The organism is Actinomadura fulvescens, assembly GCF_039533225.1.
GTDB lineage: Bacteria > Actinomycetota > Actinomycetes > Streptosporangiales > Streptosporangiaceae > Spirillospora > Spirillospora fulvescens.
In genome coordinates, this window is the sequence record NZ_BAAATD010000007.1 from 113,238 (window position 1) to 169,714 (window position 56,477).

The 56,477-nt window shown below is 71.5% G+C and carries 48 protein-coding genes (1 of these 48 only partly in view); 20 read left to right on the forward strand and 28 right to left on the reverse strand.

What is annotated here, in order from left to right; all coding sequences use genetic code 11:
* The 3 genes from ABD333_RS25565 to ABD333_RS25575 all read right to left on the reverse strand — a co-directional run.
* On the reverse strand, positions 1–1,205 hold the 5' portion of the coding sequence (locus ABD333_RS25565; RefSeq protein WP_344544865.1) for a CASTOR/POLLUX-related putative ion channel. 670 nt of this gene lie to the left of the window's left edge; only the first 1,205 of its 1,875 coding nucleotides appear in the window; its start codon is at positions 1,203–1,205; the stop codon falls past the left edge of the window.
* 453 nt (positions 1,206–1,658) lie between these two features.
* Complete coding sequence (locus tag ABD333_RS25570) at positions 1,659–2,966, reverse strand: VOC family protein (RefSeq protein ID WP_344544866.1); 1,308 nt, start codon at positions 2,964–2,966, stop codon at positions 1,659–1,661.
* Complete coding sequence (locus ABD333_RS25575; RefSeq protein ID WP_344544867.1) at positions 2,959–3,546, reverse strand: RNA polymerase sigma factor; 588 nt, start codon at positions 3,544–3,546, stop codon at positions 2,959–2,961. The genes ABD333_RS25570 and ABD333_RS25575 overlap by 8 nt, the downstream gene beginning before the upstream one ends.
* A 118-nt stretch (positions 3,547–3,664) precedes the next feature.
* On the opposite strand from ABD333_RS25575, the gene ABD333_RS25580 reads away from it, so the two are divergent.
* A complete protein-coding gene (locus ABD333_RS25580) occupies positions 3,665–4,405 on the forward strand; it encodes an alpha/beta hydrolase family protein (protein ID WP_344544869.1) in 741 nt (246 codons plus the stop codon).
* 40 nt (positions 4,406–4,445) lie between these two features.
* Here ABD333_RS25580 and ABD333_RS25585 read toward each other — a convergent pair whose 3' ends face one another.
* On the reverse strand, positions 4,446–5,729 hold the full coding sequence (locus tag ABD333_RS25585) for an MFS transporter (protein ID WP_344544871.1): 1,284 nt from the start codon (positions 5,727–5,729) through the stop codon (positions 4,446–4,448).
* Positions 5,730–5,806: 77 nt separating this feature from the next.
* Here ABD333_RS25585 and pdxR point away from each other — a divergent pair, with 77 nt between their 5' ends.
* A complete protein-coding gene (gene pdxR, locus ABD333_RS25590; protein WP_344544873.1) occupies positions 5,807–7,234 on the forward strand; it encodes a MocR-like pyridoxine biosynthesis transcription factor PdxR in 1,428 nt (475 codons plus the stop codon).
* A gap of 40 nt (positions 7,235–7,274) precedes the next feature.
* Here pdxR and ABD333_RS25595 read toward each other — a convergent pair whose 3' ends face one another.
* The gene (locus ABD333_RS25595) at positions 7,275–8,243 is read right to left on the reverse strand and encodes an ArsR/SmtB family transcription factor (RefSeq protein WP_344544875.1); all 969 of its coding nucleotides are present in this window, start codon (positions 8,241–8,243) and stop codon (positions 7,275–7,277) included.
* 60 nt (positions 8,244–8,303) lie between these two features.
* Here ABD333_RS25595 and ABD333_RS25600 point away from each other — a divergent pair, with 60 nt between their 5' ends.
* A complete protein-coding gene (locus ABD333_RS25600) occupies positions 8,304–9,500 on the forward strand; it encodes an MFS transporter (RefSeq protein ID WP_344544877.1) in 1,197 nt (398 codons plus the stop codon).
* A gap of 379 nt (positions 9,501–9,879) precedes the next feature.
* Here the strand turns inward: ABD333_RS25600 and ABD333_RS25605 are convergent, their stop codons facing one another.
* Positions 9,880–10,473, reverse strand: a complete 594-nt coding sequence (locus tag ABD333_RS25605) for a gamma carbonic anhydrase family protein (protein ID WP_344544879.1) — start codon at positions 10,471–10,473, stop codon at positions 9,880–9,882.
* Between the two features lie 4 nt (positions 10,474–10,477).
* Positions 10,478–11,356, reverse strand: a complete 879-nt coding sequence (locus ABD333_RS25610; protein WP_344544880.1) for a type IV toxin-antitoxin system AbiEi family antitoxin — start codon at positions 11,354–11,356, stop codon at positions 10,478–10,480.
* 108 nt (positions 11,357–11,464) lie between these two features.
* Between ABD333_RS25610 and ABD333_RS25615 the strand changes: the two genes are divergently transcribed.
* The 3 genes from ABD333_RS25615 to ABD333_RS25625 all read left to right on the forward strand — a co-directional run bounded on the left by ABD333_RS25615 (position 11,465) and on the right by ABD333_RS25625 (position 14,428).
* A complete protein-coding gene (locus tag ABD333_RS25615) occupies positions 11,465–12,034 on the forward strand; it encodes a TetR/AcrR family transcriptional regulator (protein WP_344544882.1) in 570 nt (189 codons plus the stop codon).
* Positions 12,031–12,840, forward strand: a complete 810-nt coding sequence (locus tag ABD333_RS25620) for an amidohydrolase family protein (RefSeq protein WP_344544884.1) — start codon at positions 12,031–12,033, stop codon at positions 12,838–12,840. Before ABD333_RS25615 ends, ABD333_RS25620 begins: the two co-directional genes overlap by 4 nt.
* 718 nt (positions 12,841–13,558) lie before the next feature.
* A complete protein-coding gene (locus tag ABD333_RS25625) occupies positions 13,559–14,428 on the forward strand; it encodes a hypothetical protein (RefSeq protein WP_344544886.1) in 870 nt (289 codons plus the stop codon).
* On the opposite strand, the gene ABD333_RS25630 is transcribed toward ABD333_RS25625, so the two are convergent.
* On the reverse strand, positions 14,382–15,485 hold the full coding sequence (locus ABD333_RS25630; protein ID WP_344544888.1) for a lysylphosphatidylglycerol synthase domain-containing protein: 1,104 nt from the start codon (positions 15,483–15,485) through the stop codon (positions 14,382–14,384). The two genes, ABD333_RS25625 and ABD333_RS25630, sit on opposite strands and share 47 nt — an antisense overlap.
* Before the next feature lie 396 nt (positions 15,486–15,881).
* Positions 15,882–16,760 carry an oxygenase MpaB family protein gene (locus tag ABD333_RS25635; RefSeq protein WP_344544890.1) on the reverse strand — a complete coding sequence of 293 codons (879 nt, stop codon included), beginning with the start codon at positions 16,758–16,760 and terminating at the stop codon, positions 15,882–15,884.
* A gap of 224 nt (positions 16,761–16,984) precedes the next feature.
* Between ABD333_RS25635 and ABD333_RS25640 the strand changes: the two genes are divergently transcribed.
* Positions 16,985–17,995, forward strand: coding sequence for an MCE family protein (locus ABD333_RS25640; protein WP_344544892.1), 1,011 nt, complete (start codon positions 16,985–16,987; stop codon positions 17,993–17,995).
* Between the two features lie 4 nt (positions 17,996–17,999).
* On the opposite strand, the gene ABD333_RS25645 is transcribed toward ABD333_RS25640, so the two are convergent.
* From ABD333_RS25645 to ABD333_RS25660, 4 genes are all read right to left on the reverse strand, one after another.
* Positions 18,000–19,193: a thiolase C-terminal domain-containing protein gene (locus ABD333_RS25645; RefSeq protein WP_344544894.1), complete on the reverse strand. Its 1,194-nt coding sequence runs from the start codon at positions 19,191–19,193 to the stop codon at positions 18,000–18,002.
* Between the two features lie 90 nt (positions 19,194–19,283).
* Entirely contained in the window at positions 19,284–20,339 is a 1,056-nt protein-coding gene (locus ABD333_RS25650) for a threonine aldolase family protein (RefSeq protein ID WP_344544895.1), read from the reverse strand.
* The gene (locus tag ABD333_RS25655; RefSeq protein WP_344544897.1) at positions 20,320–21,021 is read right to left on the reverse strand and encodes an SDR family oxidoreductase; all 702 of its coding nucleotides are present in this window, start codon (positions 21,019–21,021) and stop codon (positions 20,320–20,322) included. The genes ABD333_RS25650 and ABD333_RS25655 overlap by 20 nt, the downstream gene beginning before the upstream one ends.
* Positions 21,022–21,078: 57 nt before the next feature.
* Positions 21,079–21,636 (reverse strand): hypothetical protein, encoded by a 558-nt coding sequence (locus tag ABD333_RS25660; protein WP_344544899.1) that lies wholly within the window; start codon positions 21,634–21,636, stop codon positions 21,079–21,081.
* Between the two features lie 631 nt (positions 21,637–22,267).
* Between ABD333_RS25660 and ABD333_RS25665 the strand changes: the two genes are divergently transcribed.
* Positions 22,268–23,809 carry a GAF domain-containing protein gene (locus ABD333_RS25665; protein WP_344544901.1) on the forward strand — a complete coding sequence of 514 codons (1,542 nt, stop codon included), beginning with the start codon at positions 22,268–22,270 and terminating at the stop codon, positions 23,807–23,809.
* Between the two features lie 45 nt (positions 23,810–23,854).
* On the opposite strand, the gene ABD333_RS25670 is transcribed toward ABD333_RS25665, so the two are convergent.
* Complete coding sequence (locus ABD333_RS25670; RefSeq protein WP_344544902.1) at positions 23,855–24,565, reverse strand: histidine phosphatase family protein; 711 nt, start codon at positions 24,563–24,565, stop codon at positions 23,855–23,857.
* Between the two features lie 150 nt (positions 24,566–24,715).
* On the opposite strand from ABD333_RS25670, the gene ABD333_RS25675 reads away from it, so the two are divergent.
* Positions 24,716–25,078 carry a hypothetical protein gene (locus ABD333_RS25675; RefSeq protein ID WP_344544904.1) on the forward strand — a complete coding sequence of 121 codons (363 nt, stop codon included), beginning with the start codon at positions 24,716–24,718 and terminating at the stop codon, positions 25,076–25,078.
* Positions 25,071–25,514 (forward strand): hypothetical protein, encoded by a 444-nt coding sequence (locus ABD333_RS25680; protein ID WP_344544906.1) that lies wholly within the window; start codon positions 25,071–25,073, stop codon positions 25,512–25,514. Before ABD333_RS25675 ends, ABD333_RS25680 begins: the two co-directional genes overlap by 8 nt.
* Before the next feature lie 100 nt (positions 25,515–25,614).
* Here the strand turns inward: ABD333_RS25680 and ABD333_RS25685 are convergent, their stop codons facing one another.
* A complete protein-coding gene (locus tag ABD333_RS25685; protein WP_344544908.1) occupies positions 25,615–26,379 on the reverse strand; it encodes a nuclease-related domain-containing protein in 765 nt (254 codons plus the stop codon).
* Positions 26,380–26,602: 223 nt separating this feature from the next.
* Here ABD333_RS25685 and hrpB point away from each other — a divergent pair, with 223 nt between their 5' ends.
* Positions 26,603–29,278, forward strand: coding sequence for an ATP-dependent helicase HrpB (hrpB, locus tag ABD333_RS25690; protein WP_344544910.1), 2,676 nt, complete (start codon positions 26,603–26,605; stop codon positions 29,276–29,278).
* A 16-nt stretch (positions 29,279–29,294) separates the two neighbouring features.
* Here hrpB and ABD333_RS25695 read toward each other — a convergent pair whose 3' ends face one another.
* The gene (locus tag ABD333_RS25695) at positions 29,295–30,071 is read right to left on the reverse strand and encodes a TetR/AcrR family transcriptional regulator (protein WP_344544911.1); all 777 of its coding nucleotides are present in this window, start codon (positions 30,069–30,071) and stop codon (positions 29,295–29,297) included.
* Between the two features lie 74 nt (positions 30,072–30,145).
* Here ABD333_RS25695 and ABD333_RS25700 point away from each other — a divergent pair, with 74 nt between their 5' ends.
* The 3 genes from ABD333_RS25700 to ABD333_RS25710 are packed head-to-tail and all read left to right on the forward strand — an operon-like array spanning position 30,146 to position 32,667.
* Positions 30,146–31,099 carry an ATP-binding cassette domain-containing protein gene (locus ABD333_RS25700; RefSeq protein WP_344544913.1) on the forward strand — a complete coding sequence of 318 codons (954 nt, stop codon included), beginning with the start codon at positions 30,146–30,148 and terminating at the stop codon, positions 31,097–31,099.
* Positions 31,096–31,944 carry an ABC transporter permease gene (locus ABD333_RS25705; protein ID WP_344544915.1) on the forward strand — a complete coding sequence of 283 codons (849 nt, stop codon included), beginning with the start codon at positions 31,096–31,098 and terminating at the stop codon, positions 31,942–31,944. The genes ABD333_RS25700 and ABD333_RS25705 overlap by 4 nt, the downstream gene beginning before the upstream one ends.
* Before the next feature lie 33 nt (positions 31,945–31,977).
* The gene (locus ABD333_RS25710) at positions 31,978–32,667 is read left to right on the forward strand and encodes a hypothetical protein (RefSeq protein WP_344544917.1); all 690 of its coding nucleotides are present in this window, start codon (positions 31,978–31,980) and stop codon (positions 32,665–32,667) included.
* Positions 32,668–32,725: 58 nt separating this feature from the next.
* Here ABD333_RS25710 and ABD333_RS25715 read toward each other — a convergent pair whose 3' ends face one another.
* From ABD333_RS25715 to ABD333_RS25725, 3 genes are all read right to left on the reverse strand, one after another.
* Positions 32,726–33,445, reverse strand: a complete 720-nt coding sequence (locus ABD333_RS25715) for a hypothetical protein (protein ID WP_344544919.1) — start codon at positions 33,443–33,445, stop codon at positions 32,726–32,728.
* Positions 33,442–34,038, reverse strand: a complete 597-nt coding sequence (locus ABD333_RS25720) for a sigma-70 family RNA polymerase sigma factor (protein ID WP_425546935.1) — start codon at positions 34,036–34,038, stop codon at positions 33,442–33,444. Before ABD333_RS25720 ends, ABD333_RS25715 begins: the two co-directional genes overlap by 4 nt.
* Before the next feature lie 63 nt (positions 34,039–34,101).
* Positions 34,102–34,680: a hypothetical protein gene (locus ABD333_RS25725; RefSeq protein WP_344544921.1), complete on the reverse strand. Its 579-nt coding sequence runs from the start codon at positions 34,678–34,680 to the stop codon at positions 34,102–34,104.
* Positions 34,681–35,037: 357 nt separating this feature from the next.
* Here ABD333_RS25725 and ABD333_RS25730 point away from each other — a divergent pair, with 357 nt between their 5' ends.
* The 3 genes from ABD333_RS25730 to ABD333_RS25740 all read left to right on the forward strand — a co-directional run bounded on the left by ABD333_RS25730 (position 35,038) and on the right by ABD333_RS25740 (position 37,028).
* A complete protein-coding gene (locus ABD333_RS25730; RefSeq protein ID WP_344544923.1) occupies positions 35,038–35,742 on the forward strand; it encodes a nucleotidyl cyclase domain-containing protein in 705 nt (234 codons plus the stop codon).
* Positions 35,743–35,844: 102 nt separating this feature from the next.
* Positions 35,845–36,279, forward strand: a complete 435-nt coding sequence (locus ABD333_RS25735; RefSeq protein ID WP_344544925.1) for a PPOX class F420-dependent oxidoreductase — start codon at positions 35,845–35,847, stop codon at positions 36,277–36,279.
* Positions 36,280–36,473: 194 nt separating this feature from the next.
* Entirely contained in the window at positions 36,474–37,028 is a 555-nt protein-coding gene (locus ABD333_RS25740) for a hypothetical protein (RefSeq protein ID WP_344544927.1), read from the forward strand.
* Between the two features lie 4 nt (positions 37,029–37,032).
* On the opposite strand, the gene ABD333_RS25745 is transcribed toward ABD333_RS25740, so the two are convergent.
* Positions 37,033–37,821 carry a class I SAM-dependent methyltransferase gene (locus tag ABD333_RS25745; protein ID WP_344544929.1) on the reverse strand — a complete coding sequence of 263 codons (789 nt, stop codon included), beginning with the start codon at positions 37,819–37,821 and terminating at the stop codon, positions 37,033–37,035.
* A gap of 70 nt (positions 37,822–37,891) precedes the next feature.
* On the opposite strand from ABD333_RS25745, the gene ABD333_RS25750 reads away from it, so the two are divergent.
* Together ABD333_RS25750 and ABD333_RS25755 are read left to right on the forward strand one after the other, a co-directional pair.
* Positions 37,892–38,443, forward strand: a complete 552-nt coding sequence (locus ABD333_RS25750) for a CGNR zinc finger domain-containing protein (protein WP_344544932.1) — start codon at positions 37,892–37,894, stop codon at positions 38,441–38,443.
* 122 nt (positions 38,444–38,565) lie between these two features.
* Positions 38,566–40,593 carry a CehA/McbA family metallohydrolase gene (locus tag ABD333_RS25755; protein WP_344544934.1) on the forward strand — a complete coding sequence of 676 codons (2,028 nt, stop codon included), beginning with the start codon at positions 38,566–38,568 and terminating at the stop codon, positions 40,591–40,593.
* 62 nt (positions 40,594–40,655) lie between these two features.
* On the opposite strand, the gene ABD333_RS25760 is transcribed toward ABD333_RS25755, so the two are convergent.
* From ABD333_RS25760 to ABD333_RS25790, 7 genes are all read right to left on the reverse strand, one after another.
* Positions 40,656–43,067, reverse strand: a complete 2,412-nt coding sequence (locus tag ABD333_RS25760; RefSeq protein WP_344544936.1) for a GMC oxidoreductase — start codon at positions 43,065–43,067, stop codon at positions 40,656–40,658.
* 38 nt (positions 43,068–43,105) lie between these two features.
* Positions 43,106–44,200, reverse strand: coding sequence for an alpha/beta hydrolase (locus tag ABD333_RS25765; RefSeq protein ID WP_344544939.1), 1,095 nt, complete (start codon positions 44,198–44,200; stop codon positions 43,106–43,108).
* A 201-nt stretch (positions 44,201–44,401) separates the two neighbouring features.
* A complete protein-coding gene (locus tag ABD333_RS25770) occupies positions 44,402–47,404 on the reverse strand; it encodes a helix-turn-helix transcriptional regulator (protein ID WP_344544941.1) in 3,003 nt (1,000 codons plus the stop codon).
* Between the two features lie 245 nt (positions 47,405–47,649).
* The gene (locus tag ABD333_RS25775; RefSeq protein WP_344544942.1) at positions 47,650–49,020 is read right to left on the reverse strand and encodes a cytochrome P450; all 1,371 of its coding nucleotides are present in this window, start codon (positions 49,018–49,020) and stop codon (positions 47,650–47,652) included.
* A gap of 167 nt (positions 49,021–49,187) precedes the next feature.
* A complete protein-coding gene (locus ABD333_RS25780; protein ID WP_344544944.1) occupies positions 49,188–52,127 on the reverse strand; it encodes a helix-turn-helix transcriptional regulator in 2,940 nt (979 codons plus the stop codon).
* 139 nt (positions 52,128–52,266) lie between these two features.
* Positions 52,267–52,998: an AfsR/SARP family transcriptional regulator gene (locus tag ABD333_RS25785; RefSeq protein ID WP_344544946.1), complete on the reverse strand. Its 732-nt coding sequence runs from the start codon at positions 52,996–52,998 to the stop codon at positions 52,267–52,269.
* A 258-nt stretch (positions 52,999–53,256) separates the two neighbouring features.
* Positions 53,257–53,865: a fused DSP-PTPase phosphatase/NAD kinase-like protein gene (locus ABD333_RS25790; RefSeq protein WP_344544947.1), complete on the reverse strand. Its 609-nt coding sequence runs from the start codon at positions 53,863–53,865 to the stop codon at positions 53,257–53,259.
* Positions 53,866–54,138: 273 nt separating this feature from the next.
* Between ABD333_RS25790 and ABD333_RS25795 the strand changes: the two genes are divergently transcribed.
* A complete protein-coding gene (locus ABD333_RS25795) occupies positions 54,139–55,296 on the forward strand; it encodes a glycerophosphodiester phosphodiesterase (RefSeq protein WP_344544948.1) in 1,158 nt (385 codons plus the stop codon).
* A 58-nt stretch (positions 55,297–55,354) separates the two neighbouring features.
* Here the strand turns inward: ABD333_RS25795 and ABD333_RS25800 are convergent, their stop codons facing one another.
* A complete protein-coding gene (locus ABD333_RS25800) occupies positions 55,355–56,419 on the reverse strand; it encodes a DUF2293 domain-containing protein (protein WP_344544949.1) in 1,065 nt (354 codons plus the stop codon).
* Positions 56,420–56,477 lie beyond the last annotated feature (58 nt).

The following is a 56,477-nucleotide window of genomic DNA, read 5'->3' on the forward strand; positions in this document are numbered from 1 at the left end:
CCGATGATCTCCGGGGCGCGGTGGTTCCAACCGACCAGCAAGGTGTCCCCGCGCGTGATCGGATGCGAGGTCGCGGTGGCGATGGCGGCCTCATGGATCTCCGGCCGGGTGCCGCTGAGCCTGATGAGCAGGTCGTCCTCGGCGAGCAGCACGATCTCGTCGTCGGCCCGGATCACGGTGTCCGGCGGGGGATTGACCTGCACCGCCCCGTGCGCGCGGCGCAGCCCGACCGGGATGCCCAGCTCGTAGGCGTTCAAGGCCTCGCCGTAGGTGATCCCGGCCAGCCCCGGTTCGGGGCGCATGTAGAACTCATGACCCCGGTAGTTGAGAAGGTCGGTGTAGACCTGCGACAACCCGGACTGGCGGTGTGACTGGACGATGAGCTGGATGGCGATGTCGTCGGCGTCGATGACCTGCGCCTCCGGGCCTCCGGCGAGCCGGGCCGCTGGGAGGTTGGCCGAGTCGTGCACGGCAGCGACCACGTGCGGCCGCGCGCCGTCCCAGGCCCGCCCGCCGAGCGACAGCAGCATCTTGATCACATGGTTGTCGGCGTCCTCGACCGGCGGCGAGAGCACCACGATCGAACGGGCCGTATCGGGGCTGACCAGGTCCAGGTCGGCGACCTTGAGGGGATTGCCGTGGCGGCAGACGACGCGGGTACGGCTCGTGTCGCCCACCCGCGCCCGGATCGCGTCCTCCATGTCGACCTTGTCGAGGTCGGCCAGGATCGCGATGCAGGAGCGGCGTTTGCTCTGGTTGGCCTCCGCCAGCTCCGCGATGACGGTGAAGACCTGCTCCGACCAGCCGAGCACGACGGTGTGATCGTGCTCGATGATCCGCGACCGGCCTTTGCGCAGCTCGTCGATCTTCTTCTCGAGCCCGGTCGTGAGCACTCCGATCAGGGCGCTGACGATGAAGATCCCGCCGACCGTCGAGACCAGCATCAACGCCAGAAACGGAGCCGTCCCCGTGTCGTCGCCCATCGTGCCCGGATCGAGTGTGCGCAACAGGCTCCGCCACAGCACCCCGGGCCAGTCGCCGTTCTTCCGCGAGTCCTTGGGCGCGAGCACCACGGCGAGCGAGGCGACCACGAGGATCAGCACGCCGGACGCCAGTCCGAGCCACCCGATCAGCGCGGGCGTCCCCTTCGACATGGTGTTGTCGAACCAGTACCGAACCCGCTCGCGCCTGCTGATCCGAGCCAAGCGCCCTCCCGTGACCGCACCGCCCCCGAGGGATCTTAGAACAGACCACCACCCTCCCCACCAAATCGATAAATCCCCGACCTGCTCCCGCTCGCGACGCAGTGCTGGGCGGGCGAGCATCCGGTCCTGCCCGATCCCGACTGGTCCGATGAGTCGTATCCGGTGCCGTTCCACCTCCTTGGCCTCGGTGAAGACGCACTTCGGGGGCCTGCTCTGATTCGTCCTGGAAGGCAGGCCGGAATCCGACGACGTCGATCCGTGGGATATGCGGTTGCTGGGATTCCGGCTCACAGACCCTCCGATCCTGACGAGGTGGGCACGCACGAAGCCGCCATCGTTGAAGCCGCCGAGCCGCTGGGGCCGCCACGAAGCTTCCGGCTGCGGAGACCCGGGCCGCCAGGAGGACGGCGGCTCCGGCGAAGTCCTCTGGACGGCTCTGTGATCGCGGTGCTCTTAGAGTTGGGTCAGGTAGAAACGGGATCCCTGGTCGTCGGTGCATTGGGAGCTGAGCCCGTACGGTTGGGGCTCGGGATCGGTGGCCGAGCCGCCGGACTTGCGGACACGGTTGACGGCCGTGGTGAGGTCACGGACCGCGTAGACCGGCACCACGGTGGGCTGGTCGTGGCCGCCGTGCAGGCCCGTCGGCGGAAACACCTCGCCGCCGCCGTTCTGGACGAACCAGCCGTCGGGAACCCGGCCCGGCGCGAACTCCCAGCCCAGAACGGCCCCGAAGAACGTGCGGGCACGTTGTGAGTCGGGCACCTCAATGGTCAGGTAGGCCACCTCTCCGTTAGCCGGAGAGTCGATGCTGTCGCCGTCGGCCGGACCGGTCGGTGCGGACGAGGCCGGGGCCTCCGTCGTCTCGGCCGGGGGCTGGAAGACCGCGAAGGCGAAGCCCTGGTCGTCGGTGCACATCGAGATCAGGCCGTACGGCTCCTGCTCGGGCTCTGCCGCCTCGCCGCCCGCCCCACGGACACGCTCGACCGTCTCGTGGACATCGTCCACCTTGAAGCAGACGAACATCGTGCGGTGTTGCCGGCCGCCCCAGAGCCCGATGCGCTGGGTGGGCAGCCCCACGACCTGGCGCCCCTGCGGTCCGCTGCCCGGCGCGAACTGCCACGTGAGGACGCCGCCGTAGAAGTGGACGGCTCGTTCGACGTCGGGCAGCCAGAGCGACACGTAACCGACGTCGCCATGGCGCAGGCCCTGAGGGCGTTCCGGGGGAGTCTCGGCGACCGGCGTCGTGATCATCCAGCGGTGGCCGAACGGATCGTTGATGACGCCGTTGCGGCCGTACGGATAGTCCTGGACCGGGCGGGCGAGCTCCGCGCCCAGCGCGACGGCGCGGGAGACGACCCGGTCGACGTCGGGGACCGTGAGGTAGATCGACTGGCTGGGGCCGCCACGGGCCTTGGGGCCCAGCAGGCCGTGCTCGGGAAACTCGTCCGCCAGCATGAGGATCGAGTCGCCGATGGACAGCTCCGCGTGACCGATCCGGCCGTCCTCCATGATGACCGGCTCGTCCTGCCAGTGCGCGTCGAGCGCCCGGACGTACCAGTCCAGTGCCCCCCGGCCGTCGTCGACGCAGAGGTAGGGCGTCAGCGAACGCAGCCGCGCCTCGGGTGTCATGCTCGTCTTCATGGTGTCTCCCATCGAGCGGAGCAGCGCTGACCGCATGCGTTCGCGCAGCCGCGCCGCGAAGATCGGATCCGGATCGACCGGCACGAGCGGTGTGCGGAGGGCCTCCAGCGGATCAGTCATCACGGCCCTCCTTTCGCGGGGTCGGTGTGGCGGCGCTGTGGGAGCCGGGCGGGTGGTGGGAGGTGCCTGGCGGAGCGCCCGGGACGCACTGCCGGTCGTACTCCCGGCGGAACGCCGCTCTGGCCCGTACGAGCAGCGCCTCGGTGGCGTGCACCGTACGGCCCAGATGCTCGGCGACATGGGGGACCGGGAGCCCATCGAGATAGCGCAGGGTCAGCGCGGCCCTGTGGCCTGGGCTCAACTCCCCAAGGACCTCGCGCGCCAGCAGGGCGTCGAGCCGTTCGTCCCAGGGGTCCTCGGTGTCCTGCTTTCCCTCGTCGACCGCTTTGAGCAGGCGCTCCTCACGGTCAGCTCGACGCCAGTGATCGGCCAGTTTGTGTCGCGCGACGCCGACCAGCCAGGCCGTGGACAACTCGGGTGGTGCCTCCTTGCGCACCGCCTCGACCGCCGCCAGGAACGTCTCGGCCGTGAGGTCCTCGGCCAGCGCCCGCCGTCCGCATCGTGACAGTAGGTAGCCGTAGACCTCGGGCAACGCCGCGTCGTAGAGCTCCAGCAGCGCAGGCCCGCGGTCCGGCTGCATCTGTCCGGATGGCCCCATACCCTCTACATCGGTTCGCGGTCCGGTTCTCCGACGGGTGACCGTCAAGATCTTTTCGCCCGTCTGCGGATCACACCCGGCGATGACCGATCATTGATGTGTGCGAACCCCGGAGCCCTTCACCCTTTTCACCAGCGACGCCGTCCGGATCGACGCCGGGCATTTCCCTGGCGAGGGCGGGTTGTGCTTCGTGCTGGCGCATGGATTCACGTGCTCGTGGCGGCAGCCCGCGCTGCGCCGGATCGCCAACGTGCTGAACCGGCGAGGCGGCGTCATCGCGCTGGACTTCCGCGGCCATGGGCGATCCGCAGGGCTCTCCACCGTGGGCGATCGCGAGGTGCTCGACATCGAGGCCGCCGTCGCGGCGGCGCGGCGCCGTGGCTATGAACGGGTCGTGGTAGCGGGGTTCTCCATGGGCGGCGCCGTCGCCGTACGGCACGCTGGCCTGCACGGCGGCATCGATGCGGTGGTCGCCGTCAGCGCCCCCGCCCGCTGGTACTACCGCGGAACAGTGCCGATGCGCCGCGTTCACTGGGCGATCGAACGACGGAGCGGGCGTCTGGCGGTACGGCTCGCGCGTGGTACGCGCGTGGCCCGGAACGGCTGGAAGCCGGTACCCGAAGCCCCGCACGAGGTCGCCGGCCGCATCGCGCCCGCGCCGTTCCTCATCGTTCATGGTGACGCCGACCCGTTCCTCCCGCTGGAGCACGCACAGCAGTTGTACGACGCGGCACAGGAGCCCAGGGAACTCTGGATCGAACCTTCCTTCGGCCACGCCGAGGTAGCCGTTACCCGCGACCTCATCGAACGCATCGCTGACTGGGGCGCCGCGCAGCGCTAACACCACCGCGCAGTGCTAACACCACCGCGCCTGTAGAGCGTCACGGTGCGTCGGTGAGCGGGACGGCGGGGATCCGGGAAGAATCGACCGGAGTGGCTTCAGGCAAGAGGCTGAGGCTGCCGGAACGGGTGCGTTCGGCCCAGCGGACGGCGGGAGCCATGGCCAAGCCGGCGGCCAGGAAGACAACGCCTAGAACAAGCCAGCCGGGTGCCCCCCATCCCATAACCAAGGTGGTGAGGAGGACGGGGCCCAGCATGCGGGCCAAGGGAATGCCCATGCCGAAGAAGCCTTGGTACTGGCCTTGCTGTCGGTCAGGTGCGAGGCCGAAGCTGATTTCCCAGGCGCCGGCGGCGAGGAACATCTCGCCGACTACCTGGAGAACGACGCCGGCCAGGAGAATGAGCGCGGTCGGCCACGCGGACGCCCCGTACGCGGAGAGGGCGAAGACAGCGCAGCACGCCAGCATGACCAGGCCTGCCAGCCGGACGAAGCGTGTGGCACTCCGAAGCCCGGTTACGCCGCGGGCGATGCGGACCTGGAAGAGCACCACGCAGACCGTGTTGATCACGAGCATGGCGGAGACAAGCCAGCGGGGCGCGTCGGTGCGTTCGACCACCCAGAGCGGCATGACGAGGCTCAACATCGGCATGTAGAGCAGCATCACCGTGTTGATCAGCGTGAGCACGGCGTAGGGACGGTCGCGCAGGACGGCAAGCCTGGGCTCCCCGCCCGCGGTAGGCGGTGCGGGCGCGACGGAGGGGAGCCGCGTAAGGACGACTCCCGTTACCAGGAAGGCGACGGCGTCCACGGCGAAGATGGCCAGGTAGGCGCCCTCGGTGTCGAACTGCAGCGTGAGGCCGCCCAATGCGGCTCCGATAGCGAGACCCGCGTTCGCCGTGGACTGCATGTAGGCGCGTGCCTCGGTACGGCGGTCCGGCTCCACCAGACCGGCGAGCAGTGCCTGCCGGGCTGCGCCGAGACCACTCTGGAAGCTCGCGTACAGGCAGGCGACCAGCACGAAGGGCAGGAACGACCGTACGGTGAGGAAGGCTCCCACCGAGCCTGCGGTAGCGACGGCTAGCAGGATCGCGGTGCCGCGAGGGCCACGGCGGTCGGCCAGGGCACCGAGGGGGACGCCCGCGAACGAGCCGATGGCCCAGGCGATGGTGAGCCCGACGCCGATCTGGCCCGGTGACATTCCGACGACGCGAATGAAGAAGAGCGCGGAGCACACGAGGAACGCACCGTCCCCGAAGGAGCCGGCCAACTGTGCGGTCGCGAGAACGCGCGGTGCCCCAGCGGGAGGGACGAATCTGCTGGTCATCGCATGCATATCCTGACTATGGCAGAATCACTTGGCACCGCATAAGTTCCAATCAATGCTGAACTGATTGGGCCAAGTTGGACCTTCACATCAGCCTTGAGGGGCGGGGTGACCTGGCAGCCCGCATCTACCGTCAGATCCTGGACGCGATCCTCGACGGCCGGTTGCGGCCCGGTGAACGCCTGCCGCCCACCCGGGAGCTGGCCACGCGCCTGGACGTCTCGCGCAACACTGTTGCCGCCGCGTACGACAGGCTGACAGCGGAAGGATTCCTTGAGGGCCGGTCTGGTGCTGGCACGTTCGTACGGAACGAACCGCTTCGCCGGCGTCGCGCCCGGAGGAGAACGGGGAGCGCCGTACAGCCGCGTAGCCGCTGGGAGTCCTTGGACGCGGTGCCCAACGACCAGAGCGAGTTCACGTTCGACTTCCGGCTGGGCATGCCTGACGTCACCTTGTTTCCGCTGGAAACCTGGCGGCGGCTGGTCTCCCGGGAGCTACGGCCTGCGTCCTTGCGTTCAGCGGGGTATGGCGAGCCTGCGGGCCACCCTGCTCTGCGTGAAGCGATCGCGCGCTCAGCGGGACTGTCACGTGGTGTCCGTGCCGAAGCCGAGGATGTCATCGTCACCCAGGGCGCCCAGCAGGCGTTGGACCTGATCGGACGTGTGCTCATCGAACCGGGCGATTGTGTCGCCGTGGAAGAGCCGGGCTATCCACCCGCCCGGATTCTCTTCGAGTCATTGGGAGCGCGCGTCGTCGGTGTACGGGTGGACGACGAAGGGCTGGACGTCTCTGCGATCCCTAGGGCAGCACGTCTTGTTTATGTGACGCCGTCTCATCAGTTCCCACTGGGCACCCCGATGTCTTTGGCGCGCCGTACCGCTCTGCTTGCGTGGGCCGAACGCAACGGCGACGCGGTGGTTATCGAGGACGACTACGACAGCGAATTCCGGTTCTCCGCGCGCCCTCTGGAGCCCTTGCAAGGCCTCGACCGGACGGGCCGGGTCGTTTACGTGGGCTCGTTCTCCAAGACCCTGCTGCCCCTGCTCCGCGTAGGCTTCATGGTCGCACCCGCGTCTCTCCAGCAGTCGCTCCGTCTGGCCAAACAACTGTCGGACTGGCACAGCGAACGCACGACGCAGGCCGCGCTGGCTCGTTTCATAGACGAGGGGCTTCTGGCGCGTCACATACGTAAGGCCACCCGTGAGTACGCCGCACGACACGAACGCATCGTCACGGCCCTCCACAACGACTTCTCAGAATGGCTGACACCCATCCCTTCAGCGGCCGGCCTGCACCTCTGCGCGCGCCTCAATCCAGACAGGGGCATCGACCTCCAGCAACGCATCGCCAGCGCCCGCCAGGCAGACGTAGCGGTGGAGTCTCTCGCCGACTACTGCGCCATCGATCCCGTTCAACAGGGGCTTGTCATCGGCTACGGGGCCATTCCCACCGAACGCGTCGAAGAAGGCTTGCGTCGTCTCCGGGCCCATGTCTGCCGTGCCTAGTTGCCTAGTAGTTGCCTAGTTGCGCTCACGGCTGCCTGGCCTAGCTCTCTGTCTGAGCCCGCACCAGTACGTCACCAGCAGCGGTGCGGTAGTAGAGAACAGATCTTCCCGAGCGGCGCCGTTGCACGAGCTGAGCATCGAGCAAGACCTTCAGGTGCCGGCCCACCGAACCCAGACCCTGCCCAGTCAAAGCCACCAACTGCGTGGTGCTCTTGGGCGTGTCGAGGAGCACCAATACGCCTGCGCGCGCGTTCCCCAGTAGCCGAGCCAGCGCCTCGGGAGCCGCCGCGGAGCGCGTCTCTGCCAGAGCGCCGGAACAGGGATAGATGACCGCGTACGTCTGCGGCTCGTCCCACGCCACCCAGCCACGCCAGACCGTCACCGGGACGAACAACATCTGCGCACCGGATATCTCACGCGGCGGGTAGTCCCTGGTATTGATCTGAAGACGGCCGTCGCCAAGCCAGCGCATGCCCGGCCGCATGTCACCGAGCGCGGCCGCCCAGCCGCCCTGGCTCAGTTGCCCGATCCGGGCGACGATATCCGACTCGATGATGCGCTGACGTCGTGGCCAGTAGGGCAGAACGGTTTCCGCCCACACCCACTCCAGCAACACGGCGAGACGTTCGGCGAGGTCGTCCCGGCGCAGTTCCGGCGGCAACGGACCACCGCCCAGCGCCATCTCCAGGTCCGTGTGCACCGTCTCGTTCGGCGTCTCCCGGATCCGCGCCACCTCGTTCTCGAACGTGGCGTCACCGCACGGTGGCGGCGTAAGAAAGTCGGCGATCCAGCCCTTTCCGAGAGCCGTGCGTATGAGCAGCGCGGTGACCGGATCGTCGGCCAGACGCTCCCGGTAGGCGGACAGGTAGGCGTCGAGCCACACTCGTTCGCCCGGGTGCGTGGCTTTTGGCTGCTGCAACATGAAGAGGGCCGCGGTCGCCTCGGCCAGGGGCGAGACCACGAAGCGGCTGCGCGCCAGGGAGTCAGCGCTGATCTTCCACCAGCCCATTGGTTTCGCCTCCTTGCGAAACAATAACGCCGTCGCCGTGAAGATCGTCAGACTCCGGCCATGCGCAGTTACCGCGAGCTCTTCCGCACACCGGAGTTCACGCCGCTCTTCGCGACGGTGTCCGTCCAGATGGCGGCGATGACGGTCACCGGCCTCGCCCTGGGCACCCTCGTCTTCAAGGCGACGGGCTCGCCGCTGCTGTCCGCACTGAGCATGTTCGGCCCTTCGTTCGCCCAGGTCGTCGGCGCGACCATGCTCCTGTCGGCAGCCGACCGGCTGCCCCCGCGCGCGGCCATGACGGGCCTGGCGCTGGTGTCGTGCCTCAGCACGGCCACCCTCGCCATCCCCGGGATGCCCGTCTGGGGTCTGTTCGCGATCGTTCTCACTCAGGGGATGATCGGGTCCGTCGGCGGCGGCGTACGCTACGGGCTGCTCAGCGAGATACTCCCCGAAAACGGCTACCTGCTCGGCCGCTCGGTGCTCAACATGTCCGTCGGCACCATGCAGATCTGCGGTTTCGCCACGGGCGGCGTCCTCGTGGCGTTCCTGTCACCACGCGGAACGCTGCTCGCGGGCGCGGGCCTCTACCTTGCCGCCGCCGCGTTCGCCCGCTTCGGCCTGACTAGCCGCCCGCCCCGCTCCGCCGGACGCCCGTCGATCGGCCAGACGTGGCGGACGAACGCGCGCCTCTGGTCGTCTGTTCCGCGCAGGTACGTCTACCTGGCCAATTGGCTGCCGAACGGGCTGATCGTCGGCTGTGAGGCGCTCTTCATCCCGTACGCGCCCCACAACGCGGGACTCCTCCTGGCAATGGCGGCCGTGGGCATGCTCATCGGCGACGTGGCGACCGGCCGTTTCGTTTCGCCGAAATGGCGGGTACGACTGGGGCCCTACCTCCGTCTCCTCCTCGCCGCCCCATACCTGGTCTTCGCCCTGCACCCGTCCCTGCCACTCGCTGCGGTCGCCGTACTTCTAGCCTCGATTGGCTACTCGGCAAGCCTCCTCCTCCAGGAGCGCCTCATGGAGCTCACTCCGGACGACATGCACGGCCAAGCCCTGGGCCTGGACAACTCCGGCATGCTCACCATGCAAGGCGTAGGCGCCGTCGTGGCCGGGACAGTAGCCCAGCTAACCTCCCCCGCAACCGCGATGAGCCTGGTGGGAGCACTCTCCTTGGCCGTTACCCTGACCCTCGCTCCCGGCCTACGCCCCCTCCCACACCGCCCCGCGCCAACCCCCGAACAAGCCATCACCTAACGCCAAACCTCTGGAAGACCAGCAGACCCGCCTCCGCACGACCGCGCCACCGCACGACCGCGCCACCGCGCCACCGCACGACCGCGCCACCGCGCCACCGCGCCACCGGGCGACCGGGCGACCGGGCGACCGCGCCACCGGGCGACCGGGCGACCGCGCGACCGCGCCACCGGGCGACCGGGCGACCGCGCGACCAACCCTGCCGGTTAAGTCGGCGTGCCTGGTACCGGTTTGTCGCCAGCGCGGTGTGCGGAACGGTAAACGGACGGAGCAGGGCTGTCTTCGGGCCTGCGGCCTTGGGCGTGGGACGCCTGCTCTGCTAGGCGGCCAATGGGCGCGGAGTTGGGGGCTTGATCCGCCCGATGTCCCAGCGGCGTGCCTAATCGAGGGGACGGTCGGTTTTGTGGGCGCCGTAGAAGTCCGTTTGGCGGGACATGATGTCGCGCATCGGGGTGCCGCGGGGGACTCCGTAGACGGTGCCCGGGAAGTCCAGGTCGCGTTGGACCTCCCATAGTTCGTCGTGGCGGTCGGGAGAGAAGAGCTGGGCCGGGTCGCCTACGGCGATCCAACCGATGGGGACGACCGACTCGGGGGCCAGGCGGGAGTTGACGTGCAGGACGCTGTTGATGCGCAGCTCCGAACGGGCGCCCGCGACCGCGCCGGGAAAGACCGAGACGCCGGTCGCCACGAAGACCTCGTCCTCGATGGTCGCGCCGTTGACGTGGGCGTGCGGGCCGATGAGGACGGCATCGCCGAGCAGCGCCGGACTCCCGGCACGGCCGCGGACGAGGGCGTTCTCCATGACGACCACGTCGGCACCCGTACGGACCTCGCCGTTCTCGGCGGTGAGGACCGCGCCATGCAGGACGCGGGCGTTCTCGCCGAGCACGACGGCGCCGCAAAGGGTGGCGGACGGGGCCACGTACGCCGACTCCGGTACGACCGGGCGACGGCCGCGATGCTCCAGCAACATGTGATCAGCGTACTTGCCTCCCGACGGGGTGCCTCAGGCGAAACAAGCGGGTGGCGATGGTGTCCATGGTCTCGTCGGGCGGACTCCAGCCGCGCGCGAGCATCGCGGTCAGCAGGGCTTCGAGGTAGGGGGCGGGCCTGCCGAGGAAGTCGCGGGAGACGGGGATGACGTCCCAGCCCATCTCGTCCCGCAGCCAGCGGCGGCGGCGTTGGTCGTGATCGCGGGCGGCGGTGCCGGAATGGTGACGTTCCCCGTCATACTCCAGCCCGACGTGGAGATCCTCGTATCCGAGGTCGACGTAGACCCAGGCGCCGTGCGGGCCCATCACCGGGACCTGCGTACGAGGACGCGGGAATCCGGCGTCGATGACGATGACGCGCGTCCAGCTCTCGCCGGGCGACTCCGCGCCGCGGTCGGCGGCGTCGAGTGCGGCGCGCAGTCGCTTGGAGCGCCGATATCCGGCGGGCGCCGCCAGCTCCGCGAGTGACGTGAGATCGACGCCATCGCGTAAGAACTGGTCGAGCGCCGCGACCGCCTCACGCCGCGGCAGCCAGCGGGCGCAGTCGAGGGCCGTGCGCTCCGGCGTCGTCACGCGGACGCCCGACTCCACGGTGACGTGCTCAGGCGGAAGTGTGGCCTCGAACGACTCGCAGCCGGGATGGTCGATCTCCGAGCCCGGCGGCACGAGTAACTCGATCTTCCAGTCGGCCTGTCCCGCACCGGGCGGTAAGACGTCGAGTCCCCAGATCCACGCTGCCGTGCGTCTGCCGATGACCGTTCGAGGTGGCAGCAGAGGACTCATCGCTTCGACGCGCGCCGACAGGGTGGTCGCGGCCGGCGCGATGAGCCCGCCGTTGGCGCGCCGCCAGGTCAGGTCGTTCATGCCGCCGATGCTGCCCCGTGGCCCGAGCCTGCGGTAGGGGTTGCGCGAACTGTGGATAACTTCCGTCGACTTGCAGAATATTGTTCTGGTGGCCCAGAATAATGTTCTGTGACAGAGATCGGCCGGGACAAGGTGCTGCGCGCGGCGCTCGAACTGTTCGGGCGCGACGGAGTGGCCGGGACGACGCTGAGTCGACTCAGGCAGGCCAGTGGCGTGAGCGTCGGGAGCTTCTATCACCACTTCGCGGGCAAGGAAGAGGTGGTCGAGGCGCTCTTCGTCGAATGCATCGCGCTCTACCAATCGGCGTTCGTCACGGAACTGCGCCGGTACGAGGACCCCCGCGAGGGTGTGGCGGCGGTGGTGGCCTTCCACGTCCGGTGGTGCCTGGAGCATCCCGACCGGGCGCGTTTTCTTTTCACGGAACGTCCGCCGGGCGGAAGCGAGCTGACGGAACGCAACCGCGCGTTCTTCGGTGAGGTCCTCGCCTGGTGGCGCACCCACGTTCATCACGGCGCCTTGCCCGAGCTGGACCTGGTGACGGCGTTCGTGTTGTGGCTGGGGCCGGCGCAGGAACTGTGCCGGTTGTGGCTGAACGGGGAGATCCCCACCCCCGGGAACGATCAGATTGCGCGGCTGGGCCGGGCGGCCTGGCGCGCGCTGGAGGGAGACCAACGATGATCATTGATGCGTGGATGCAGCACGGAACGGTCCGGTTCCTGCAGCACGAGATGCTCGACTCACTGTGGCGGTGGATCGGCCAGAAGCCGCCCGCCGAGGAGATTCCAGTCAAAGTGACGGTCGGCGCGATGGACGACGGGGGAGTGGACCTCGGGCTTATCAGCGCCTGGTACGGACCGGAGGGCGACCTGGTGAGCAACGACGAGGTCGCCTCGTTCGTCGCCGCCGCGCCAGAACGACTGGTAGGGATCGCGTCCGTCGATCTGCGCAAGCCGATGGAGGCCGTACGGGAGCTGCGCCGCTGTGTGAACGAGCTCGGCTTCAAGGGGCTGCGAGTCGTTCCGTGGCTGTGGGAACTGCCGCCTACCGACCGGCGGTACTACCCGCTGTACGCGGAGTGCGTTGAGCTAGGCATCCCGTTCTGTACGCAGGTCGGGCACACCGGCCCGCTTCGCCCTAGCGAGACCGGACGGCCCATCCCGTACATCGACCAGGTCGCACTCGACTTTCCCGAACTGGTCATCGTCGGCGGTCACATTGGTTACCCGTGGACTGAAGAGATGGTCGCGGTCTGCCGCAAGCACCCGAACGTCTACATTGACACCTCCGCGTACACGGTCAAGCGCTACCCACCCGAACTGGTCCGCTACATGACCGACGACCGCAACCACAAGGTCATGTTCGGCACCAACTACCCGATGATTACGCCGGAGCTGGCTCTGCGCGGCCTGGACGAGCTCGGCTTGGACGGCGCTGCCCGTGAGGCCTTCCTGTCCGGCAACGCCCGCCGCGCCTTTCGGCTATAAGTGATCTACAATGTAAAGGTGCGGGCTTTTGTCCGGGTTCACCTCTAGGCTGGGCCGTCACGACGAACCTTCCGTCGAGGGGTCTCCCATGAAGTGGTTCCGGAAGCGCCGGCCGAACGCCGATGCCACTCCGCCGCCGAACGCCGCGTCACCACCCACCGGTGCACCACCCCCGGACGCCCAATCCACCCCGTTCGACGCCACACCCCCACCGGCAAGCTATAGCCCCCCACACAGCGCACCACCTAGCGGGCACAGCGCCCCATATGGCGGACACGGCGTTCCACCTGCCGGACACAGCACTGCACCCGGGCAGGCCGCTCCATTCGCTGGACACGGCGGCCCGCCCGGCGGACGCGGCGGCCCGCCCGCCGAGCACGACACCCCATCCGGCGGGCACAATGCCCCACCCGGGCAGGCCGCCCCACCCGGGCAGGCCGCCCCACCTGGGCATGTTGCCTCATCCGGCGGACACGGCGGCCCATCCGGCGGACACAGCGCCCCACCCGGGCAGGCCGCCCCATCCGGCGGACACGGCGGCCCACCCGCTGGGCACGGCGCCCCAGCCGACGGACAGGGTGTTCCTTCTGTCGGACGTGGCGTTCCTCCCGGTGGGGATGCTTTTCCGCCTGCGGCCCATGCTGAGGATGCTTTTGAGGAGGCGTCCGATGCGTTGGACGTGGGCGGTTTGCTGGAAGGCGGCCCGGTGGAGCGGTCCATGGCCGCCGATCCGCTCCTGGCGCTGCTCGTGACGGTGGTCGAGCATCACGGTTACGAGTGCAAGATCATCAGTGGCGACGAGGTCGAGATCACGCGGGCGGGGCGGGACGGTCCGCTGCACATGTGGCTGACCAACCTGCGGCAGTGGGTCGCGCGCGAGCCTCGGGAGGAGTGGGCCGCGATCGTCAGTGACTTCGTGGGAAGCCTGATCGCGACCACCGAGGTGGACGAGGAGGACCAGCTCGACCTGGAAGACTACGGGCTCATCCGGCCCCTGCTCAGGACCCGGTTGTACGCGGACGACTTCCAGCCGGGGCCTGAGGAGATCGTGTGGCGGCCGGTGGCGCCGGGTCTCATCGAGATCCTGGTGGTCGACCGGCCGACCTCGCTCATGCTCGTCCGCGTCGACATCGCCGAGGCCTGGCCGGTGTCGGCGGACGAGGCGTTCCGCGCCGCGTACGACAACGTACGGCGTGACGGGCCGCTGGAGGTCGAGTCGGAGCTGTTCGACGGAGTCCGGTTGTCGACCCTGCACGGTGACACCGCCTACGTGACCGCGCATGCGGTGTGGGTGGGCGACTACCCGGTTACCGGGCCCGAGGGCGTGCTGGTCACGGTGCCCGTCCAGGGACTCATCCATGCCGCGCCGATCCGCGGCATGGAAGTCCTCAACGCCATGAACCTGCTAATCAAGATCGCCTGGTCGGGATTTCAGGAGGGGCCGCGTTCCATCAGCCCGAACGTCTACTGGTGGCGGGAGAACACACCACTCTTGCTGGCCGGAGCCGTAGAACCCGGCGACGACTCGCTGAACGTGAAGATCACACCCGAGTTCCAAGACCTCCTGGAACGGCTGGCGCAGGACTGACGTCACCGCCCCGGAGCGTGCGGCATGTCATGAGGCCGATGGGGACCGGCGCCCAGAACGTGACGGCGCGGAAAAGCAGGACCGCTTGCAGAGCGGGACCTGCGGCGATGCCAAGGGCCGCGAGGGCTGCGACCAACGCGGCCTCGGTGGAGCCCAGGCCTCCTGGGGCGGGCAGAGCGGCGCCTGCGGCGGCGCCCACGAGATAGGCGGCCACCAGTGCGACGGTGTCATCTGGCCCGGCCGCGCCGGGTACGGCGAGAACACTGAGGGCGAAGGCCAGCCCCATGACGAACGTGGTCGCCGCAGAGGCGCCTACGGTCAGGGCGAGGTCGGCGGGGCGACGGCACAGGTCGGTGAGCCCGCCGAGCGTTCGTCCGACCGCGGCCGAACGTGCGGCACGCCGACCCCAAAGGAATGCCGCGGGCAGGACGACGCCGACTGCCGCGAGCACCGGCCAGGGCGGCAACGTCTCGGTGACGCGGGCCGCGTGGGCGCCCAGCGCGCCCAGCATCCGCCCGTCGCCTCCGTCGATGCCCAGGACGACGCCCATCAACAGCAGATCGGCCGGAACGCCGACGACCTGCATGACCGCGACCGCGACGGCGGCGCGCGACAGCGGGATGCCGCGGCAGACGAGGTATCGGGTGTTGACAGCCACAGCCCCCAGGCCGCCGGGGGTTACACGGTTGGCCGCTGCGGCGGTGAACTGCGCGAGCGTCGTCGTGTACAGCGGCAGGCGATGTCCCGCAGCACCGCGCAATGTCACCGCGGCGAGAACGTAATGAAGCACCGACAACGCTGCCAGCGCGGGGACGATTCCCCAGTGAACGTTGCGGAACGCCATGGCGAGCGAGAAGAGGAGAGTACTGCCGTTCAGCGCCACCATCACCGAGACGGCGACGGCCAGCAGGATGGCGGTTACGGCATATGGGGACCGGTACGTCCAGCGGAATGCGGAACGGAAGGTCCGGCGGAGTGCGGGGGCGGCGGCGTCACCGCCGGGCATCAAGAGCCTGGCGGGCGCCGCGCGTTGAGCGCCGGCGGCGAGAGTCTCCACACCTTATTTGTCGGCTTTTCGGTTGAAGGTTATGCAACTGGGCGATTCATCGCAGAAGAACGTTGGACGGAGTTGGCGGGATCATGACCCGCCCCCCCGCCCCGCTCGCCCCGCCCGCCCCGGCGCGTCCACCGCCGGACCATGGCCCCGCCAAACAGGAACCACAACGCCAGCCGATCACGCCCCCTGCAAGGCCAGCTGACCGCGCCCCCTGCTTTACAGCGCTGGTCCGCCGTCTGTCGCTGAAGCCAGGGCCGTGGGTGCGGGGGAATGCCCTGGGTGTGGCGCTACGGAGTAGGCATCGGGCCTGTGGTGTGGGGGCGGCTTGCTTTATGGCGCTGGGCTGTGGTTCTGCGTTGGCGGTGAAGGGCTACGGTGCGGTCGGCCTTTGGGTGGTTAGGCGCTTAGCTGGTCACGTGGCGGGGGTTGGTAGCGATGTTCGCGGGTTTGGGAGCCGATGTAGCGGAGGGTGTTGCGCAGCGTCCAGTGGTTGAGGCGCGTGGGCATCATTCGGTAGCCCTGCCGGTTGGCCAAGGCGATCGCGGCGAAGCGGACCTGGTCTGTGGGGCTCCACTGGATGTCGAAGCGTTCCCGCACGATCGAGGGCAGGCAGCCGAACGTGACCAGCCGCATCGGCTTCTCCGCGACGAGCCTGCTGGCTCTGTCGAACACGGCGCCGCGTGCGGGTACCAGGGAGATGGTGTCGGAGCCGTGCTTGGCAATGTCCAGTGCGCGTGCGGCGGCGGGGGTGAGCTCTAGTTCTTTGGCGCAGATGTGCCAGAACTTCGACTGGAAAGCCGCGTAGTCCGCGGGCACCGGCCGCATGCTGACGCCATAACGCGTGTACCAGGTGACGGTCTCGGCGTAAAGCAGTTCGTGGTCGTCGGCGCTCAGGCGTTCGGGATGGAAGAGCTCCGCGGCCTTGAAGATTTCCCAGGTGAACGTGGCGTGCGCCCACCAGAATGTCTCCGGCTCCAACGCGTGGTAGCGGCGCGCCTGCTCGTCCGTACCGCCGATGCCGCGGTGCAGGTCGCGGATGGCCAGGCCGCGCGTTCCGGCGTCCGGAGCCAGGATCGTCGCCCAGATCTGCGGGACCGAACGGTAGATGCGGTCGAACGGGGCGTCGAAGAACGCCGAGTGCTCGGCGACACCGGCACCGATGCCCGGATGCATGAGCTGCATGAGGCCGGCCGCCGCGCCGGGCATGAGCGAGCGCAGGTCGCTCGCGTACCGCCAGAGGAGCGAGCCGGGTCCGATCGTCGCGGTTGTGGGCATCGCACCTCCAGTAATGCGTCACCTGTCAGGGTAGAGATCGTGAGACGAAAGTCAATATCTGTCTCATGTCTTGTACGAAGAACGCCCAGATCATGAAAACCGCCCACGTACTTTTGTGCCTCGATGCCAAGAGTCAGTGGGCGCTTTGCCGCGGGCACTCCTAGCGAACGGTTTCCGGCATCGGGTCTCATGACGGGGCGCTTCGCGAGAGGAGGCGACGCCCGATGACGGAGGAGTCCCTGTCGTCGCGTTCGATGCTGGTCTACGCCCTCATCGGAGTCGCCGCGCTGCTCCTGGCGGCGGTGGTCATCACCGGGGGCGCCGCGCCCTCGGACGGGCCGGTCGTCCGCTACGGCGCGACGTTCCGTACGGCGGGCCAAGGGCTCGATCCTGAACGTTCGGATGTGAAGGTCAGGGGCGTCGTCGTCGGCAAGGTCGAGTCCGTACGGCTGGCTCCGGACGGGCGGGTGTCGGTCACGATGCGGGTCGACCGGGGCATCGAGGTCTCGACGGCGGCGAGCGCGGCGATCGAACCCGTCTCGGTGTTCGGTCCCAAGGACCTGACGCTGGAGCCGGGAGACGGCCCACGCCTGCCCGACGGCGGGACCATCCGTAAGACCACCGACCCCCGGGAACTCGCCGACGCCGCCCGTCCCGCGTACGACCTCGTCCGGGCGATCAACCCTGACGATGTGGCCACGCTCCTGCACGCGCTGGGACACGGGTTGTCCGGCCAAGGCCCGGTCCTCCGCCGCACCGTCGACCACAGCGCCGTGCTCATCGACCTGGCCCACGCCAACCGCGCCACCATCCAAGGACTGATCACCGACGTGGCGGCCGTGGCGACGGCGCTCGGCGGGCAGGGCGAGGCGATCGCGGGCACGGCGCGGGACTTCAACCAGCTCGCCCCCGCGATCCACGCCCGGCCCGACCGAGTGGGGCGACTACTGGACGCCACGGCCGGTCTCTCCGACCGGGTAGCGGGCATCCTCCAGCGACAGGGCGGCCACCTGGGCGGCCTCATCGACGGCGCCGGCCGAGCCGCCCGCATCATGGCCAAGAACGAAAAGAACATCGTGGACTTGCTGGAGGTGCTCGACGGCTTCTTCAACGGCCTCCAAGGCGTCGTGCGCGTCCCTGGCCCAGAAGGCTCGCTCCTGGCCCAGGGAATGGCTTACATGTCCATCAATCCCTGCGACATCTTCATAGACATCTGTCCTCGCCCCCTCCGCTGACCTCTCAGGGGGCTGGTTTGGTGTAGACCGCGACGGCACAGGCACTGCCCAGGCCTATGTTGTGCTGGAGCGCGACCTTGGCGTCGGTGACCTGGCGCTTGTCGGCCTTGCCGCGCAGCTGCCAGGTCAGCTCGGCGCACTGCGCGATGCCTGTCGCGCCTAGCGGGTGGCCCTTGGAGATGAGACCACCGGACGGGTTGACGACCCACTTGCCGCCGTACGTGGTCGCCTGGTCGTCGACCAGCTTGTGGCCCTCGCCGACGGCGGCCATGCCCAGCGCCTCGTACGTGATGAGCTCGTTCGCGCTGAAGCAGTCGTGCAGTTCGATGACGTCGACGTCGTCGATCCCGATTCCGGCCTCGTCCATGGCTCTGCTCGCGGCGCGCTGGGAGCACCCGAAGCCGACCACCTGGATCGAGGAGTGGTCGGCGAAGCTGTCGGCGGTGTCGGAGGCGATGTGGTGCCCGGCGATCTCGACCGCCTGGCCCCACAGGTCGTGCTCGTCCACGAACCGCTCGCTCACCACGATCGCGGCCGCGGCGCCGTCGGAGGTGGGGGAGCACTGCAGCTTGGTCAGCGGCTCGAAGATCATCGGCGCGTTCCTGACGTCGTCGAGCGTGTACTCGTCCTGGAACTGCGCGTACGGGTTGTTGACCGAGTGCTTGTGGTTCTTCCAGCCGATCCAGGCGTAGTGGTCGGCGGACGAGCCGTACCTCTCCATGTGCTCGCGTCCGGCGTTGCCGAACATCTGCGGCATCGGGGCCTTGTCCATCTCCCACGGACGGCCCGCCACCATCGAGTTGAGGTGGTGGTCGATGATGGTCACCTTCGACTTGCCGACGCCCGCGCCGAGCGAGCCCTTCTGCATCTTCTCCATGCCCAGGGCGAGCACGCAGTCGGCCAGCCCGCCGCGCACCGACTGCCGGGCGAGGAAGAGCGCGCTTGAACCGGTGGCGCACGCGTTGGCGACGGTCATCACAGGGATGCCTGTCATACCTGTTTCGTACAGCGCGCGCTGACCCATCGCGCCGTACATGGAGCCGGCGTAGGCCTGCTGGACCTGGTCGTAGGCGACGCCCGCGTCTTGCAAGGCCTTGCCGACGGCCTCCTTGGCCATGTCCGGGTACTCCCAGTCGCGGGAGCCCGGCTTCTCGAACTTGGTCATGCCCACGCCGACGACGAAGGTGCGGTTGGCCATCAGGCTCGCCTCCTGTACCGAATCCAGTTCGATACCACGATAGCCCGCCGACCAAGCAAGTGCTCGGTCAGGATGGCTCGAAGGGCTCGCTCAGGCGTCCAGCTCCTCGGCCAAGGCGGCCGCGAACGCCTTGACGTCGCCCTCGGTGGTGTCGAACGAGCACACCCAGCGGACTTCACCCGTCCGCGCGTCCCAGACGTAGAAGGGGAAACGCTTCTGTAGGCGCTCGATCACGTCCTTGGGCAGGATCGCGAACACCGCGTTGGCCTCGACCGGCCGTACGATCCGTACGCCCGGCAGGTCGCGGACGGCCGCCTCCAGCGCACGGGCCATGGCGTTGGAGTGGGCGGCGTTGCGCAGCCACAGATCACCGTCGAGGAGCGCGACGAGCTGGGCCGACACGAACCGCATCTTGGACGCCAGCTGCATCCCCGCCTTGCGCAGGTAGAGCGTGCCGCGCGCGGCGTCGGGGTTCAGGACGACGATCGCCTCGCCGAGCATGAGCCCGTTCTTGGTGCCGCCGAACGAGAGCACGTCCACTCCCGCGTCGGTCGTGATGGCCCGCATCGGCACACCGAGCGCCGCCGCCGCGTTGGAGATGCGGGCGCCGTCCATGTGCACGAGCAGGCCGCGCTCGTGCGCCGCGGCGGCCACGGCGGAGATCTCCTCGGCCGTGTAGACGGTGCCGAGCTCGGTGCTCTGGGTGAGGGACACGACCTTGGGCTGGGCACGCTGGGGGTCGCCGAAGCCCGTCGCGTACCGGTCGACCAGCTCCGGCGTCAGCTTGCCGTCGGGGGTCGGCACCGCGATGAGCTTGAGCCCCGCCACCTTCTCCGGCGCGCCGCCCTCGTCGGCGTTGATGTGCGCGGAGTCGGCGCAGACCACCGCGCTCCAGCGGTCCGACATGGCCTGCAGCCCGACCACATTGGCGCCCGTCCCGTTGAAGACGGGGAACGACTCGGCGCGTTCACCGAAATGCCGCTTGAACACCTCGCGCAGCCGGGCGGTCACCACGTCGTCGCCGTAGGCGGTCTGGTGCCCCTCGTTGGCGGCGGCGATGGCGGCCAGGACCTCGGGATGGATCCCCGAGCGGTTGTCACTGGCGAACGTTCGGGCGGCGGGTCGTTCAGGAGTGGGAGAGGTCAATGCGTCTTCCGTTCAGCTGGTCGGCGGGCCGCTTCCAGAGGTCCACAACGGCCTGCGCCAGATCGTCGACGTGCGTGAACCCCGGGAAGGCATTGTCCGGGTTCTCCCTCAGCATCGCATCCGTCAGCAACGCCTTGATCACCAGGACGGTCGCGGCCGCCGTCCCGCCGAACGCGTCGGCCTGCGCGAGGATCCACGCCTCGGCCGCCGCCTTGGCGGTGGAGTACGCGGCCATGTCCTGGACGGGTCGTTGCGCCGCGTGCTGCGACACGATCGCGACCCTGCCGTACGGGCTGCGCGCCACGTGCTCATGGAAGGCGAGCGTGGTGTGCTGCAGGGTGCGGACGAGCAGGTCGTGGAGGAACGCCCAGTCGGCCAGGTCGGTCTCGGCGAACGGCGTGCCGCCGCGCCAGCCGCCGACCAGGTGGATCAGGCCGTCCACCCGGCCGTGCTCGGCGGCGATGGAGCCGGCCCAGGCGCGGGTCCCGTCGGCGTCGAGCAGATCCACGACGACCGGCGAGATCCGTTCGTCCGCCCATTCCCGGGGTATCCGGTCCGCGGCGACGACCCGCGCCCCGCTCTCGGCCAGCGCACGCACGACGGCCTGTCCCGCGGGTCCGCCGGAACCCGCCACCACGATCACTCGCTCCCCGCCAGGGGCACCGGAAGGCTGTGCTGTCATGCCCCCATCTTCCACCGGAAGTGATCAGCGCACGCGCTCATCTCGCGATGGAACCGGTCAGAGCACGCGCTCGGCCACCGAGTCGGCCACCGTTTCGGAGGGCACGGGCTCGTTCGCGCGGCCGCCGATCCGCGTGCGCAGCGCGTCCACGTCGTCGCCCAGCCTGGCCATGTTGCCCTGGAGCTCGCGCCACAGGCCGGACCGCTGTTCCATCCGCGTCAGCCGTCCGCGCAGGTCGGCGAGGCGCTGATCGATGTGCTCCAGGCGGCTGCTGTTGCCGGCGGTGTCCTTGCCGGTGCGGACGAGCGTGGTGGCCACCACCGTGAGATCGCGCTCGGCGTCGTCGATCCGCTCGTCGATGCGGGGCAGCACCCGGTCGTTCAACTGGGTGACCAGGGAGTCGAGCTCGATCCGCAGCCCGCGCAGCTCGGCGCCCTGTCCCTGGACGGTCTCCTCCAGCGCCTGGATGCGCTCGCCATAGGCTTGGAGCCGCGCCAGCTCCGCCACGCGTTCCCGGGTGTCCTGGCCGAGCCGGACGAGGAGGCTCGCGCCTCCGCGCACACGGTGTTCCGCTTCGGCGGCGACGCGGCGGACGAGACCCGAGAATACGGTCATGATGCTCCTCTGGAGTGGGGGATCTTGACGCGGGGTACGCCACCTAAACTCTAGGCGAACCGGGCGATAACAGAGCAGATCATTCACGGGTTCACAGAGTGAACTACGTCGCGTGCGCGGTCCGTTCGCCCGGCAGCGGCGAAGAGTCGCCCGGCAGCGGGCGTGGCCGTGGCAGCGGCGAACGTTCGCGCGGCAGTGGATCAGACCGCGGCGAACGTTCGCGGGGCCGTGGATCAGACCGCGGCGAGCGTTCGACGGCGCGGTGCCGGCTCCCCGGCGCCGGGCACACGCACAAGCCGTGATCCACGATCAGCCGCGCCCGTTCGGTGGTGTAGTGCGCCCGGCTCTCCGCCGGCCGCACTCGATTGCAGGTCAGGCACAACAACGACGATCCTCCCCCCGGCCGGCCGCAGTGGCCGGCGCACCGTCTCGCGCGCCTTCCCCCCGAAGGCGCGCGAGACGGTGTATCCCGGCTACGGGGCGGTCGCCTCCGGCCGGTGCGACGGAACCGTAATCACCGGAACGTTGCAAACACGTTGCAGCCGACCACTTACGTTAGGTGCTAACGACGAGGTAGGCACGTTCCCGTGAACCGCTTGCGGGGCATACCGGGGAGGGCGATGCTCAGGGTTTGATCCAGGTTCTCGTTCTCGCGGGAGTGCCGATGGGACAGGGCTTCACGACAACGGCGCGACCCAATCCCCACGCGTGCCGGGACGCGTCCGAGCTCATCCGCAGGCTCAGCGCCGCGCAGGAGGCGGCCGACCCGGCCGCGGCCCGGCCGCCGATCTCCGAGTCGTGGCGGCGGTCGTGGCACGCGGGCATCGACACCGCGGTGTCGTCGGCGCCGCTGGTGTACGACCGTGACACGATCGCCGACGCCCGTGTCTCGCACCCGCTGGGGCGGCATCTGCCCATGCTGCGCGGGCTGCTGCGGCGCGTCGCCGATGAGACCGCGCACCTCATGGTCATCACCGACGGCCAGGGGCACGCGCTGTGGACCGACGGTCCCCGCCAGGTCCGGTACGCGGCCGAACAGGTCGGTCTGAACGAGGGTTTCTGCTGGTCGGAGGGCTCTGTCGGCACCAACGGCATCGGCACCGCGCTGGCCACCGGCCGCCCGGAGTACGTCTACTCCGCCGAGCACGTCGCCCGCGTTCTCCACCGGTGGTCGTGCGCGGGAGCGCCGGTCACCGACCCCGACTCGGGCGCGGTGATCGGCTGCATCGACGTGAGCGCGACCGTGGACGCGCTCCACCCGGCCACGCTTTCGCTCGTCGACGCGGCGGCGCAGCTGGCCGAGGCGCACCTGGAGATGGAGATGCGCAGGCGGGACGAGACGCTGCGCGAACGCGGCATGCGCCACCTGCGCGCGCTGCGCGGCGAACGCGGGATGCTCGTGACCCCGACCGGGCGGCTGCTGGCCGGCGAGCCCGCCGAGTGGCGCGGGCTGCGCCTCCCGGCCCCCGCGCCGGGCGCCCACCTGCTCCTGCCCGACGGGCGGCAGTCCATCGCCGAGCCCGTGGGGGAGCTGTTCCTCGTACGGCTGCCCGGTCCGTCCGGTGTCCCTTCCGGAGGTTCCGGATCACGGCCGGGGGCCGTGCGGCCGCTGCTGACGCTCTCGCTGCTCGGCACCGAGCGGCCGCACGCGCGGCTCGACGGCCGCCGGCTGCCGCTGTCGCTGCGCCATGCCGAGATCGTCGCGCTGCTGGCGCTGCATCCGCGCGGGCTGAACGCCGACCGGCTGTCGCTGGAGCTGTACGGGGACGCGGGCAACCCGGTCACCATCCGCGCCGAGATCCACCGGCTGCGGGCACAGCTGGGCGAGCTCGTCCAAGCCAAGCCCTACCGGCTCGCCTGCGAGGTCGACGCCGACTTCCTCGCCGTCCGCAGGCTCCTGGACGAGGGCGACGTCGCCTCAGCGGTGCGCCTCTACCGCGGCGAGCTCCTGCCAAGGTCGGACGCGCCCGCCATCCGGATCGAACGGGACGAGCTCGCCGTGCGGCTGCGCCGCCAGGTGCTCGACCACGGCGGCACCGAGTCGCTGTGGTCCTACGCGCAGACCGAACCCGGCCGCGACGACATCGAGGTGCTCCAACGGCTGGACAGCGTCCTTCCCCCGGGCGACCCGCGACGCGTCACCGTAGAGACCCGCCTCGACACACCGCCCTAACCGGCCGCACGACCCCGGCCAGGCCTTAGTCGGGCGCCGGGCTGGTCAGGGGCGGTTCGCGTCTACTGGGACGAGGTGGTCGCAGGCGTTGTACGAACGGCGGCTCAGCCGGCCGCCCTCGTCGCGCCAGCGGGTGATCGAGCAGTTGGCGACGGGCTCCTTCTCGATCTCTAGGATCTCGTGCTCGGACAGCTGTTCCACCAGGTAGCGGGTCATGACCACGATCGCGTCGTGGGTCACGATCAGCGGCCGGCCGCCGGGCTGGTCCTGGCCGAGATCGCGGTAGAAACCGCGGAGCCGCAGTGCCAGGTCGGCCCACGACTCGCCGCCCGGCGCGCGGTAGTAGAACTTGCCGAGGCGCCGCATCCGCAGGGCCTCCTCGGGGTACCGCAGCCCGATGCCGCGCGGGGTCAGTCCTTCGAGGACGCCCTGCTCGCGGTCGCGCAGGCGCTCGTCGACCTCGCAGGGGATCTGGTAGGGCGCCTGCGCCAGCGCGATGCGGGCCGTGTCGAGCGTGCGCAGGTAAGGGGAGACGACCGCCACGGTGGGGCGCTGGTCTTCGGGGAGGCCGGCGAGCCAGCGGCCGAGGAGGACCGCCTGCTCCCGCCCGGCGTCCGTCAGCGGGATGTCGGCGTCACGTTCGCGGATGCCCAGCTCCTCCGCGTCGGTGCCCTGCACGGCGCGATAGGCGAGGTTGCCGGTGCTCTCCCCGTGCCTGGTCAAGTTGAGCCACTCGAGCGTGTCCACGGACCTCATGATCCCACGTGGTGCCCATTCGGCGCCGAAACTACCGGCCTCGCGCGTCCACGTGGGAGAAGGTGAACGCCCCGGTGTCCCATCCCGGCGGGCCACCGCGCCGCGGTGGCCGCGCGGAGGGAGCTCTACAGGGCGTAGTACTCTCTCCCCGTGACGAACTGGCTGGCCACCACGATCATCGTGGTCTCGCTGCTCGGGGCCGCCTACAGCCTGGTGGCGGTGCTGCGCGACCGGGCGATGGACTGGGGCCATCTCATCGCGCTCGGCCTTGTCGAGGTGCTGCTCGTGCTGCAGGCCGTGCTCGGCTTCGTGAAGCTCGCCGACGACCAGGGGCCGAAGGACTCGGCCACGTTCGTCGGCTACCTGCTGGGCATCCTGCTCATCCCGGCCGCGGGCGCGGGCTGGGGGATGCTGGAGCGCTCCCGCTGGGGTCCCGGCGTCATCGTCGTCGCGTGCCTGTCGGTCGCCGTGATGATCGTGCGGATGGACCAGATCTGGACCGGCGATGTCTGAGCGCCCGGACACCACGGCGGTCGCCACGGGGAGCGGGCCCGGACGGCTGCTGGTGGCCGTCTATGCGATCTTCGCACTGGCGGCCGGCGCGCGGGCGGGGGTACAGATCGCCACCAGGTTCTCCGAGGCGCCGCTCGCCTACACGCTGTCGGCCGTCGCCGCGGCCGTCTACGTCCTCGCGACCGTCGCGCTCGCGCTCGGGGGCCGCACGTCGCGCCGCGTCGCGTTCACCGCGTTGTCGGTCGAGCTGGCCGGCGTGCTGATCGTCGGCACACTGAGCCTGGCCGACCCGGACGCCTTTCCCGACGCCACGGTCTGGTCCGGCTTCGGCCGCGGCTATGTCTTCATCCCGCTGGTCCTGCCGGTCGTCGGCCTCTACTGGCTGCGCCGGACCCGTCCGGCGGGCGCCGGCTCCGCGCCCGCCGGAACGAGCTGATCCGGAAGCGGCCCGCGCCGGCCCGTTCCCCGGATCAGGCCGCAGGCGGCCCGGCTCGTTCTCAGGGTCAGGCCGCAGGCGGCCCGGCCCGTTCTCCCGATCAGGCCGCGGGCGACATGGTCCGGCCGCCGATGGGAAGGGTGTGCACCGCCGCCTGGGCGATGAGCTCCACCTCGGACGGCGAGAAATCGGCGTCCGGGTGGCGCCTGGCCCAGCGCAGCAGCTTCAGCGGCGGGGCGAAGACGATGCCGTCGGCCGTGAACGGTGGCCGGGTCAGCCTGCCGCCGTGCACCGCGAGCAGCGGCGTCACCGGCACGCGCAGGCCGGTGCGGTCGGACAGCATCCGGGAGGTGCTCGTCGCGGCCCCGGTGAGCCGCTTGACGAGATCGGACTGGGTACGGCCGTCGATGAAGAGCTTGCCGCCGTGGTGGGTGATCTCGGCCTCCGGCTGCCAGGCCTCGTTGTGGATCAGCCACACCCCGCCGGGGCCGACCAGCACCTGGTCGATGGTGCCGTGGCCGGGGACGGTACGGGTGTGCAGCACCCGGTGGCCGCGGCGTTCGAGCGTGAAGCGCAGCAGGCGGCTCATCCGTTCGTCGCCGCGCAGACCCAGCCGCCAGACGCGCGAGGCGTTGTAGCCGCGCCAATGGAAGTAGGTGTCGGCCCCCGCCGCCAGCAACGCCATCACGAGGCCAAAAACGGCGTTGACCAGCATCCCGCAGAGTACCAGCGAGGCGCCCGCCAAAATTGCGCGGGTCCGCAATCTTCCCTTCCGGCCGCGCTGCCAGAGTTCCTCGTAGACGGCCTGCGGCGATCCTCCGGTGAACGCCGTCCTGCCCCTGAGATAGATAGAGCTGCCGATCATCCCGAACCTCCATGCACCTGCGGCTACGTCCCTGATTATGAGGCATACCCGGTGATTGGCGGGAAGGGCCACCCTGGTTAGTAAAGTCGAACGCAAAGGAAACGGAAAGTGGGAGCATCATTGCAGTTCAGGCCATTATAGAAATGCGCGGTGCAACTATCACCGCAAGGTCCGCGACCACTTTCGGTCCCGTGGGATTTGTCTCATAGGGAAGACTGGGCCGATGCAGACCGTTCGTCGCGAGGCCCTTGGCGGGTTGCCCGTCCGCCATGCCGTGCCCGCCCTCCACTCGGCGCTGTCCGACCGGGGTGTGGCCGTCTTGGCAGCGCCGCCCGGGACGGGCAAGACGACGCTCGTCCCGCTCGCGCTCGCCGGACTGCTCGACGAGGAGCCGCCACGCGACGGAGCCGAGCCGGCGCGCGACGGAGCCGGGTCGCTGCGCGACGGAACTCGCTGGGCGCGCGACGGAGCCAGCCGGGACGGCCAGGTGATCGTGGTCGAGCCGCGACGGCTGGCGGCGCGGGCGGCCGCCCGCCGGATGGCCTGGCTGCTGGGCGAACGGGTCGGGGACCGGGTCGGCCACACGGTGCGCGGCGACCACCGGCCCGGCTCGCGCGTGCAAGTGGTGACGACCGGCGTGCTGCTCCAGCGCCTGCAGCGCGAACCCGAGCTCGCCGGGGTGTCCACGGTCATCCTGGACGAATGCCACGAGCGGCACCTCGACGCCGACACCACGCTCGCGTTCCTGCTCGACGTCCGCGCCGCGCTCCGCCCGGAGCTGCGGCTCGTGGCCGCGTCCGCGACCGCCGACACCGCGCCGTGGTCGCGGCTCCTCGGCGGGGACGACGGCCCCGCGCCGGTCGTGGCGGCCGAGGCCGCCCTCCATCCCGTCGAGGTCGTGTGGGCACCGCCGGAACGGCCGCTGCCGCCGCCGCACGGCATGCGGGTCGATCCGGCGCTGCTGGCGCACGTCGCGGGCCTGGTGCGCCGGGCGCTGGCCGAGCGCGACGGCGACGTGCTCTGCTTCCTTCCCGGCGTCGGAGAGATCGCCAGAGTCGCCGGGGCGCTGTCGGACCTGACGTCGGCCGACGTCCTCCAGATCCACGGCCAGGTGCCGCCCTCGGTGCAGGACGCGGTGCTCGCGCCGGGGGAGCGGCGGCGGGTGGTGCTGGCGACCTCGGTCGCCGAGTCGAGCCTCACCGTGCCGGGCGTGCGGGTCGTCGTCGATTCGGGGCTGGCCCGCGAGCCGCGCACCGACCACTCGCGCGGGCTGGGTTCCCTCACCACCGTCCGCGCGTCGCGCGCGGCGGCCGAGCAGCGCGCCGGGCGGGCCGGGCGCGAGGCGCCAGGCGCCGTCTACCGGTGCTGGAGCGAGGCCGAGCACCAGCGGCTCCCCGGGCGGCCCCGGCCCGAGATCGAGCTGGCCGACCTCTGCTCGTTCGCCCTGCAGATCGCCTGCTGGGGGGCACCGGACGCGCGTGGCCTGGCCCTGCTCGACCCGCCGCCGGACGCGGCGCTGCGGGCGGCCCGCTCGACCCTGGCGGCGATCGGCGCGGTCGACGCCGACGGCCGGGCCACCGGGCGCGGGCGGCGGCTGGCGCGCGCCGGAGTCCATCCGCGCCTCGCCCGCGCGCTGGTGGACGGCGCGCGGCAGGTCGGGCGCCGGACCGCCGCCCAGGTCGTGGCGCTGCTCTCCGAACCGCCACCGCGGGGAGCGGGCGACGATCTCACCGCCGCCTGGCGTTCCCTGCGCCGCGACGGTCCGCCCGCCGACGCGCACGCCGCCCGCTGGCGGGACGAGGTGCGCCGCCTGCAACAGGCCCTCCAGACCGACAAGGACCTCCAGACCGACAAGGCGCTCCAGACCGACAAGGACCTACCGGCCGACAAGGCCCGCCCGGCCGACCCCGGCGGCCGTGCTCCCCGCCTCGCCGACGACGTGGCCGCCGGAACGGTCGTCGCCCTGGCCTTCCCCGAACGCGTGGCACGCGCCCGCCCCGGCGGCGGATATCTGATGGCGTCGGGCACCGGCGCCGCCCTGTCCTCCGACGGCTCGGCGCTCGCCTCCGCCCGCGCCGGGTGGCTCGCGATCGCCGTCGCCGACCGCCCCGCCGGGGCGGCGTCCGCCCGTGTCCGGCAGGCGGTCGTGATCGACGAGGACGTCGCGCGGCTCGCCGCCGCCCCGCTGCTGGAGGTGGCGGAGGAGGTCGGCTGGCGGGACGGCGACGTGCTCGCCCGCCGGGTCGAACGGCTCGGCGCGATCGAGCTGAGCGCCAGGCCGCTGGCCGATCCCGATCCCGGCCTCGTCCGGGAGGCGCTCGCCCGGGGCCTGCGGGAGGAGGGGCTTTCGCTGCTGACCTGGACTCCCGCCGCGACCGCTCTGCGTGAACGTCTCGCGTTCTGCCACGGCGCCCTGGGCGGCCCGTGGCCCGCGGTGGACGACGCGGCCCTGCTCGACCACGCGCCGGCCTGGATGCCCGCCGCCGCCCGCCGCCGCGCCGACCTCGCCAAGATCGACGTCACGGCCGCGCTGCGCGGCCTGCTGCCGTGGGAGTGCGCGGCGCGCCTGGACGAGCTGGCGCCCGAACGGATCGAGGTGCCGTCCGGCTCGCGGGTCCGCGTCGACTACTCGGGGGAACGACCGGTCCTGGCCGTCAAGCTGCAGGAGCTCTTCGGCTGGACCGCCGCTCCGGCGCTGGCGGGCGGGCGCGTGCCCCTCGTCGTGCACCTGCTGTCGCCCGCGGGCCGTCCCGCCGCCGTCACCGCCGACCTGGCCTCGTTCTGGAAGGAGGGCTACAAGGCCGTTCGCGCGGAGCTGCGCGGGCGTTACCCCCGCCACCCGTGGCCGGAAGATCCCACCCAGGCCCCGGCCACGCGTCGCACCAACCCGCGCCGCTGACCCGGCGAACGAGCCGTCAGCCGGAGGCGCGTTCGGTGATGAGGACGGCGATGCCGTCGAGGATGCGTTCCAGGCCGAACTCGAAGGCGTGCTCGGGGCCGATCGCGCCGCCGTAGGCCTGCGAGGCGGCGGTGCCGACGCGCGAGCCGAGCGGGTAGGCGTCCGGCTGGAGGACCTCGTCGAGCACCGGGGCGGTCGCCTCCCACCATTCCACGTCGGTCATGCCGGTGCGCCGTTCGGCCTGGGCGGCGTTGACCGAGACCCGCGCCGAGCTCTGGGCGTGCCCGGTGACCAGGGAGATCACCGAGTCCATCTCCACGTCGGTGAGACCGAGGCCGTCGACCGCGCGCAGCTCGTACTCGTACTTGCCGATCAGGTTCGGGCCCATCGGCGGCCGGCTGGCGGAGATCTCCAGCAGCCACGCGTGCCGGTGGTAGAGGTCCCAGTTCTGGCGGGCGACGTGCGCGAGCTTGGCCCGCCATCCGCCGGGCACGTCGTCGGGTGGCACGAGCTCGCCGAGGGCGCGGTCCATCATCACGTCGATCAGCTCGGCCTTGGACGGGACGTAGGTGTAGATCGACATGGGGGCGACGCCGAGCTCTTCGGCGATACGGCGCATCGACAGGGCGTCCAGACCGGCGGCGTCGGCGAGGTCGATCGCGGTCGTGACGATCCGCTCGACGGTCAGCTTGGGCTTCGGGCCGCGGCGGGGACGTTCCTGCACGCCCCAGAGCAGCTCAAGGCTGCGCTTCGGGTCCCCGGTGCCGCTGTACTCCATGGTCACGCTGTCCATCCTGGCAGACACTAGAACTTTGTACGCCGTACGCTATAGTCTTCTCCGTACAACGTATAGAGTTGGAGGGTGAGATGGACTCCACGGAGTTCGCGATCGTGGCCGAGGGGCTGCGCAAGCGCTACGGCGACACCCGGGCCCTCGACGGGGTCGACATCACCGTGCCCACCGGGACCGTGCACGGCGTGCTCGGCCCGAACGGCGCGGGCAAGACCACGCTGGTCCGCGTTCTCACGACGCTGATCCGGCCCGATTCCGGGCGCGCCGAGGTCGCCGGGCACGACGTCGTCCGGCGGTCGGCGCACGTCCGGTCGCGGATCGGCCTGGTCGGGCAGCACGCCGCGGTCGACGAGGTCCTCAGCGGACGGCAGAACCTCGTCATGTTCGGGCGGCTCTACCACCTGGACACCGGCACCGCGCGGCGGCGGGCCGACGAGCTGCTGGAGCGGTTCCGGCTCACCGACGCCGCCGCCAAGCCGGTCGGCAAGTACTCGGGCGGCATGCGGCGCCGGCTCGACCTGGCGGCGAGCATGATCCTGGCGCCGCCGGTCCTGTTCCTGGACGAGCCGACCACCGGCCTCGATCCGCGCGGCCGCGTCGAGGTGTGGGACGCCGTCCGCACGCTCGTCGGCGGCGGCACCACCGTGCTGCTCACCACGCAGTACCTGGAGGAGGCCGACCGGCTGGCCGGCGACATCTCGGTCGTCGACAACGGCCGGATCATCGCCTCCGGCAGCCCCGACCGGCTGAAGTCGCGGCTCGGCGGCGACCGGCTCGACGTCGTCGTGCACGACGCGGACGGGCTCGCGGCGGCCGCCGAGATCATCGGCCGGATCGGCGGCCGGGGCGCGGACGTGCACGCCGACACCCGGCGCATCGACGCGCCCGTCACCGACCGGGTGGCCGCGCTCACCGAGGCGGTCCGGGCGCTGGCCGACGCGGGGATCGAGGTCGAGGACATCGGGCTGCGGCGGCCCACGCTGGACGAGGTGTTCCTGCACCTCACCCGAGAGGAGGTATCGGCATGACCCTCGCCACGCTCACCCCGATCCCCGTTCCCGAGCCGCCGCGCGGCTGGGCCGGCCGGGCCCGCTGGGCCCTCGCCGACGCCTGGACGATCACGTTGCGGGCGTTCGCGCACTGGGCCCGGAAGCTGGACGAGCTGCTCATCGGGCTGCTGTTCCCGGTGATGATGGTCCTGATCATGGGCTATCTGTTCGGCGGCCAGATGAAGGTGCCGGGCGGCGGGAACTACCGCGAGTTCATCATGCCGGGCATGTTCGCCATGACCATGGTCTTCGGCGTGGAGGCGACGTTCGCCGCGATCGCCAACGACACGGCCAAGGGCGTCACGGACCGGTTCCGCGCCATGCCGATGGCGCCGTCGGCCGTGGTCGCCGGCCGCTGTGTCGCCGACATGATCAATTCGCTGGTCTCGCTGGTGGTGATGGTGGGCTGCGGCCTGCTCATCGGCTGGAAGTGGCACGAGGGGGCGGGCAAGGCGGTGGTGGCGTTCGGGCTGCTGCTGCTCCTGCGCTTCTCCCTGCTCTGGATGGGCGCCTACCTCGGCCTGGTCGCCAAGGGACCGGAGTCGATCATGGCGGTGCAAATCCTGGTCTGGCCGATCAGCTTCCTGTCCAGTGCGCTGATCGCGCCCAGCACGATGCCGGGCTGGCTCGGGGTGATCGCCGAGTGGAACCCGATGTCGGCCACGGCCACCGCGACCCGGGACCTGTTCGGCAACCCGGGCCTGACGAGCACCGGCTCGTGGGCCGGTGACCACAGCCTGCTGCTGGCGGTGCTCTGGCCACTGGTGATCATCGCGGTCTTCCTGCCGCTGTCGGTCCGCCGCTACCGGAACCTCGCCCGCTGAGTCCACCGCCTACCGGTCAGTATCCTGGAGCGCGTGACTGCCAAGAGCCCCCGGCTGCTGCTGCCCGGACTGCGTGAGGTGTACGAGGCGTACGTCCGGGCGGCGGACGAGCTGCCCGCGCAACCGGGCGCGCTCCAGGCCGAGGTGTGGACGTCCGCGCAGCTCGGGACACTGGAGGCCGCCGCCCCCGACGTCCGGGGGCGGCGGGCCGCCCTGGCGGACCTCATGATGAGCCTGCGCGCCGCCGGGACGCCCGGGGCCTACGCCTTCCTGCGCACGCTGGAGGCGATCGGCCCGGTCGAGGGCCGCCGCGCCGCGGGCAAGGCCGCCGACGGGGTGCGCAACCTCGCCGAGCCCGCCTGGCTGAGCGCGCTCGGCAAGGTGACGCCGAGCCAGGTGTGGCTGATCCAGGAGGGTCCGCTCGACGGCGACCGCCTCGTTTGCGAGTTCCGGTACGAGGGCGGCGGCGACCTGCACGCCCTCGCCGTCCGGCTGGCGCACGGGGACACCCCGAGCGAGATCGTCGTCGTCGGGGACGTGCCCGCCCTGATGGCCGCGGCGCGGCAGGCGATGCAGGCCGAGCTCTGCGTCGTCCAGCCTCATGACCCCAAGGCCGTCGGCAGGCGGCTCAGGTCCGCCCTCGACACCGCCGGCGAGATCCCGCCTGACTGTTACCCCGCGCTGGCCATCGCCCGCCACCGGGCCGCCGCGCTCCCCGGCTGACCACCGCCTACGGCTGATCACCGCCTACGGTTGACCAGCGCCTACGGCTGACCAGCTCCTACGTCGGAACGGTGAGCAGCGTGCGCCCGCCTCCGATGGTCCGTACCTCGAAGCGGGTGATCTCGGCCGGTTTGAGCGCCGTCCCGCCCTGCACGGTCAACGGGGCGGGCGACTCCGGCTGGCCGTAGCCCTTGGCCGGGACCGACCAGCCCGCGACCGTGTGGGTGCGGCCGCGCCGGTCGATCGCCAGCAGCTCGCATTCCAGCGGGCCGCGGACCTTGCTGAGCCTGAGCCCGATCCGGCTGCCCCAGAGCTTGGGCTCCATGGCCACCGTGCCCGAGACCCCCGTGCCCGCGTCGTTCGCGGAGACGCGGTGCCCGGACCGCAGGAGCGCCTCGACGCCGCCGTCGGGCCGGGCCGGCGGCTCGTCCTCGGTGGACGACATCGTGATGCCCGCGCCGAACGCGCCCGCCAGGAGCACGACCCCGGCCGCGGCGCTGAGCATCGTCCGCGCGAGGCGGCGGTTGCCGTCCTTGCGCGCCCGGCGCCGCAGCAGGTCCGACACCACGGCGGGATCGGGCTCCACGGGGAACGCGCGGACGGGGTCCTCGATCGGCGCGATGCCGTCGAGGGTGGCGGCCACGCCGCGCAGCACCGCCAGCTCCTCGTGGCACCGGACGCAGACGGACAGATGGCCCTCGAACGCGTGCCGGTCGGGCTCCTCCAGGAGTCCGAGGGCGTACGCGCCGACGTCGAGGTGCTGGATGCCGGCGGTCATGGCGTGACGCCCCTTTCCTCCAGGGCGACGCGCAGTGCCCGGAGCGCGTAGTAGACCCGTGACTTGACCGTGCCCACGGGGATGCCCAGCTGCCGCGCGGCCTCGTTGACCGTGCGATCCCGGAAGAACGTCTCGTTGAGGATCTCGCGGTGGGCGGGTGACAGGGACAGCAGGGCCTCGGAGACGACCACGGAGCGCAGGAGATCCTCCATCCCGTCGGGGGCCCGCAGGTTCTCCAGCGGGCCCTCGCCCGCCTCCTGGGGCCGGGCGTTCTTGCGGCGCTGGTCGTCGATGACGATGCGCCGGGCGACCGTCGCCAGCCACGGCAGCAGCGAGGCGGCGTCGGCGTCGAGCTGGCCGGCGCTGCGCCAGGCGCGGATCATCGTCTCCTGGACGACGTCCTCGGCCCAGTGCCGGTCGCCGCCGGTGAGGCGCAGCACGAACGACAGCAGCGGGCGGCCGTACACGCGGTAGAGCTCGGTCACGATCACCTGGTCGTCGACGGTGTCGGGCGGGCGCGAGCCGCGGAACCAGCTCCACGGGCCGGTGGCGACGCGTTCGGCCGGTGCGGCGGTGGGGGATCGGTGGGCCATCGAGGTCTCCGGCTGGTGGGGAGGTACGGGGTGAGTTCCGGCCCGGCGAGGAGGGCGCCGGGCTCAGCCGCCCGGCGGCGATCCGCCTCCGTTCTCGGCCGGGCCGCCCGCCGATGCCCGGGTCCTGGCTCCGCTGGGCTTGCTCACCCACCAGACGCCGCTCTGCCCTTGGCCTCGGGCGTCGCCCGGCCCGAGGTCGCGGGCGTACCGGTACATCGGCCAGCCTCCGACGGTGAGCTGCAGGCTTCCGTCCGGGCGGCGGACCTGGCCGACGAGCGCGCGGTTCACGCCGGTGATCTTCATGCCGGGGACCCAGCGCGCCGGCGGCCAGGTCTGGGCGCACCCGCCGATGCACGTGGTGCGCGGCGGGACGGCGCTGTCGCGGTCGTACCGGTAGAGCGTGCGACCGCCGCCGTCCATGATGATGCGGCCCAGATGCAGATGGGTCATCGCGCGCAGGCTGCGCCCGCTGGTCCGCGCCTCGGGCACCGCGCCCACCGGCGCGCCGCTCGCGGCGGCGCGTCCGGGAGAAGTGCCGCCCGAGGCGGAGGCGCCGAAGCCGTAGGACCCGCCGCAGGCGGTGAGCGCGAGGCTCGCCGCCGTCGCGCCGCCCGCCAGGACGGCCCGTCGCCGCACCCGCATGGTGCTCCTCCGATGTGAACCAGGTGTCACGTCGGAAAGCAGTACGCGGGTGTGCCGCCGTGAGGTTCAACGCGCCGGCGAGGTCGTCGGCTCAGGGGCAACAAGTCCCCCATACGGCCCTACGTCGTCATAACGCCCCTAACTTGTTTGTCATATGTCCCTTACTTGTGGGTCCATAGACATCGGGGAGTCCGTCCAACGGGGTGTTCGCCGGCATCACACGACATGACAAGGAGGAGGACCCAGTCGTCGGCCACTCGCCGGAGAGTGGTCCTCCGCCAACGGCAACACTCACTCCCCAGTGGAGCGAATGAGGGCATCGGGCCCGATTTGCTCGGAGGACCGGAAGGCGATGGAGTGAACAGCAACGGGCACCTGGTCTACCGGCTACTGCTCGCGGTGGACATCCAGGCGTACAGCAAGCGGGACACCCGCGAGCAGCTGCTCGCGCAGCGGCACCTGTCCGACGCGCTCGACAGCGCCGCGGCGGGCGTGGGGCTCGACCGCGCCCGGTGGGACAAGCAGGTCGGCGGGGACGGCGAGCTGGCCACGCTGCCCGAGGGGGTCGATCCGGCGCCGGTGGCCGGTGACTTCGTGATCCGGCTGGCCGCCGCGCTGCGCGGGATCAACCACGACCGGGGTGCGGGGGCGCCGCTGCGCGTCCGGCTCTCGCTGCACCACGGCACGCTGACCGCGGGGCCCTTCGGTCCGGCGGGCGACGCGCCGATCGTCGTGCAGCGGCTCCTGGACGCCGGTCCGCTGCGCCGGTTGCTGGTGGACGAGCCCGGCCGTGACCTGGCCTACGTCGTGTCCGACTCGCTCTACGAGGACGTCGTGCTGACCGGGTTCTGCGCCCTGCCGCCCGCGGGGTTCCAGGCGATCAAGGTCATGGCCAAGGGCGCCGCGTTCCGCGGCCACATCTTCACCGGGCCGGTCGCCGGCACGGACGAAGGAGGGGCGGGCGGGCCGGGCGACCGGCCGTCCGCCCGGATGCCCGCCGGCCCTCCCGGCGCGCGCGTCTACGACTTCCCCGCGCTCGTCCCGCACGAGCAGCACGCCTGAACGGCACGCCGCGCGCTTCGCGCGCGGCGTGCTCGCCCGGAAGCGGCGGCGGTCGCCTAGGTTGGCTCATGGCATGGACGATCACTGCGGGAGGCGGTCCGGATGGCGGACGAGGCGGCATTCACACGGTTGCTGAACGAGCGGAACCTGGGCGTGCTCGTCACGCTCAAGAAGGACGGACGGCCCCAGCTGTCCAACATCAACTATCACTACGACGAGGCGAAGGACCTGATCCGGATCTCGGTGACCGCCGACCGCGCCAAGGTGCGCAACCTGCGCCGCGACCCGCGCGCCAGCCTGCACGTCCAGACCCCCGACGGCTGGGCGTACGTGGTCGCCGAGGGCACGGCCGAGCTGTCGGAGGTCGCGCGCGACCCGCACGACGCGGCCGTCGAGGAGCTCATCGACGTCTACCGCGACGTCCGCGGCGAGGAGCACCCCGACTGGGACGACTACCGCCGCGCGATGGTCGCCGACCAGCGCGTGGTCGTCCGGCTGCACGTGGAGCGCCTCTACGGCCACGCGCCCGCGTCCTGACGTGCCCGTGTCCTGACGTGCTCGCCTTCTGACGTGCTCGCGTCCTGACAGGGCTCGCGTCCTGAGGTGCCCGGCACGCAGGCGCTACGTCCGGGAGAGTAGGCCGGAGGCCTCCCGCTACTTCGCCCGAAGCAGCGAAGGAGCCTCCGGCCGTGCGACGTCCCGCCCGGTATCGCACCGGCACCGTCGTCGGTATGACAGCCACGACCCGTACACAGATCTCCGCCAAGGCCCCGGCCCGCCGCCGGCAGAACACCGGCCGGTGGCGCATGTCGCCGCGCGCCCGCAAGGCGAACCTGTTCCTGCACCTGATCGTCTCGATCACCTGGCTGGGTCTGGACATCGGCCTGCTCACGCTGACGATCACCGGCCTGGCCACCGAGGATCCGCAGACGCTCCGCGCCGCCTACATCTCCATGCGGCTGTTCGGCGATCTGCTGCTGATCCCGGCGGGCCTGCTGACCCTGCTCACCGGGCTGGTCCTCGCGCTCGGCACGCACTGGGGCGTGACCCGCCACTACTGGGTGCTCGCCAAGGTCGTGCTGACCCTGACCGCGGTCACTCTCACGATCTTCTCGCTCCGCCCCGGTCTGCACGAGGCGGCCGAGGCCGCCATCGCCACGCCCCTGGACGACAGCGGCCCGGACACGCTCTACCCGCCGGTCGTGTCGCTCACGATGTACGTGACGATGGTGGCCCTGTCGGTCTTCAAGCCCTGGTCCCGGACCCCGTGGGCCCGGGACCGGTGACGGCTCAGCGCACGGCGCACAGCAGCCGGTTGTCGCCGCGCTGCCAGAGGGTGCCGACCTCGGCGAAGCCCGACTCGCGCAGCGCGTCCACGTGCGTGGACAGCAGGCCCGACTCCGAGCCGTTGTGGTCGGAGCCCGCGGCGTCGACCGCGTCCGGGGCGATGAACGAGGCGAGCGCCGGGTCGGCCGCGGCGGCCTCCCACCACTCCCGCCAGCCCTCGGGGCGGTCCGCGGCGAAGCGGCGCGTCCTCTCGCGCTCCTGGAGCGATCGGTCAAGACGGGCGATGGCGGGAGCCTGGTCCTCGACGGAGAAGTTGTCGCCGTTCAGGAAGAGCCCGCCGGGCCGCAGCAGCCTCGCCAGCTCGGCATAGGTGGTCCGCAGTTCGGGACCGGAGATCCAGTGCAGGGCGGTGGTGCTCACCGCCGCGTCGATCTGCCGGTCCAGGCGCAGGGCCGCCGACCAGCCCGGGGTGCGGAGGTCGAGGTCGACGAACCGGAGGCCGTCCCGGCCCGCGTGCACGGCCTCGCCCAGGGCCAGCAGCAGCGGGTCGGTGTCGATGGCGACGATCGTGGCCTCCGGAAGCCGGTCGAGCAGCCGCGCCGACAGCGAGCCCGGGCCGCAGCCGAGGTCGAGGATCAGCGGGTCGGGACGTCCGGCGCCCGCCTCGACGGCGTCGACCAGCGCGGTGAACCGCTCCTCGCGGTCGGGCAGGTACCCCTCCTGCTGGCGGTCCCAGCGGGCGATCCAGTGGTCGGCGACATCGGTGGTCAGCTGAGGGGTGAGCGTGGACATGGCGACTCCCGTCACTGTTCTATATGCTTTGAACAGTTACACCGTAGAGCGAGGGCAGGTAACTGGTCAAGTGGATTTCAACAGTCACACCGATGGCGTCGTGGCGGACGCCGTGGCGCTGGTGAACGCGCTCACCGAGGGCGAGCGGCGCGGCCGGCCCTACGCTCCGGAGGATCGTGTCGCCGCCGCGGCGGAGGCGGTGAAGTGGAGCACGCCGACCCCCGCGGAGGCCGACGCGCTGGCCGAGGCCGCGGCGGAGCTGCGCGCCGTCTTCGAGGCGTTCGCGGGCGATGACGTCGACCGGGCCGCCGACCAGGTCAACCGCCTGCTCGACCGCTACAACGCCCGGCCCCACCTGGCCAGGCACGACGGCGAGCCCTGGCACGTGCACTTCCACGCCAGCGGCGACGCCCTCGCGGCGCAGGTGGCGGCGCCGTGCGCCACCGGTCTCGCGGTGGTCATCGACAGCGGCCACCATGACCGCCTCGGCGTCTGCACGGCGCCGCACTGCGACCGCGTCTACGTGGACGTCTCGCGCAACGGCACCCGCCGGTTCTGCTCGACCGCGTGCCAGAACCGCGTCAAGACCGCGGCGTTCCGCGCCCGGACGGCCGGGTCATAGGCCCCCGGTGGAAAGATCTTCCACCGGGTAGCACAGAGCGACTCCCGCCGGTCGCCCGTCCGTTCCCCTCCCGATCGTTCCGTGTCACGCTGACCGCGATCTCGACGAACGGGAGGCACGGCATGTGCGATGACCCGACCCTGCCGCCCGAGGTACGGCGGGCGCTGGCGGAGTACCGGGAGCTGCTCGCCGAACACGGGCCGACCTGGGGCGAGGACCCGATCATGTACGTCCGGCAGATGGACGTGGACGCGTTCATGGTGGACGAGAGCCTGTTCTGGCTGACGTGCGTGGAGCGGGTCTTCGAGCTCCACCCCGGCGCGACCGAGGAGGAGGCCGCCGTCCTCATCGCCGGCCTGGACTTCCAGCGGATCATCCGCGACACCCTCGGCGACCAGGTGCTGGACAACCTCGCGGCCCTGCGCGTCACACCCGCGGGCACGCGCCTGGACGCCCGCGCGCAGGCGGTGCTGGACGGCCGCCCGATCCGCACGCACCTGCTCGTCGACTCCTCGCGGGCGGAGGCGGTCACCGTGCGCGTGGACGACCGTTCGTACGAGATCGAACCCGGCGGTGCCCGAGTGGTCCCGGTGACCAGCGGCAGCGCGGTCTCCGTCGACGGCGCGGCCGTGGCGCTCGACGCGCTCACCCGGCCCGCCGCCCCGGCCAGGCTCCGCCTCCGCGCGGGATTCCCGTGCCGCTGGACGGTCGTCGGGGACCACGGCCAGGGCTGGTACCCGGAGGGCGCCGAGCCCAACCGGGACGCCGCCCGCATGCCCTACTTCCACGGCGACGACCTGACCGTCGACGTCCCCGCCGAGCCGCTGACCGTACGGGTCACGCGCGGCATGGAGTACGAGATCGTGGAGACGGCCGTCACGCCGGACGCCGCCGCGGGCGAGACCCTCGTCGAGCTCACCCCGCGGCGCCTCCACGACGCCGCGGCGCGCGGGTGGTACGGCGGCGACCTGCACGTTCACCTGAACTGGGCGGGTGACACCGTCGCCACGCCCGCCCAGGCCGGCGCCCTGCAACACGGCGAGGACCTGCACGTCCTCAACCTCGTCGCGGGCAACGTCGCCTCCGAGCGCGTCTATGACCGCGAGGCGCTCGAACACTGGGCGGGCCGCGACCTGCCGTGGTCCGACGCCACGCACGTCGCGCGCATGGGCCTCGAATACCGCAACGACCTGCTCGGGCACCTCTACGCGTTCGGAGTCGCCGCGCCGCCCGAGCGCTACCACACCGGTTTCCTCGACACCGTCGACTGGCCGCCCAACAGCGCCGCCTGCCGGGAGCTCCGGGAACGCGGCGCCGTCATGGGCTACAGCCACCCGTTCCACGTCCCGATCGGCGAGGACGACCCGCCGCCCGCCGCCCTGACCGCGGGCCGCAACTGCTCGGCCCGCGAGGTCGTCGCCGACGCCGCCCTCGGCCTCATCGACAGCCTCGACGTGCTCAACCACTCCTCGATCGAGACCACCGCCGTCGTCTACCGGCATCTGATCGGCGCCGGGAACACCCTCGCGGTCACGGCGGGCACCGACACGATGTTCTCGTTCAACCGGCGGGGCAGCCAGTCGAGCCCGCCCGGATGGGAACGGGTCTACGCCCGCGTCGACGGCGCCCTGACCGCGGAGTCGTTCGCGGAGGCGATCAGGCGCGGCCGAACGTTCGCCACCACCGGCCCGTTCGTGGAGCTCGACGTGGCCGGGCACGGGCCGGGCGACACCCTCGACCTCGCACCGGGCACGCGCGTCCCGGTCACCGTGCGCACGATCGGCCCGGAGGTCGCCGCCATCCAGCTGCGCACGGCAGACGGCGTCCTCGCCGAGGGCCCGCCGGACGAGCTCACGGCCGAGCTCGTCGTCTCCGGGCCCACGTACGTCGTCGCGGTCGTCACCGGCCCCCGCAACCCGCGCTCGTACCACTACTCCGGCTCGTACGCGCACACCAGCCCGGTCTACCTCGACGTCGGCGGCGCCCATGTGGCCCGCGAGAGCGACCTCCGCTGGTGCCTGGACTACCTGGACGCGCTCGAAGAGAAGATCCGCTCGCACGGCCGTCTGGACACCGAGGAGCAGCTGGCCGACCACGTCGAGCTGCTCGCCGCCGCCCGCGCCGTCTACCGCGCCCGCCTCGAAGGGTAGAAAAAGGTGCAGGACAAGGGCACCCCGCAGTTCCCTTGTCCTGCACGTTCGTGGGGGTCCCGTCAGGTGAGGTCGGGACCGTAGACCTCCCAGAGCTCGCCGGCGAAGAACCGGCCGAACCTGATCAGCGAACCGGGGCCGCCGGGGCCCGCGGTACGGAAGGTGGTGAGCTGCCGGGCGAAGTCGGCGAGCTGGATGTGCAGCACGCCCGCCGCCACGACCACGGCCTCGGCGTCCGCGTCCTCGTCGACGTGGCCCTCCAGCACCCTGACGTAGAGGGTCGAGGTGTCGGGCCAGATCCGCGTCGGCGGTCCGTGCAGCACGTTCTTCTCCCCGGCGAGGGTGCGGGGCCGGCCCTGCGCGTCGGTGAAGTACAGCCGGTACTTCATCAGACGGCGGTCCTCCGCGCCTGCCGGCGCGAAGAGATTGAACCAGCCCCGCTGGACGGGACGCCGGCCCCCGCAGCCAGCGGCGTCGATCCACCCTTCGGCCCGGGCGGTGTGCTCGGGCTCGGCCAGGAAACCGGCCACGTCGTCGGCGGTGATGGTGAGGCGGAACGACATGCGTTCGCGGCCCTCGGCCAGCTCGCCGACGCGCGGCTCGGTCGCGCCGAAGGTGATGAATCCCTTCATCTCCTCGGTGAACGACAGCGACGTACGGCCGGACTCCGTCGCGGCGGACCCCCGTGTCCCCGCGACTTCCCCCGACTCCGACCCGTACGCCGAGTCGCCCGCCACCCCGTCTGGCGAGCCGGTCCCCGCGACCGGCTCGGCCCCCGTAACGGAGTGCGTCTTGCTGCCGTGCCCGTTAGCCGCCGCCGCCTTCTCTAGCAGGCGGGTGCTCATGCGATCGGACATGGCCGCGATGGTCAGCGAGGGATTCGGGCCCACCGGTCCTGGCATCGCCGCCCCGTCGGCGATGTAGAGACCGGGGAACCCGAACACCTCACCGAAGGCGTCACACACGCCCTGGTCCGGAGTGGCGCCCATCGGGGCGCCGCCGAGCGGATGCATGGTGATGACGCGCTTGCGGAACCACATGGGGTTGTCGGCGTAGTCCGCGCCGAGCACGTCGGCGATGCTCTGCATGGTCTTGCGCAGCCGCTCGAAGTGCAGCTCGCTGGTCTCGGTGGTCCACTCGGCGTTCAGCCTGTTGTCCCTGAGCCGCAGAACGCCGTCGGCGGTGTCGCGGCCCATGCCGAGCAGCGGAAGGGAGCTCATCGTCAGCGCCCCGTCGCCGATCAGTTCCGACAGCTCCTTCGAGAGGTTGGTGTCGGGGGACCACTTGAACAGTTCGAGTACCCGGCCCACCACGAACCTGAGTGCGCGTTCGATGGTGCCGTCGAAGGAGTGGACCATCCAGTTGACGAACTCGGGGTAGCCCCCGTCCTGGATGTAGGCGCCACGGCCGCCGCCCGCACCGCCGTCCAGCCCGTCCGGCAGCCGGATCGCGCTCGTGATGACCGGCCCCTTGCTGGCGTCCAGTTCCCGGACCCGGTTGCGGTCCTTGGCCTTGAGCAGGAACGTCAGCAGGTCGCCGTTGCCGCAGAAGCGCGTGCCGAGGGCCTTGCTGATGCCCGGCAGGTCACCCTGCGACCGCAGCAGGAGCAGCGTCGTGCCGTAGGTCCCCGCGGCCAGGACGAGCCGGTTGCAGCCGATCGTCTTGAGCCTGCGCTTGCGCAGCCGGTCGCCGACGGTGTGGTGGATGTAGTCGACCTCGTAGCCGCCGCCCTGTCGCGGGCGGATCGCCTTCACCTCGTGCGAGGTGCGAAGGTCGGCGCCGTGGAACTTGGCCGCCGACAGGTAGTTGTGGTCGAGGCTGTTCTTGGCGCCGTCGTTGCAGCCGATGTCGCACTCGCCGCACAGCCGGCAGGTCCGCCGCAGCTGCGGGCCGTGCAGGTTGCCGTAGCCGGCGTCGACGATCGGCAGGCTGAGCCCGGGCGCGGCGCCGCGTTCGGGCGCGAAGCTCACGGCCAACGGCGGCAGGGTGGCGTGCAGGCCCAGCTCGGCCGCCGCGTCCTGCATCGCGTGCGCCTTGGGCGTGTTGTCGTACGGAGCGCGGTCCAGCGGGTAGGGGGTGCCCTCCAGCATGTCCTCGACGGCCTCGTAGTGCTGCTCGAGATCGTCATAGGTGATCGGCCACGGCTCGTAGCCGCCGTCCGGCGTCTCGTTGACGAACCACCGTTCGGGCTTGCGGAGCAGCACGTTCGCGTAGATCAGCGAGCCGCCGCCGAGACCGCTGGACACGACGGAGTCGCAGCCCCCGAAACTCCACACGTCGTACATGCCGTACAGGCCCGCGTCGGGGTCCCAGAACGCCCGCCCCATCTCGGCAGGGGAGCGGGGGAAGCTGCCCGGCGGGAACGGCTGGCCGCGTTCCATCAGCACGACCGAGTGCCCTGCCTCGGCCAGCCGGTACGCGGCGACCGAACCGCCGAACCCCGAGCCGACGACGAGCGCGTCGACCTGCTCCATGCTCTGCTCCTGCCTGGTCATCTGTCAGCCGATCCCGGTCACGCGCCGTGGCGCTTGATGAAGTCGACGATGCGCGGGAAGACGTCGAGGTGGCTGTTCTTGCCGATGAGCGGGTCCAGGTGCCCGTAGCCGGGCAGGACCGCGAGCTCGTGGCGGCCGGGCGCGGCCTTCTCCAGGATGCGGTGGAAGTGGTTGTTGGAGTCGCTGAAGACCTTGTTGCGCTCGGGCGCCAGCAGCAGCAGCGGCGTCTCGATTTCGGCGGCGTTGCTGAGGTAGTCGTCGGGGAGCGCGTCGTACCGGTCGTCCTTCGGGTCGTACTTCACCGCGTTGCCCGCGTTGATCATCTTGCGGACGTGCCGGTAGTAGTGGAGCCCGGACGCGCAGCAGAGGTCGGCCATCCGCGCGTGCGTCACCGGCAGCAGGTTCTCGTGCTCGTACATGGCGGGCCTGCCCGCGCCCCACTGGAAGCTCTGGATGTGGCAGGCGCGCTCTTTGCACTCGTTGTGGAACAGCGAGATGAGCCGCGAGACCATCCAGGCGCGCGTGAGGAACGGCGCGTCGCCGAACCGCGGGTCGATGAACGGCAGGCCGACGACGTACTCCATGAGGTTCGGGCCGAAGGTCAGCTTGAGCCGTGAGAATGCCGGCACCCGGGGGGTCAGCGACACGCTGTTGCAGGTCAGGCTGGCGATGCCGCCGACCGCGCCGCCGAACAGGCTCATCGTGAACGAGACCGCGCCCAGACAGTGCGCGATCACGTGGATCCGCCGGTCGCCGACCTGGCGGCGCAGCACCCGCAGCGCGGCCGGGAAGTCGTAGAGGGCGACGTCGTCCAGGGTGAACCGGTGCGTCTCGGTGTCGTAGGGGTACCGGCCGCTCATCCGGAAGTCGAGCGCCCACACGTCGGTGTAGCCGTTGTCGAGCAGGTGGCTCGCCAGGTTCCGGTGCTCGGGCATGATGAACACGTCGCTCGCGGAAGTCAGGCCGTGGACCAGCAGCACGACGTCGTCGGACTCGGCGCGCAGGAAGCGCGTCAGCTCCAGCCCGAGCCCGTCCTCGGTCGCGAACGGGTACACCGTGACGTCGGCGTCCTTGACGCCTTCGAGCGTGAACCGTGCGATCGTGCCTGTCATGTCGTCGCCTCCGTGTTTGCCCGAGATGATGATGCGGCGCGCGGGCCGTGACGGCATCGTGGGAAACCCTGACTTGTCCCCACGACCCCGATCAGCTGTGGCGCCGGGTTGATCCGTGCGATGGTCCGATATCCCTGAGACGAGACGTATGTCGGATAGGTTCTCGCTCGCGTCCGGAGACGCTGTGATCGGTCCCGGCGGTCAGTCCTGGGTGTCGGCGGCGTCGCCGGAGCCCGCGTCGCCCGTCCGGTTGAGCGCGCTGACCACGCCGACCCGGGAGGTGACGCCGAGCTTGGCGAAGATGTGGGACAGATGCGTCTCGACGGTGCGGACGCTGACGAAGAGCTTCTCGGCGATCTGGGAGTTGGTGTAGCCCTCGGCGACGAGGGCGGCGACCTCGGACTCGCGTTTGGACAGCCCGCCCGGACCGCCCGGACCCCGGCGCCCGCCCGCAGTCGGCACGCGGACGCCGAGCCGGCGCTGTTCGCGTTCGGCCTGGCCCTTCAGGGTGCGGGCGCCGCAGGCGGTGAAGATCTCGTTGGCGGCGCGCAGCTGTTCGCGGGCGGCCGTCCGGTCACCGGCCGCCGCCTGGGCGATGCCGGCCCGGAGCCGGGCCCGCCCCTCGCACACGCGTAGGCCGGCGGCCTGGAACGCCTCGGCCGCGCCGAGGGCCTCGCGCGCCGCGCCCGCCGGGTCGTCCGGCTGGAGCGCGTGCGCCCGGGCCAGTGTCGCGAACGCGTTGTTGGCGTCCAGCCGCGGAATGACGAGTTTCGCCGCCCGGTCGGCCCAGGCCGTCGCCTCGGTGCGCCGGCCCCGTCCGGCCTCGACGCCGGTCATGACCTCGCAGACCGACAGCAGCGTGCCGGGATCGAGGGCCATCGGGGGCTGGAAGCCGTTGGTCGCCTCCGTGAGGGCCCGCTCGCCGTCCTCCGGGCGTCCGGCCGCGATGAACGCCAGGCCCAGGGCGTAGCGGGCCATCGAGCCCCACCACTCGCCGCCGCCCGCCTTGATCTCGACGGCCTCCTGGGCGAGGCGCAGCGCGGCCTGCTCGTCCCCCGACCAGTTGGCGACCAGGCTCTGCTGGGTGAGCGCGAAGACCAGCTGCTGGCCGGACGTGAGCAGCCGGGCCTCCTCCACGGCCTCCTCGGCCGCCGCGGCCGCCTCGGTCAGCCGGCCGAGCATCCCGTACGACCGGGCCAGTCCGGCTTGCAGGTTGGTCACCACGTACTGCTGCCCGGTCGCCCGCGCCACGGCCGAGGCACGGCGGAAGTGCCCCGCGGCGCTCTCGAAGTGGCCGAGCATCGTCTCGGCCCAGCACAGCCAGGCGACGGCGTCCATCCACTCGGCCAGGTGCTCGTCGGGCGCGGAGGCGAGGAGCCGGTCGGCCGTCTCCCGGTACCGCAGGGCGTCGTCGACGCGGAGGGCGCCCAGCGCCGGCAGCACCCGCAGCGACGCGACCGCCAGTTCGAGGCTGGGCTCCCAGTCCTCCGAGCTGTCGGGCATCAGGTCGAGGACGGCCTGCGCGGCGCGGATGTCCAGGCGCATCATGCGCTCGGCGACCAGGCGCATGCGCAGCGGTACCGCCGCGGGGGAACGCGGGTCGGGCATGCGCCGCAGCTCGTCGAGCAGGAGCGCGCGGGCCTCGTGCGGCCGGTCGAGCTGACGTTCCATCAAGGCGGCGAACCGGGCGGCGCGGCCGCGCCGGTGGTGGTCGTCGAGCGGCAGCAGCCGCAGCAGCGCCCGCGCGGTCTCGCGCCCCTCGGTCAGGTGCCCGCCGACCGACTGGACCTGGGCGAGTTCGAGCAGCAGCTCCAGGCGGGACGGCAGCGCGGGTGATCCGGCGGGGGGATCGGCCTGGTCGATGGCCAGGTTCTCGGGCATCAGCCGGAGCGCGGCCTGCAGCCAGTGCGCGGCGGTGGTGGGCGCCTGCCCCGAGAACGCGCGGGCGGCCTCGACCAGCGTCATGATCGCGGCGCGGTCGCCGACCCGTCCCGACCGTTCGACGTGCCGCGCGCGGACCGCCGCCGGGGCACCGATCTCCGCGAGGTAGGAGGCGATGCGGCCGTGCGCGGCCAGCCGCCACCCGGCCGCGGCCGAACCGTAGGCGGCGTGCCGGACGAGCGGATGCCGGAACCGGAACCGCTCGGCCTCGGGGCGCACGATGTCGCGGGCGACGAGCTCGTCGAGCGCGTCCAGCGCCACCTCCTCGCTGACCTCGGCGGCGGCCGCGGCCAGCAGGGGAGAGAACTCGTCGGCCGCCACCGCCGCGCCCTGCGCCACCCGCAGCGCCGCGGACGACAGCCCGCTGAGTTCGAGCTGGAGGGCGGCGCGCACGGCGGGCGGCAGGTCGCCCTCTCTCGGCCCGCTGGCGAAGGGCTCGTCGCTGCGCGCCAGCGCCTCCAGGTAGAAGGGGTTTCCGCCGCTGGCCTCGTACAGTTCCTTGCACCGCGCCCGTCCGACCTTGGGCCCGAGAAGCTCGGCGACCTCGGTCTCGGTGAGCGGGCGCACGGTGATCTGGTCGCCGCCGCCGGTCGCGACGGCGGCCTGGACGAGCGCGGCCAGCCGCGGCGCTGCCTGCGCCGGCCGGTAGGCGACGGCGATGAGGATGCGGGCGCGCGGTGGATGCCGGGCCAGGTGGTCCAGGAGCTCGATGGTGGCGTCGTCGGCCCAGTGCACGTCGTCGAGGATGAGCACCAGCCCGGAGGGGGAGGCCAGCTCGTCGAGCAGGAGCCGGACCGTCCGGTACAGCTGGTAGCGGGCGACGTGGGTCACGCCGTTGGCCTCGCCGGAGATCGGGGACGGCGGCCCGGGCGCCGCGCCGAGCAGCGGCGGGTCGGTCAGTGCCGCCGACATCGCCGGGAAGACCGTGGCCAGCAGGCGCACGGCGCCGGGGGCCAGATCGGGGAAGTGGTCCTCAAGGTGGTCGTCGAGCGCGTCGACCACGGCGCCGAACGGCATCTCCTGCTCGAACTCGGCCGCCCGGCCCGACAGCGTGGTGAGCTTGCGCGCGGCCGCGGCCGCCACCAGCTCGCCGAGAAGACGCGTCTTGCCCGCGCCCGGCTCGCCGATCAGCGACAGGAAACGGAACGATCCCGCCGCGGTGGCGTCGAGCGCCTCCTCCAGCAGCCGGAGAACGTCCTGCCGTCCGACCAGCGGCACGTTGCCAGGGCCGGCGGCTGACGACTGGCCCGAACGACCCTCCATGTCCACACCCCAACAGTGACAGGCGGTCGATACGCCGTGATTGTCCCTCATGTCACGATTACCGGAATCGCGGGGGACAACTTTACCGAGTCGCCGGCCGGACGCGGCGGCATTCCGCCTCCGGCACACACGTCCCGGGCGTTCGCCGACCGATGTCGGCCGCTTTCGCGCGGTCGCCTTCCAGTGCTATCAACCGCTGTCGCGAACGCTCTGTCAACCAGGGGATCAGAACCGTACCGAGTTCGTCACCCTCCGCCGACCCTAACCGAAGCGAGGTTCGCATAGATAGGCCAAGCCACCGCTTCCGTGAGACGTGCGGGTACCAGAGTGACGTTCTTGAGCCTGGGTTTCTCCGGGTTCGGCCGTACGGCGGTCAGTTGGACACGTCGCAGCACCTCGCTGAGGACGGTCCGCATCTCCAGGGTCGCGAGCTGGGCGCCGGCGCAGTACCGGCGCCCGCCGCCGAAGGGCACCCAGCCCTTGTTCGCCCGCGCCGCGTTCTCGCCCAGGAAACGTTCCGGGCGGAACTCCCCGGGCTCGGGGAACACGTCCGGATCGCTGAGGATCAGCGGGATCGAGGCGGAGACGTACCAGCCCGCCGGAATGTCGTAGCCGCCGATCCGCACCGGCTCGTCCAGCGTCCGGGGCGCGCCGAGCACCACCGGGCGGGCCCGCAGCGCCTCCTTCACCACCGCGCCGAGGTACGGGCCGTCGTCGTCGGCCGCCAGTTCCTCGCGCAGCCGGCCCAGCGCGTCCGGGGACCGGAGCAGCCGCTCGAAGCTCCAGGCGAGCGCGGTGGCGGTGGTCTCGTGGCCCGCCTGCAGCAGGGTCATGAGCTCGTCGCGCAGTTCCTGGTCGGTCAGCGGCTCCCCGCGTTCGTCACGGGCCGCCAGCAGCTGGGACAGCACGTCGTTCGCATCCGGGATCGGTGCGGCCCGGCGGCGCGCGATCTCCTGGTACAGGATCGTGTCGACCGTGTCCCGCACCCGTACGTACCGGGTGGTGGGCAGCGCCCCCATCCGCAGCAGCGAGGGTGAGGTGAGCGCCCGGTCGCGCACCTTGGGCGGCAGCCTCAGCAGGGCGGCGGACCCGCCGAGCCCGACCAGTTCCGGCAGCAGCGCCCGGAGCCGGCGCATCCGGCCGGCGTCGCGGATCCCGAAGACGACCCGCATGATCACCTCAAGGGTGATCTTCTCCATGCGCGGGCGCATCGCGAACGGCGTGCCGGACGGCCAGCTCGCGACCTCGGCCGCGGCGATCTCGGCGATGGTGTCCCGCCACGAGGCGACGGCCCGGCCGTGCAGCGGCGGGCTGATGAGCCGCCGGTGCCGCCACCACGGCTCGTGGTCGAGGCACAACAGCGACTCCTCGCCTACGAGCGGGCCCACGAACGTGCGCCGGATGTCGCCGGCCCGCCCGGCGCCGCCGTCGACGGCGAACACCTCCTCGGCGAGCTCGGCGGTCGCGACGCACACCTCGGGCGGCAGCCCCGGGTAGCGCACCTGGAAGATCGGGCCGAACCGGCGCCGGCCGGCCGCGTAGAAGCCCGCCGGATCCTTGATCAGCCAGGCGAGCTGCAGTGGCGGGGGAAGACGGAAACCGGGCGGAGCTGGCATCGGGGACTCCTGGTCGGGTGCGGGGCGACGGCGTGGTGTCCGCGAGGTCGCGTGAGGTCAGAGCGGTGCGGATCAGCGCGGGACGTCACCCCGATCCTTCGTGCTCCCCTTGCGGGTCGCATCGTGGGAAACCACGACATTCCGCAGGTGTCACGCGGTTCGCGGGCTCAGCGCGCCGACTCGGCCAGCGCCGTCGCCACGCCGACACGGGAGGTGACGCCCAGCTTGGCGAAGATGTGGGACATGTGCGTCTCCACGGTGCGGACGCTGATGAAGAGCTTCTCGGCGATCTCCTGGTTGGAGTCGCCCGCGACGGCGAGCGTGGCCACCTCCAGCTCCCGCCGGGACAGGCCGTGGCCCCCTCCCGAACGGCTGGTCACCGTCGGCACGTAGACGCCCAGGCGGCGCTGCTCGCGGACCACCTGGGCGTGCAGTCCCCGCATCGAGCACGCTTCGAAGATCTCTCGCGCGGCCTGCAGCCGCAGCCGGGCGGCGGCGCGCTGGCCGGCCTCGCTGTGGGCGAGCCCGGCGGTCAGCTCCGCGTGCCCGGCATCGGGCCTGCGGCCCGCGGCCAGCAGCAGCTCCGCCGCGTCCGCCGCGGATCGCGCGGCCGCGACGGGATCGGCCAGGCGCTGCGCGTGCGCCCGGCCGAGCCGGGCGAGCCCGGTCTCGCCGGGGAGGTCGGGATGGGCGATCGCCTCGGCGAGGCTCGCCCACCGCAGGGCCTCCTCGGACCGCCCGAGCGAGGACTGGACGAAGACCATCCGTTCGGCGCAGGAGACCTGGGTGCCGGGATCGAGCCGGGAGGCGGTGTCGTCGTTCCACAGCTCGCGGATCGCCGCCGCTCCCTCGTCCAGCCGCCCGGCCGCCACCAGCGCCGCGGCGAAGCCGAAGCGGGCCATGCTCCCGCCCCATTCACCGGTGCAGGGATCGTTCTTCACGGCCTCCTCGCCGAGCGCGAGGGCCTGGTCGTGGTCGCCCTCGTAACTGGCCCGCAGGCATTGCTGGGTGAGCGCGTAGGTCAGGCTCTCCCCGGACCTCAGGAGGCGGGCGATCTCCGCGGCCTCCTCGCCGGGCACCACCGCGTCCGACAGCTGCCCCCGCAGCACGAAAACCCTCGCCTGCGCGGAGAGCAGGTAGGCGAGGATGTAGCTCTGCCCTGTGACGCGTGTGACCGTCGTGAGCCGTTCGAGATGCCGGAACGCGGCGTCGTACCTGCCGAGCAGCACCTCGGTCCAGCCGAGCCAGACCAGGGAGTCCATGTACCGGGCCAGCTGCTCGTCGGAGGTCTGGTCGAACAGCACGCCCACGAGATCGACCTGCCGGAGGGCGTCGAGGACGTGTCCCTCGCCGTAGGCGACCAGCGGCCGCATGGCGGCTACCGCGATCTCCAGTCCCGGGTCCCAGCCGGGGACGTTCTCCGGGATCTGGTCGAGCGTCGCGTGCGCTCCCGCGATGTCGAGGCTCTGCAGCAGGTCGGCGGTGCGCCGGAGGTTGAGCATCGCGGCGGCGGCCGTCTTGGGGTCGGAGATGCGGTCCAGCTCCTCGCGGACGAGCGCGCGGGCGTACGCGTGCCTGCCGAGCTGCCGCTGCATGACCCCGTACAACTGGACCACCCTGGCGCGGCGGACGTGGTCGTGGACGGGAAGGAGCTGGAGCAGCGTGCGCGCTGTGTCGGTGCCCTCCTCCGCCTGGCCGCTGACCGCCTGCACCTGGAGGAGCTCGAAGAGGAGTTCGCTCCGCGACGGGACCCGGTCCTGCTCCAAGTCCCGTTCTTCCCCGTGCCGCTCGGCCGCGCTCTCCTCGGCGGACCCATGCGGCATCAGCCCGAGCGCCGCTTTCAGCCAGTGCGCGGCCGTGCTGGGCGCGTGCGTGCGGACGGAACGGCCGGCCTCGATCAGCGTGCTGATGGCGGCCCGGTCGCCGTCGCGGGCCGAGCGTTCCACATGCCGGGCGCGCACCGTCGCCGGTGCGCCCGACCTGCCCAGGTAGTCGGCGAGGCGGGCGTGAACTCCCAGCCGCCAGCCGGCCGGGGCCGACTCGTAGGCGGCCTGCCGGACGAGCGGATGACGGAACTGGAAACGGGTGGGCGCCGTGAGCCGGATGATGTCCCGCTCGACGAGCTCGTCCAGGGCCGCCAGCGCTTCGTCCTCGGACCTTCCCATGGCGACCGCGGCCAGCTGTGCCCCGAACTCGCCGGCCGCGACGGCCCCCGCGCGGGCCGCCGTGAGCGCCGTGGAAGACAGGCCGGCGAACTCGGCCTGCAGCGCCGCCCGGACGGCGAGCGGCAGATCCGGCATCGCGTCGCCGTCACCGCCCTCCGGGGCGGCGGTCTTCGCCTCGTTCATCTGGGCGAGAGCCTCCAGATAGAACGGGTTGCCGCCGCCGGCGCGCAAGAGCTCCCGGCTGGGCGGGCCGCCGACCCGCGGGCCGAGGATCTCCGCGGCCTCGGTGTCGGTGAGCGGCCGGACCTCGATGTTGATCCCCTCGGTGAGCGTCATCAGCCGGGACGAGGCCTGCGCGGGCCGGTAGGCCAGCCCGAGCAGCACCTTGGAGCGCGGAGGATGCCGCACCAGGTAGTCGAGGAAGTCGAGGGACGGGTCGTCGGCCCAGTGCACGTCGTCGAGGAGCAGCACCAGGCCCTCGGGACCCGCGATGAGGTCCAGCAGCTTGCGCATCGCCTTGTGCAGATGGTGCCGCGCCAGCCCCGAGAGGTCCTCGATCCGCGCCGCTTCGGACCGCGCCGCCGCGGGGTCGGGCGCGAGGACGGGGAAGACCGGCGCCAGCAGCCGGCGCAGGTCGGCGTCGAGCTCCAGGTCCGTTCCCTCGACCTGGTCGTCGAGGGCGTCGACGACCAGGCCGAACGGCGTGTCCTGCTCGAACTGCGCCGCCCGCCCCTCCAGGGTCGGCAGATCGCGGGCCCGGGCGGCGCGCTGGAGTTCCCTGAGGAGCCGGGTCTTGCCCATCCCGGGCTCCCCGACGAGCGTCAGATGCCGGAACCCGCCGTCCTGCCAGGAGTCCAGAGTCCGGTCGAACGCGTCGAGCACATCGTGACGCCCGACCAGCGGAGGCGGCTGGGGAGTCGTCGGACCGGCAGGTGACGCCATGTCACGTCTTCCGTTCAGATGCGGAGCAAGATCTGTGCTTCGACGGTTCCGCATCTTTGCATGGAAGGGTGCCGGATTCCACGGTGGCCGGTCAGAGGCCGGGCCGTGATCCGTTCGCGAGGCAGGCGGGGTGCACCGGTCAGCGCGTGCTCGGCCCTCCTCCCAGCGAGACCAGCTCGCGGAACGCGGCGCTCGGCTCGACCTGCAGCTCCCGCCGCACCGTCTCGGTGTAACGCCGGTAGACGCGGCGTGCGCTGATCGTGTCGCCGCGGGTGAGGTGCGCGGACGCCAGCAGCAGCTGCGGCCCCTCCGCGAGCTCGTCGACCTCCGACGCGAGCAGCGCGATCTCGATGGTCTTGTCCGGGTCGCCGCGCCGGAGCAGGTCGTCCGCCATCCTCTCCAGGGCCAGGGTCCGGAGGCGGTCCCACCGTTCGCGTTCCCGGTCGATCTCGTCGTCGTCCAGCTCGCGCAGCAGTTCGGTGCTGAGCATCTTCACGACCAGCGGGTCGGGGTCGGCTGGCCGGCTGATCCCCTTGAGGATGTTGTGCGCGATCGCCTTCGCGGCCCAGTAGTCCACCGAGACGCCGTCGGCCAGGCGCAACCGGTCCGCCTCGGCCTTGAGCAGGGCGTCCCCGGTCCTGTCACGGATGCGCCAGAGTGCCTGGCTCAGCCGTTTGGTCGCGTGGAGGGGGTCGGTGTCGGGCCAGAGGCTCGCCGCGATCGCCCTCCGGGACGCCTCGCCCACCAGGGCGAGCTGGATCAGCAGCCGGCCCGGTGCGCGCGGCAGGGTCACTTGCGCGTCGTTGAGAAAACACCCGAACTCCGGGAGCAGTCCGACGACGGCGGGCGATTGTGGTGCGTGCTCCTTCAACTGTCTCTCCCCGTCGAGAACCTGAGTTCCGATGGCCTGCCATCGGAGATCAGGATTTCGGCGGGGAGGACGGGCGCACATCGTGGCCGACCCCGATTAACGGGCGCTACCTACGAGGAGGGTGACTCGTAGTGCCGCCACCCCAGGTGAACGGGCTGAACGGGGGTACCCGGCGGCGCGGGCCGGCGGCGCCACGGGCAGGGTGCGCTTAAGGGGTGGCACTTATCCCGGGTTTTCGAAGGCGGAATCGAAGGCGCGTCAGAAGCCGAGGCGGGCCCAGGAACGGCGCGGGGAGTCGGCGATCCGGCTGAGCGCCACCACCGCCGCCGGGGGCCGTGAGACGCGGTCGCCGTTCAGTCCCCGCATGAACGCGACCTGCTCAAGGGTGGGCGGGCCGACCGCCAGGCTGCGCTGCGTCGCGTCCGCCGCGCTCGCCTGGCCGGTGCGCACGAGATAGGCCGCGGACATCGAGCCGGTGCGGCCGACGCCCGCGCCGCAGTGCACGAACACCGTGCCCGGCGTCCGCTCGACCGCCGCCAGGAACCGCTCGACCTGGCCCGGCGTCGGGGCCTGGCCGTCGCGCATGGGCATCCGCACGACCGCCAGCCCGGCGTCCGCCGGAAGCCGCAGCTCGGCCGGGGCCAGGTCTTCGGCGCGCAGGTCCACGACCGTGCGCACGCCGAGGGCGGCGAGGCGGCGGTAACCGTCGGCCGTGGGCGCTGCGCCGCGCCACAAACGGTCGTCGACATGGGCGAAGTTGTGGACTCCCGAGACGCTCACCGTGGACCCGTGGGCCGACCTGGCCGAGGTGCTCATCGCGAGGATGGTGAGGCTGACGGCGATCCACGCGAACGCGTAGCCCGTCATGCCTGCGAGCAGAAGAAAGCAGAGGACGCGCGGCCTCGGCCGGCGCGGGCGTGGGATCGGCACGGAACCGACGATAACCCGCGCCGCGCGGTGCCTCGGCCGGTTCGGGCCCGGTGGGTGACGCCGGCGCCGTTCACCGCATCGACGATCAAGGTTGGCCGGGCCGTCACCGGTCAGGCCCTGGCCGGGGTACCCGGCGCCGGATACGTTCCGGGCGGTGGTGATCTGCCCGGCGACGGTCGCCCGGGGGAGCACCGCGGGAGAGGAGCCGAGATGGTCGCCGGTACAGCCCTGAGGGGGAAGGTCCGCGGCAGGGGCCGCGCGAAGGCCGCCCTGCTGGCGGCGGGCGCGGTGTTGCTGCCGATGCTCGCGGTCGTGGGGTCCGCGGAGGCGGCCCCGGCGGGGAACGCGGCCGGGGCGCGCGGGCCGCTCGTGCTCGGGCACCGTGGTGCCTCCGGCTACCGGCCCGAGCACACCCTCGCCTCGTACGAGCTCGCGGTCCAGATGGGCGCCGACTACATCGAGCCCGACCTGGTGCCGACCAAGGACGGCCAGCTCGTCGCCCGTCACGAGAACGAGATCGGCGGTACGACCGACGTCGCCAGGAGGCCGGAGTTCGCGGGCCGCAGGACGACCAAGACGATCGACGGGGCGAAGGTCACGGGCTGGTTCACCGAGGACTTCACGCTCGCCGAGCTCAGGACGTTGCGCGCGGCGGAGCGGCTGCCCGCCGTCCGGCAGGAGAACACCCTCTACGACGGCCGCTACCAGGTGCCGACCCTGCAGGAGGTCATCGATCTCGCCAAGCGGCTGAGCCGCAGGCACGACCGCCGCGTCGGCGTCTTTCCCGAGACCAAGCACCCGACGTACTTCCGCTCGATCGGGCTGCCGCTCGAACCCGCGGTCATCGCGACGCTGAAGCGCAACGGCCTCGACCACCGCGACGGCCGCGCCATCGTCCAGTCGTTCGAACCGACCAGCCTGCGCATCCTCACCAGGGCGCTGCGCGTGCCCGCGCTGCAGGCGATCTCGGCGGCGGGCGCCCCGTACGACACCGTGGCCGGCGGCTCGGGACCCACCTACGCCGAGATGATCACCCCGGCGGGGCTCCGGCGGGTCCGCACCTACGCCGACTGGATCGGACCGGAGAAGAACCTCGTCATCCCGCGTAAGGCGGACGGCTCGATCGGCACCCCGTCGTCCCTCGTCAAGGACGCGCACGCGGCCCGGCTGAAGGTCGCGCCGTACACCTTCCGCAACGAGAACGACTTCCTGCCGGCCGACCTCCGCAGGGGCACGGTGCGGAGCGACTACGGCCAGGCGCTCAAGGAGTACGACCTCTTCTACCGCACCGGAATCGACGCCCTCTTCAGCGACAACCCCGACACCGCCGTCGTCGCCCGCACCGAGTTCCTCGGCACCCGCGGATAAGGGGTACCGCTGAAGTAGCCTCCTCGAAGGACCCGAGGTGCATGAGGTCGCCAGGGAGTCAACGGGCCGGCCGCCGCCATCGGTCCAGGATCGTGTCGACGGTCGCGCGGATGGCGGCCCGGGCGTCCTGGCGCGGGACTCCCGACATCAGCCGCGCGTCGTAGTCGGTGTCCAGATGGCGTACGGACGCCACGACGGCGAGGGTGACCGCGTTCTCGTCGAGCGCCTGGGCCGCCGCCGACCGGCCGACCCGGCCGCTGCCGCGGACCGCCGCGTGCCGGGCGATCTCTTCGGCCCGGGCGTGCGGGCAGCCGGGGAACAGCCGCAGGATCTCGGCGGCCAGCCGGCGCTGGAAGACCACGTCCAGCCGTTCGCGCCGGTCCCGGTCGCGCTCGCGGCGGCGTGCCCGTGCGTCCTCGTCGGCCAGGCACCGCTCTTCGGCGCGTTCGAGCGCGGCCTCCTCGACGAGGACGCCGCGCCGCTCGTACCGCTTGCGCCGCCGGTTGAGCCGCATCACCACGGCCGACAGCCCGCTCTCCTTCTTGGCGCGGCGGCTCAGCGCGGCGTCGTCGGCGGGAAGGAACACCAGGTGGTCCATGTCGGCGCAGGCGAGGCAGTGCGGTGCGGCGTCCTCCATGACGAGGAACTCGCCGGTGCCGTGGCAGCCGGCGCAGGTCCACTCCTTGAGCGGCAGGATCGCCACCAGATCCGGGGCCTTGTTCTGCTTGGCGGAGAGTCGTTCGCGCTGGGCGGGGGAGAGGCCGGGGGAGATCCAGTGGGTGCGGTAGGCCTGTTCTCTCTCCTCGTCGCCCGACGCGGTGAAGCGCAACGGGCGGCGGTCGCGGGTGGCCGCGATGTACGCCGTCTGGCTCGGTTCCAGGCCCGTGCGCTCGGCCCAGGCACGCAACGCCTGCAGGGCGGTCGAGATCTTGTCCGGGCGTACGGAGAGGGCCGCCTCCAGATGGAGGAGCCTGCCCTGGCGCCACTCGTCCACGCGTGGGCGCCGCAGCCAGCCGATGCTCAGGAAGATCTCGATCGGAGAGACCGATCCGGTCTGTTGGAGGAGGCCCTCGGCCGCGTCCGCCACCCGCCGTGCAAGCCGTGATTCGTGGACTTCGCTCACGTCGGCTCAGGCTACTGGCGGGGGCGGCGCGGTAGCGGCGATGTAGCGGATCGTAACT

Excerpts from the sequence above, each read along its gene's own strand:
- ABD333_RS25570 (WP_344544866.1), bottom strand. The coding sequence starts at position 2,966 with ATGACTGATCCGCTGGAGGCCCTCCGCACACCGCTCGTGCCGGTCGAT.
- ABD333_RS25575 (WP_344544867.1), bottom strand. The coding sequence starts at position 3,546 with ATGCAGCCGGACCGCGGGCCTGCGCTGCTGGAGCTCTACGACGCGGCG.
- ABD333_RS25585 (WP_344544871.1), bottom strand. The coding sequence starts at position 5,729 with ATGACCAGCAGATTCGTCCCTCCCGCTGGGGCACCGCGCGTTCTCGCG.
- ABD333_RS25595 (WP_344544875.1), bottom strand. The coding sequence starts at position 8,243 with ATGGGCTGGTGGAAGATCAGCGCTGACTCCCTGGCGCGCAGCCGCTTC.
- ABD333_RS25600 (WP_344544877.1), top strand. The coding sequence starts at position 8,304 with ATGCGCAGTTACCGCGAGCTCTTCCGCACACCGGAGTTCACGCCGCTC.
- ABD333_RS25605 (WP_344544879.1), bottom strand. The coding sequence starts at position 10,473 with ATGTTGCTGGAGCATCGCGGCCGTCGCCCGGTCGTACCGGAGTCGGCG.
- ABD333_RS25610 (WP_344544880.1), bottom strand. The coding sequence starts at position 11,356 with ATGAACGACCTGACCTGGCGGCGCGCCAACGGCGGGCTCATCGCGCCG.
- ABD333_RS25620 (WP_344544884.1), top strand. The coding sequence starts at position 12,031 with ATGATCATTGATGCGTGGATGCAGCACGGAACGGTCCGGTTCCTGCAG.
- ABD333_RS25625 (WP_344544886.1), top strand. The coding sequence starts at position 13,559 with ATGGCCGCCGATCCGCTCCTGGCGCTGCTCGTGACGGTGGTCGAGCAT.
- ABD333_RS25635 (WP_344544890.1), bottom strand. The coding sequence starts at position 16,760 with ATGCCCACAACCGCGACGATCGGACCCGGCTCGCTCCTCTGGCGGTAC.
- ABD333_RS25640 (WP_344544892.1), top strand. The coding sequence starts at position 16,985 with ATGACGGAGGAGTCCCTGTCGTCGCGTTCGATGCTGGTCTACGCCCTC.
- ABD333_RS25645 (WP_344544894.1), bottom strand. The coding sequence starts at position 19,193 with ATGGCCAACCGCACCTTCGTCGTCGGCGTGGGCATGACCAAGTTCGAG.
- ABD333_RS25655 (WP_344544897.1), bottom strand. The coding sequence starts at position 21,021 with ATGACAGCACAGCCTTCCGGTGCCCCTGGCGGGGAGCGAGTGATCGTG.
- ABD333_RS25660 (WP_344544899.1), bottom strand. The coding sequence starts at position 21,636 with ATGACCGTATTCTCGGGTCTCGTCCGCCGCGTCGCCGCCGAAGCGGAA.
- ABD333_RS25670 (WP_344544902.1), bottom strand. The coding sequence starts at position 24,565 with ATGAGGTCCGTGGACACGCTCGAGTGGCTCAACTTGACCAGGCACGGG.
- ABD333_RS25680 (WP_344544906.1), top strand. The coding sequence starts at position 25,071 with ATGTCTGAGCGCCCGGACACCACGGCGGTCGCCACGGGGAGCGGGCCC.
- ABD333_RS25685 (WP_344544908.1), bottom strand. The coding sequence starts at position 26,379 with ATGATCGGCAGCTCTATCTATCTCAGGGGCAGGACGGCGTTCACCGGA.
- hrpB (WP_344544910.1), top strand. The coding sequence starts at position 26,603 with ATGCAGACCGTTCGTCGCGAGGCCCTTGGCGGGTTGCCCGTCCGCCAT.
- ABD333_RS25695 (WP_344544911.1), bottom strand. The coding sequence starts at position 30,071 with ATGGACAGCGTGACCATGGAGTACAGCGGCACCGGGGACCCGAAGCGC.
- ABD333_RS25700 (WP_344544913.1), top strand. The coding sequence starts at position 30,146 with ATGGACTCCACGGAGTTCGCGATCGTGGCCGAGGGGCTGCGCAAGCGC.
- ABD333_RS25705 (WP_344544915.1), top strand. The coding sequence starts at position 31,096 with ATGACCCTCGCCACGCTCACCCCGATCCCCGTTCCCGAGCCGCCGCGC.
- ABD333_RS25715 (WP_344544919.1), bottom strand. The coding sequence starts at position 33,445 with ATGACCGCCGGCATCCAGCACCTCGACGTCGGCGCGTACGCCCTCGGA.
- ABD333_RS25720 (WP_425546935.1), bottom strand. The coding sequence starts at position 34,038 with ATGGCCCACCGATCCCCCACCGCCGCACCGGCCGAACGCGTCGCCACC.
- ABD333_RS25725 (WP_344544921.1), bottom strand. The coding sequence starts at position 34,680 with ATGCGGGTGCGGCGACGGGCCGTCCTGGCGGGCGGCGCGACGGCGGCG.
- ABD333_RS25735 (WP_344544925.1), top strand. The coding sequence starts at position 35,845 with ATGGCGGACGAGGCGGCATTCACACGGTTGCTGAACGAGCGGAACCTG.
- ABD333_RS25740 (WP_344544927.1), top strand. The coding sequence starts at position 36,474 with ATGACAGCCACGACCCGTACACAGATCTCCGCCAAGGCCCCGGCCCGC.
- ABD333_RS25745 (WP_344544929.1), bottom strand. The coding sequence starts at position 37,821 with ATGTCCACGCTCACCCCTCAGCTGACCACCGATGTCGCCGACCACTGG.
- ABD333_RS25755 (WP_344544934.1), top strand. The coding sequence starts at position 38,566 with ATGTGCGATGACCCGACCCTGCCGCCCGAGGTACGGCGGGCGCTGGCG.
- ABD333_RS25760 (WP_344544936.1), bottom strand. The coding sequence starts at position 43,067 with ATGGAGCAGGTCGACGCGCTCGTCGTCGGCTCGGGGTTCGGCGGTTCG.
- ABD333_RS25765 (WP_344544939.1), bottom strand. The coding sequence starts at position 44,200 with ATGACAGGCACGATCGCACGGTTCACGCTCGAAGGCGTCAAGGACGCC.
- ABD333_RS25770 (WP_344544941.1), bottom strand. The coding sequence starts at position 47,404 with ATGGAGGGTCGTTCGGGCCAGTCGTCAGCCGCCGGCCCTGGCAACGTG.
- ABD333_RS25775 (WP_344544942.1), bottom strand. The coding sequence starts at position 49,020 with ATGCCAGCTCCGCCCGGTTTCCGTCTTCCCCCGCCACTGCAGCTCGCC.
- ABD333_RS25780 (WP_344544944.1), bottom strand. The coding sequence starts at position 52,127 with ATGGCGTCACCTGCCGGTCCGACGACTCCCCAGCCGCCTCCGCTGGTC.
- ABD333_RS25790 (WP_344544947.1), bottom strand. The coding sequence starts at position 53,865 with ATGACGGGCTACGCGTTCGCGTGGATCGCCGTCAGCCTCACCATCCTC.
- ABD333_RS25795 (WP_344544948.1), top strand. The coding sequence starts at position 54,139 with ATGGTCGCCGGTACAGCCCTGAGGGGGAAGGTCCGCGGCAGGGGCCGC.